The following is a 56,313-nucleotide window of genomic DNA, read 5'->3' as shown; positions in this document are numbered from 1 at the left end:
ACCACCCTGGCGGTGCCGATGCTGCGCTGGTCGATCTTCGATTTCGGTAAGACCCGTGCGCAAGTGGATCAGGCGCGCGCCGGCAACGCCGGTCGCGAGGCCGCCTACGAGGCGGCGGTACTGGGTGCCTTGCAGGATGCCAATGCAGCGCTGTCGCATTTCGGCTCGGCGCGCAAGCAGCTGGTGGTGGCGCGCCAGGCCGAAGCCTCGGCCACGCGCTCGGCCGGGCTGATGCAGCAACGCCGCGATGCCGGCGCCACCTCGTCGATCGACCTGCTGGATGTACAACGCCAGCAGCTCTCCGCGCAGGACGCCGCCGCACAGGCGCAGGTGCAGCTGCTGGTGAATTACGTGGCCTTGCAGAAGAGCCTGGGGCTGGGCTGGAGCGAGGCGCCGCAGGAACGGCGCTGAGGCGTTGGCGGCCGCTCGTTGAGCGGATAGGCAATGCGTTGCTTCGCGCCGCGACCGGCCGGGTAGCCTGCAGGCCAATCTGGCTTTTGTCATGATGGTGCGCAGACGCCGTGCATGGCGCCTGCGCCTGCCGCCATCGAGAGAATTCATGTCACTGCCCGAGGCCATGTCGCCAGCTTCCAGCCCTGCCGATGCCGGTTATCTGTCCATCGACGCGGTGCGCAAGGAGTTCGACGGCTTCGTTGCGGTGGACGATGTCAGCCTGCAGATCCGCAAGGGCGAAATCTTCGCGCTGTTGGGCGGGTCGGGCAGCGGCAAATCCACCTTGCTGCGCTGTCTGGCCGGTTTCGAGCGGCCTACCAAGGGGCGCATCACCCTGGATGGTCAGCCCATCGACGCGCTGCCGCCGTACGAGCGCCCGATCAACATGATGTTCCAGGCGTATGCGCTGTTTCCGCATATGAGCGTGGAACAGAACATCGGCTTCGGGCTGAAGCAGGAAGGGCTGTCGAAGGCGGCGGTCACCACCCGTGTCGGCGAAATGCTGGAGCTGGTGCAGCTGGGCGCGCTGGCCCGGCGCAAGCCGCATCAGTTGTCCGGGGGCCAGCAGCAACGGGTGGCGCTGGCGCGCTCGTTGGCCAAGCGGCCCAAGCTGCTGTTGCTGGATGAGCCGATGGGCGCGCTGGACAAGAAGCTGCGCTCGCAGATGCAGCTGGAACTGGTCAACATCATCGAGACCTCCGGCGTCACCTGCGTGATGGTCACCCACGATCAGGAAGAGGCGATGACCATGGCCACGCGCATCGCGCTGATGGACCAGGGCTGGATCCAGCAGGTCGGCACGCCGGACGAAATCTACGAACAACCGGCCAATCGCTTCGCCGCTGAATTCATCGGTTCGGTGAATCTGGTCGATGCGGTCATTGCCGAGGACCAGCCGGACTACGTCGCCTTGAAGACGCCTGCCTTTGACGCCCCGATCCGTATCGGCCATGGCATCACCGGCTTCGAAGGGCAGGCGGTGGCGTTTGCGCTGCGCCCGGAAAAGCTCGCCATCGGCAAGGACGAGCCGGCGCAGGCCTGCAACAAGGCGCAGGGTGTGATCGAGGACATCGCCTATTTCGGCAGCCATTCGGTGTATCACGTGCGCCTGCCCAGCGGGGTCAAGCTGATGGCCGACTTCGCCAATCGCCAGCGCTGGGCCAGCGAAGCGCTGACCTGGGGCGATGCCGTGTGGGTAGGCTGGGGCGAGGACGACGGCGTGGTGCTCACCGCATGACGCGCCTGTTCCGCCGCGGGGTGCCGGGTGCGCGCTGGGGCGTGATCGCCGCGCCGTATCTCTGGTTGCTGGTGTTCTTCGCGATCCCGTTCCTGATCGTGTTGAAGATCTCGTTTGCCGAGCGCGCCACCGCGATGCCGCCGTATACGCCGCTGTTCGCGTATGCGGCCGATGGCGCGGTGAGCGTCAAGCTGCAACTGGGCAATTATCTGGTGCTGTTGCGCGACAGCCAGTACGTGGCCGCGTACCTGAGTTCGATCAAGATCGCGGCGATTTCCACCGCACTGACGTTGTTGATCGGTTATCCGATGGCGTATGTGATCGCGCGCCTGCCGCTGGCCACGCGCAACGTGGCGATGATGCTGGTGGTGCTGCCGTCGTGGACCTCGTTCCTGATCCGTGTCTATGCCTGGATCGGCATCCTCGATGGCAATGGCCTGCTCAATCAGGCGTTGCTGGCGATCGGCGTGATCCGGCAGCCGCTGCAGTTGCTGTATACGCCGATCGCCGCCTATATCGGCATCGTCTATTGCTATCTGCCTTTCATGGTCTTGCCGCTGTACGCCAATCTGGTCAAGCACGACCAGCGCCTGCTGGAAGCGGCCTACGACCTGGGCGCGCGTCCGTGGCAGGCGTTTGTGCGCATCACCTTGCCGCTGTCGCGCAACGGCATCGTGGCCGGCTGCATGCTGGTGATGATTCCGGCGGTGGGCGAGTTCGTCATTCCTGAAATGCTCGGCGGCCCGAATACCTTGATGATCGGCCGCGTGTTGTGGGGCGAATTCTTCAATAATCGCGACTGGCCGGTGGCTGCAGCAGTGGCCACGGTCATGTTGCTGGTGTTGCTGGTGCCGATCGTGATCTTCCACCGTTACCAGCAGCGCGAGCTGGAAGGGCGGCTGACATGATGCGCGCCTCGCGCGGTGGGCGGGTACTGGGGGGGGGCATCCTCGCGCTGGGGTTCGGTTTTCTGTATCTGCCGATCCTGTTGCTGATGGTGTATTCGTTCAACGCCTCGCGCCTGGCTACGGTGTGGGGCGGCTTTTCCACTCGCTGGTATGGCCAATTGCTGCGCGACCGGCAACTGCTGGACGCGGCCTGGGTCAGCCTGGAGGTGGCGTTCTGGACCGCCTGCGCATCGACCGTGCTCGGCACCATGGCGGCCATGGCGATGGTGCGCATGCGCAGATTCCCAGGCAAGACCGTGTTCGGTGCCTTGATCACCGCGCCACTGGTGATGCCGGAAGTGATCATCGGGCTGTCGATCCTGTTGCTGCTGGTCTCGATGGGCGGGGTGCTCGGTATCGCGCCACGCGGCGCGGTGGCGATCTGGGTGGCGCATGTCACCTTCACCGTATCGTTCGTGACGGTGGTGATTTCTTCGCGCCTGCAGGAGCTGGACCGCTCGCTGGAAGAAGCCGCGATGGATCTGGGCGCGACGCCACTGAAGGTGTTCTTCCTGATCACCTTGCCGATCATCGCTCCGGCCCTGGCCTCCGGCTGGCTGCTGGCCTTTACGCTGTCGCTGGACGATGTGGTGATCGCCAGCTTCCTGGCCGGGCCCAGTTCCACCACGCTGCCGATCAAGGTGTTCTCGTCGGTGCGGCTGGGCATCAGCCCCAAGATCAACGCACTGGCCACGCTGATGGTGCTGGCAGTCTCGATTGCCGCGGTGGTCGGCTGGTGGCTGCTGGCGCGCAGCGAAAAACGCCGCCTGCGCGATCAGCAGCTGACACAGCAAGCGATTGCCTGAGCGTGCGTTGCGTTAATGCGGCGAATGCCCTCTGGCACCCGGCCGCCAGATGGGCGTAGACGCGCATGGCGCCGCTGCAGGTGCGCGTTGCACGATGGAGGTGCGGCAGTGCGTCGCGGTAGCGGAAAACACAGCGTTGCACGGATTCGAGCCGGCTGTGACGCGGCTACAACTTTCCGGCCACTAGCATGGCGGCCTTGCTACTGGAGAACGCCATGTCCTACGACACCGTCAATCCGGCCAACGGCCAGGTCGAGCACACCCAGCACACCCTGGACGCTGCCGGCATCGAAGCGCGCCTGGCCGCATCGGCCAAGGCATTTCCGGCCTGGGCCGCGTTGCCGCTGGCCGAGCGCGGCGCGTTGCTACGACGCGTCGGCGAAGAACTGACCAAGCGACGTGATGACCTGCAACGCATCATGACCGCCGAAATGGGCAAGCTGCGCCACGAGGCGTTGGCCGAAGTCGACAAGTGCGCGCAGGCCTGCGCGTATTACGCCGATCATGCGGCCGAGTACCTGGCGCCGCACGAGATTTCAACCGAGGCGCAGTCCAGCTATGTGCGCTATGAGCCGCTGGGCTGCGTGTTTGCGGTAATGCCCTGGAATTTTCCGTTGTGGCAGGCATTCCGGTTCCTGGCGCCCGGCCTGATGGCCGGCAACGTGTCGCTGCTCAAGCACGCCAGCAACGTGCCGCGCTGCGCAGACGCCATGAAGCAGGTGCTGGACGCGGCCGGTATTCCGCCAGGCGTGTTCGATGTATTGCACATCGACAACGACCAGGCCGCCGATGTCCTGCGCGACGATCGGATTGCTGCGGTGACCTTGACCGGCAGCGAACGCGCCGGGCGCTCGCTCGCTGCCAACGCTGGCGACCAGCTAAAGAAGTGCGTGATGGAACTGGGCGGCAGCGATGCCTTCATCGTGCTGGACGATGCGGACTTGGAGCACACGGTGGAATCGGCGGTGCAGTCGCGCTTCGACAACAGCGGGCAGACCTGCATCGCAGCCAAGCGCTTCATCGTGGTCGATGCCATCGCCGACCCGTTCATCGAGCGTTTCGTCGCCGCTGCGTCCAAGCGCGTGGTGGGCGACCCGCAGCAGGAAGGCACGACGCTCGCACCGATGGCACGCGCCGACCTGCGCGAGGAATTGCACAAGCAGGTGCAGGCCAGCGTGGAGAAGGGTGCCAAGGTATTGCTGGGCGGCGAGCCGGTATCGGGTTCGCATGCAGGCTACCCGGCCACGATCCTCGACCAGGTCGCCCCCGGCATGCCGGCGTACGCGGAGGAATTCTTCGGCCCGGTGGCCTCGATCATTCGAGTGGCCGACGAAGCAGACGCGGTGCGCGTGGCCAACGACACCACCTTCGGCCTGGGCGGCAGCGTTTGGACGGCGGACGCCAAGCGTGGCGAACGCGTCGCCCAGCAGCTGCACTGCGGCGCCGCCTTCGTCAACTCGGTGGTCAAGAGCGATGTGCGGCTCCCGTTCGGTGGCATCAAACGCTCAGGCTTCGGCCGCGAGCTGGCCGATCACGGCATCCACGAGTTCATGAACATCAAGACGATCTATATAGCTTGAGGGCCGGGATTGGGGATTCGGGATTCGCAAAAGCCAGGGCGTTTCCTTCTCCCGCCGGGAGAAGGTGCCCGAAGGGCGGATGAGGGGCACCAGCAGACATTGAACAGTCTGGGTGAAACGATCAACGCGACAGCGATCGAAACACAACCATCGCTCAAGCTGGATCAGCAAGCAGCAAACCCGCTCTAGCGAATCCCCAATCCCAACTCCCCAATCCCAAGCCGCTACGCGGCCCTCAAAGCCACCGCGCCCGCTTGAACAGGCGATACAGCACCAGGCAGGAGGCCACGATGCCGCCCACCAGCAGGGGGTAGGCGTAGGGCTCGTCGAGTTCGGGCATGTGGGTGAAGTTCATGCCGTACCAACTGGTGATCAGCGTGGGTGCGGCCAGCAGGGCGGCCCAGGCGCCCAGGCGCTTGACCGTCTCGCCCTGTGCCAGCGTCACCATCGACAGGTTGACGCTGAGTGCGGTCCCCAGCATTTCGCGCAGGGTGTCGATGGCGTCGTTGATGCGCACCGCATGATCGAGCACGTCGCGCAGGTAGATGCCCACGTCTGCGTGGATCAGCGAGCCGGGGTTGCGCTTGAGGTGCGAGAGCACGTCCTGCAACGGCGCCACCACCAGCCGCATCTTGTTGAGTTCGCGCTTGAGCTCATACAGGCGCACCACCGTCTCGCGCTTGTAGTCGTCGGCAAAGATGTCCTTTTCCAGGCGCTCCAGCGTGTCGCGGAACTCGTCCATGATCGGCAGGTAGTTATCGACCACGAAGTCCAGCACGCCATACAGGCAGAACGAGGCGCCCATGCGCAGCATGGCCGGCTCGCGCTCGACCCGATGCCGCACCGGCGTATACGACAGCGATGCGCCATGGCGCACCGTCAGTAGAAACCGTTTACCCAGGAATGCATGCGTTTCGCCATAACGGATGCGCTCGTTGACCAGCTGGGCGGTATTGACCACCACGAACAGCGAGTTGCCGTAACTCTCGGCCTTGGGGCGCTGGTGCGCCTTGAGCGCGTCTTCGATCGCCAGGTCATGCAGGCCGAACTCGTCCCGCAGCTTGTGCAGCACCGATTCCTGCGGTTCGTACAGGCCGACCCAGACGAAGCCATCCGGGCGCTCCAGCACGTCGCTGATCTGCTCCAGGCTGATGTCGTGCCGCTCACCGTCGCCGTCGTAGTACGCGCAGGTGATGACGCAGGACGGGTTGTCTGGATGGCGGCCGTGGTTGTTCATGGGCGCATCGTCAGGTCAGCGTCGAGAGAGCGACACGTCGCGCGGCTGCAGGGCGATCGCGAGCGCGGCGTGGATCGGCAACAGCAGCATCACCCACTGCAGGTTGTCCTGGGCCTGGAACGACAGCCAGTGGATCACCAATGCCAGCAGCGCGCCGGCTGCCACCAGCCAGGCCAGCACATTGAACCAACGGCCCGGCCGATGGCCCAGCTGCAGCCGGACGCCACCAAACCACAGCAGCAGACACAGTGGATTGACCAGCAAGAGATTGCGGTTGGCCCACGCGGATTGATGTGCGGTGAATCCCCACAGATACACCAGCAGGCCGCCACCGATGGCGCACAGCAGCCAGAACGGCAGCGCCAGCCCGGCCAGCAGACGTTGCCGGCGACGCAGCGCCAGCACGCCGGCGGCCATCAGTACGCCGGCCAGCAACCACGGCCACCAATGTCGCTGCTGTTCGGCAGGCTCGGGCGCGACACGATGCGGCAGCAGCACCTGGGTGGATTGCACCAACGGCCGGCCAGCGCTGTTGTGCACCTGGGTCAGGCTGTCGGCCAAGCGCATCGGCACGAACGCTTCTTCCCAGCGCGACAAGGGGCGATCGGCATAGGGCCCCAGCCCCAGGTCGAAGCCCAGCCACATCCACGGGGCGGGGGAGGCCAGGCGCACCGCTTCGCTGCGGTAGGTATTGCCGCGCGAGCGGCCGGCCAGTTGCGATTTCAGCGTGCCGCCCATGGCGCGATCGAGCGCATCGCGCACCATCGTGGCGCAGTTGGCTTCGAAATAATCGTAGTGATAGCGGGCGTTTTCCGGCCGGCTGCGGACAGCCAGGCCATCGGCAAGCGCGCGTGCCTGCTCGGCCGGCAGATCCAGCCACTGCACACTGACGCCACGGCCGACGTTGCGGTATTGCGACAGGTCTTCTTCCAGCGGCAGCGCCACCAGGTAATACATCATTTCGCCGCGTGCGAAACGCGGCACGAAGTCCGGCTCGCTCGGGTCGAAGAAGCCGAAGTTGTACGAGGTGGCCTGCTGGGTGAGTGGATCGACCACCACGATGGCGTCATGCCCGAAGCGTTCGAAGAACACTTCGCCGGGTTGCATGGTCACCACGCCGACGCGCGGCGGCGGTGCGGCAGCTTGGGCAATGGCCGGGGCAGCCTCGCCCAGCACAGCCTGTGCCAGTGCGAGCGGCGCTGCCAGCAACATCGTCAGCAGCAGCGCCCAGCAGGCGAGCCATCGCCGGGCGCCGCAGCGCTGCGGCGCCGTGCGGATGAACTGGTTCAAGCGTCGTCCTGCGGGTCGGGCGGCAGGATGGTGACGTGGAAGGCGTGCACACGGCGCGCGTCGGCCTTGGCCACGCGGAACGCAAACCGGCCCAGCGTCAGTTCCTCGCCGGTTTCCGGCAGGTGTCCGATCGCATCGGTGACCAGGCCGCCGACGGTGTCGTATTCGTCGTCGGAGAACTCGGCGCCGAAGCGCTCGTTGAAGTCCTCGATCGGCGTCAGCGCGTCGACTACGTAACGCCCATCGGCCTGGATGGCGATCAGCGAATTCTCTTCCTCGGCGTCGTCGTGCTCGTCGTCGATCTGGCCGACGATCTGCTCCAGCACGTCCTCGATGGTGACCAGGCCGGCGACGCCGCCGTACTCGTCCACCACGATCGCCATGTGGTTGCGCGACAGGCGGAATTCCTTGAGCAGGACGTTGAGCTTCTTGGACTCGGGGATCAGCACCGCCGGGCGCAGCAGCTCGCGCACGTTGCCGGGCCCGTTGTCGGCGACCACGCCGCGCAACAGGTCCTTGGCCAGCAGGATGCCGAGCACCTCGTCCTTGTTCTCGCCGTGCACCGGGAAGCGCGAATGGCCGGATTCGACCACCTGCTTCATCAGGTCGATGAAGCGCGCTTCCACCGGCAGGGAGACCATCTGCGAGCGCGAAATCATCACATCGCCCACGGTGAGCTCGGCGACGGAGATCGCGCCTTCCATCATGCGCAAGGTGTCTGCGGCGATGAGACCGTCCTGTTCGGCGGTCCGCAGCAATGCGACCAGTTCGTCGCGGGTATGGGGTTCGCCGGAGAAGGCCGCGCTCAGGCGTTCGAGCCAGCTGCGGCGTTTTTCGGGGGTTTCTGAGCTGTAGCTACTGTCGTCTTCGGACATCGTGACGGGGGACGGCACCCGGCGAACCAGGCATTAGGCCGCAGTCTAGCAGGAAGCCGCCAGGACGCTGTGGATCCGCTGCGGGTGCCGGCCTCAGGGCAGGTCAAGGCTATAGCCGCAGCCCACCACGGTCTTGCCCGGATGCGATTTGACGTTGGTCACGCTGAGCACCACCGATTCGATCATCGCCTCGCCGGTCTTGGGGTTGGTGGTGTCTTCGCTGACCAGCTCGTGGCCGTACATGACCTTGTCGGCGTTATCCACGCCCAGTTCCAGGTCCAATTGCTTGGCCAGCGGACGGGGATCGGGCAGGTCCAGGATCGCCATGATGCTGGCGCCGGAAAAGGCGATGTGGTTGGTGCTGTGGCCGAACACGCTGATGGGCGTGTTGAGGGTGTATTCGGTCATGAACAGGTTGGACTGGTCCAGCGGCGTCCAGCCCAGCGCCACCGCCTTCAGCGGGTCGGCCAGCACTGGTGCCAACGCGTTGAAGTCGCCGATACGCTGGCGGCATTCGATCAACGCTGGCAGGTCGGGGCGTACCGTCGCGCCCTGCGCCAGTACCGCTGCCGGACTCAGCAGCAGGCAGCTCATTGCGATCAGCGCGCGCATCAACGCTCTCCCGCATAAGGGTCTTCGATCCCCAGGTCGGCCAGGATCTCGCGTTCCAGTTGCTCCATCGCATCGGCCTCCTTGTCGTCTTCGTGGTCCCAGCCCAGTAGATGCAAGGTACCGTGCACGGTCAGGTGCGCGTAGTGCGCGGCCAGCGATTTGCCCTGTTCTGCGGCCTCGCGCGCCACCACCGGCGCGCAGATCACCAGGTCGCCCAGCAGCGGCATCTTGATGCCCTTGGGCAGACCCTCCGGCAGTTCGGCCGGGAAGCTCAGCACATTGGTGGCGTAATCCTTGCCGCGGTAGTGGTGGTTGAGCGAGCAGCCTTCTTTCTGGTCGACCACGCGCACCGCCAGATCGGCCTCGCGGATGCGTCCCTTCAGGGCGGCAGCCACCCACTTGCGAAAACTCACCGCCGACGGCAGGCCTGCGCGTGGCAACGCATAACTGACGGCGACGTCGAGGCGGACCGGACCTTTGGTCATGGCACATACTTCCTGGATTGAAGGGTCAGCGCGAGCAGGTCATCAGCACAAGCACCTCAGGACCACCGGCCACGCGATAGTGCCTATGGCCGAATGGGCCACGTGCGCAGCCACGATTGTAATCCTGCACCTTCAAGCTGGGAACGAACCCGGTCTGAGACTGCATCCAGACGGCGGCAACGCCTGTTTCAATCAACCAACCCACCAAGTGCTGACTGGACATGTGGGCATGTGCGATCGGCGAGCTGTCGCAGCCATGCGCATCCTTGGTGGTGCCGGGCAAATCGAGTAGCCAGCGAGCGCTGAGGCCTCGCTGCCAGGCGGAGAGTGCGGCGCGATCGGTTGGCATCGGCCCATTCGCCTGTGCGGCCAAGCGCTGCAACACTGCGGCGGGAAGGCTGATGCTGGCGTGTACGCCTGTCAGCGAAACGCATGGCAGTGTGACTCGCGTCGCTAGCTGTGTAAACCCACCACGTTGTTCAGTGGGATGTGGATCCGTGAGATGGGAGGTCGGTGTGCGAGGCTGGCATGGGGCCGATGCCAGTTGTAGTGATGGAGCCAGTGCCCCAGGTAAGCGGCACGTTGCTCGGAGCTGTCATAGCGGTGGGCGTAGGCCCACTCACGCAATGCCGTCTGGATGAAGCGTTCTGCCTTGCCATTGGTGCGTGGGGTATAGGGGCGGGTGCGGTAGTGCCTGAGGTTGAGGTGCCGGATGGTGCGGGCGAAGGCCTTGGAGCGATAGCAGGCGCCGTTGTCGGTCAACACACGCTGGAAGGTCACGCCCAGGCTGCGGTAATAGCGCACCGCGGCGATCAACGCCCGGCAGGCGCTGAGGCGACTTTCATCTGGGTGCAGGCTGCTGAACGCAACGCGGGAGTGATCGTCGATGGCGACATGGACGTACTCCCATCCGGCTCCTCGGCTGGCCTGGGTACGATCGCCGGTGACACGATGACCGGCTTGGCAGAAGCGCCCGAGCTTTTTGATATCCAGATGCAACATGCCGCCGGGCTGGGGATATTGGTAGCGCACGACCGGGGGCCTGGGTTCCAGTTCGGCCAGGCGATGCAGGCCGGCGCGGCGGACGATGCGCGCGATGGTGCTCCGGCCCACCTGCAGGTGAGCGGCAATTTGCCCGTAGGTGGAGCGTTGTTGGCGCTGCTGCAGGATCTGCTCGACCAGCTCCGGCCCGGTGGCATGCGGGCAATGCTGCGGGCGCGAAGAGCGGTCCTGCAGGCCGTCCTCTCCCGACAGGCGATAGCGCGCCAGCCACTTGTAGGCGGTCCGCACGCTCACGCCGCTGGCATGCGCGGCCTCTTCCACACGCAAGCCATGCTCCACGACGCGCTGAACGAGCAAGGCTCGACCTCGTGGTGTTAAACGGGCATGTTTATGCAGGTTCATCCGGGGGCTCCTGGGGGCTGGGTTGGTGTGGTAACCCCCATCTTCCAGATCGGCCCCGGATGAACAACCTACTGAGAGATCACAGCTAGCGCCACATCGCGATCAACTGCTGCTTCAGGCGACAGCGGCGCCGATCCAACGTCGAGCGATAGCGCCATACATCCGCTGGCCAACAGCAGGTTGGTAATCCATCGATTCACTCTGCGCTGTCTTTGGCAGCGTCTTCCCGCTGATCGCGCTTCTCATACGCGGTGACGATGCGTTGCACCAGCGGGTGGCGTACCACGTCGCGCGCTTCGAAGAAGGTGAAGCTGGCGCCTTCCACGTCACGCAGCACTTCGATCGCATCGCGCAGGCCGGACTTGACGTGCTTGGGCAGGTCGATCTGGGTCAGGTCGCCGGTCACCACCGCGGTGGAGCCGAAACCCAGGCGGGTCAGGAACATCTTCATCTGTTCGATGGTGGTGTTCTGCGCCTCGTCCAGGATCACGTAGGCGTCGTTGAGCGTGCGGCCGCGCATGTAGGCCAGCGGGGCGATCTCGATGACGTTCTTCTCCAGCAGCTTGACCACCTTTTCCACGCCCAGCATTTCGTACAGCGCGTCATAGAGCGGGCGCAGGTAGGGGTCCACCTTCTGGCTGAGGTCGCCGGGCAGGAAGCCGAGCTTCTCGCCGGCTTCCACGGCCGGGCGCACCAGGATCAGGCGCTGCACGCGCGATTCGTTCAGCGCTTCCACCGCACTGGCCACTGCCAGGAAGGTCTTGCCGGTGCCGGCCGGGCCGATGCCGAAGTTGATGTCGTGGGTGGCGATCGCATGCAGGTACTTGGCCTGGTTGGCGCCACGGCCGCGCACGGTGCCGCGCTTGACCTTGATCGCCACGTCCTGCGGCTGGTACGCGCGCTCGACCACGTGCTCGACATTGGCATCGTTCAGGCGCAGGTGGATGGCGTGGTTGTCGAAGATGATCGAGGCCGCTTCGTCGTACAGCGCGGTCAGCAGCTGCTGGGCGGCGGTGATCGCCGGCTCCGGGCCAGTGACGCGGAAGATGTTGCCGCGGTTGGCGATCTCCACGCCGAGCTTGAGTTCGATCTGGCGCAGGTGCGCGTCGAAGGGGCCGGCCAGGTTGGCCAGGCGCTCGGTGTCTTCGGGCTGCAGGGTGAAATCACGATAGGCAGGTGCGTTCATGGTCAGATCGGACAGCGCGTGCGGCGTCGGTAGGGCGGCAGATGAGGGTAGCGCGCAGGGTGTGATCCCACCAACACACCGGCGCCCTGGCTGCAGGGCGCCGTCCTGCCGTGCGGCCGGGTTTTCCACAATCGCTGTGGAGTCACGCCTCACTAACCTGTGGATAGAAGTTGCCAGCCCTACTGGCGTAAGGTTCGGCAAGGTGGTGGCGAAAAAATCGCCAGTGCGCAAAGGGTTGTCCACACCCGATGTGGATCGAATCCGGCAAAGCCTGTGGGTAAGTGCCGCTGCGCCTTCTGTCACAAGGCATGGCGGTTTGCTGGTGAAATCTTCACCAGTGCCCGGAATCGCTCCAAGCGCCTGTGCCGCTGTGATGGTTGTGCGAGGGGCCTGGGCATGCAGATGGCCGTACAACCGGGTGAGCTCACCGCCAGCTGGTCGATGCATCCGAATCGCGCGCAACGCGACACTCACCGTTGCAGTGACGCAAGCGCAGGCAACGGAGCGCCTTGCGCGCTCCGCACTGCACTCAGAATGGGTTCGGTATCAACGCAGGCCGGGACCCGCGTCAGCTGGCTGCATCCAGTGCAATCGATCGGCGCGGCCTGCAGCCGATGCCGCATCACGGCATCGACCACGCAGCGTCAGCACCGGCATCAGCCCGCGCTATCGTCCAACTGGATGCGTCCGCGCAGCGAATTGCTCATCGCCTCGGTAATCAGCACATCGACGAACTGGCCGATCAGCCGCGGATGGCCCGGGAAGTTCACCGGGCGCATGTTCTCGCTCTTGCCGGTCAACTCGTTCGGGTCGCGCCGCGACGGGCCTTCCACCAGCACGCGCTGCACGCTGCCGACCATGGATTGCGAAATGCCGGCCGCGTGCGCGCTGATCTGCGCCTGCAATCTTGCCAGGCGTGCCTGCTTGACCGCTTCGGGGGTGTCGTCGTGCAGATCCGAGGCCGGGGTGCCGGGACGGCGTGAATACACGAACGAAAAGCTCTGGTCGAAGCCGACGTCCTCGATCAGCTTCATGGTCTTTTCGAAGTCCGCCTCGGTCTCGCCGGGAAAGCCGACGATGAAGTCCGAGCTGATCGAGATATCCGGGCGCACCGCGCGCAGCTTGCGGATCTTGGATTTGAATTCCAGCGCGGTGTAGCCGCGCTTCATCGCCGACAGGATGCGGTCGCTGCCGGCCTGCACCGGCAGATGCAGGTAGTTGGCCAGCTGCGGCACGTCGCGATACGCATCCACCAGCGAGTCGGAAAACTCCAGCGGGTGCGAGGTGGTGAAACGGATGCGGCCGACGCCTTCGATCTGCGCAATGGTGCGAATCAGCAGCCCCAGATCGGCGTACTGCACCGCCTCGCCCGCATCGGCGCCATACGCGCCGCGATAGGCGTTGACGTTCTGGCCAAGCAGGTTGATCTCGCGCACGCCTTGCGCCGCGAGCTGCGCCACCTCCACCAGTACGTCCTCGAACGGGCGGCTGACTTCTTCGCCACGGGTGTAGGGCACCACGCAGAACGAGCAGTACTTGGAGCAGCCTTCCATGATCGACACGAACGCCGACGGGCCTTCGGCACGCGGCTCGGGCAGGCGGTCGAACTTCTCGATCTCCGGGAAGCTGATGTCCACCTGCGACTTGCCCGACTCGCGCCGGGCGCGGATCAGTTCCGGTAGCCGGTGCAGGGTCTGCGGCCCGAACACCAGGTCCACGTGGGGTGCGCGCTTGACGATCGCTTCGCCTTCCTGCGAGGCCACGCAGCCCCCCACGCCGATGATCACCGGCTTGCCGCCGGCTTTCAGCGCCTTCCAGCGCCCCAGCTGGCTGAACACCTTCTCCTGCGCCTTTTCGCGGATGGAACAGGTATTGACCAGCACCACGTCGGCGTCTTCGGGGGTGTCGGTCAGCTCCAGGCCCTCGGAGGCGGCGAGCACGTCGGCCATCTTGGCCGAGTCGTACTCGTTCATCTGGCAACCGTGGGTCTTGATGTACAGCTTGCCGCGCACCACGGCAGGCGCTGCCGGGCGGACGACCGGCAACGGCACGAGGGCGGGAGCGTCCACGGCGGTGGCCGTGGACAGGTCGGAAACGGATGTCCCGGGCATGGCGCTTATTCCAGGCGGGTGGTGAACGAAGCCGCGCAGTTTACCCGCTTGTGCCGGCAGCGTCCGCACCGGCGGGGTGGTCGACTGCCTCGGCACGCGCCACCGCCGGGCGCGCGGCCATCCGGGCGATGTAGGCGTGGGTCGGGCCCGGTGGATCGATCAGGCCGAATTCCACCATCCATGCCAGGGCGCCGCCCCAGAGCACGTCGGCCGCACTGCAGCGTGCACCCAGCAGGTAATCGCCCTTGGCCAGCTGCGCATCGACCACCGCCAGCACGGTGGCGGCGTCGGCGTAGGGCGAAAGCGAGCGCGGTGGCGCCTCGCGCTTGAGCGCAAGGTCGATGATCGCCGGCTCGAAGGCCGAACCGTAGAACGCCAGCCAGCGCAGGTAGGCGCCCCGGTCGGCGTCGCCCGGCGCCGGCGACAGGCCGGCTTCCGGATACAACTCGGCCAGGTACTGGTAGATGGCTCCCTGCTCGGTGACCACGCTGGTGCCATGGACAATGGTCGGGATCTTGCCCATCGGGTTGATCGCCAGGAATTCCGGCGTGCGCTGCTGCTCCTGTTCCAGGTCGATGCGCTGCAGGCTGTAACTGGCGCCCAGTTCTTCCAGCAGCACCAGCACGCCGCGCGAGCGTGAGCGGGAATTGTGGAACAGGGTGATGTGGCGGTCGTCTGACATTGCGATCTCCTTGGATTGCGGGTCGGGGTGGTCGATCAGCGCTGGCTGATATGACGATGCTACGGAATGCTTGCGGACAGTTTCTGTCCGCAATACCGTTTGTCCATGGCCTCGACCGCTGCCCGTCTGCTACGACTGCTGTCCCTGCTGCAAGGTGGGCGGCGCTGGCCGGGTGCTGCCCTGGCCAAGCGTCTAGAAGTGCACCCGCGCAGCCTGCGCCGCGACATCGATCGCCTGCGCGGGCTGGGCTACCCGGTGCATGCGGCGCCGGGTAGCGGGGGCAGATACCGGCTGGGGCAGGGCGCGGCCGCCTTGCCGCTGTTGTTCGAGGAAGACCAAGCGTTGACCGTGGCAATCGCCTTGCGCGCGGTCGCCCCGGCCATCCGAGGCATGGACGCGGCTGCCACCCGCGTGTTGGCCAAGCTCGATCCGCTGCTGCCGCGGCGCAGTGGCCAGCGTGCCAGTGCCGCGCACGCCGCCATGGCCAGCCTGCCGCTGGGCGAAGCCAACAGCCTGGTGGACGCGGCGGTGCTGGCGCAACTGGCCGGCGCATGCCGCGACCGCACCACGTTGCGGCTGCACTACCGGCGCCACTCCGGCGAGGCCATCATCCGCTGCGTGGAGCCGGCGCTGCTGGTCAACTACGGGCGGCGCTGGTACCTGCTGGGCTGGGACTGCGAACGCCAGGACTGGCGGACACTGCGCGCGGACCGCATCGATCAGGCATTGCCGACCGGTGCGCAGTTCGCCGCGCGCGCGCTGCCCGAGGAACCGCTCCAGCTGCTGCGCAAGGCCATCGGCGAGGCACCGTTTCCGTGCCGTGTACGGGTCCGCCTGCCCGGATCGCTGGCAACGCTGGCCGCGCAGATCCCGCCGTGGCTGGGTGCACTGGAAGCCGACGGGGCGGGGCATTGCTGGCTGGGGCTGGGCGCCCCGAGCATGCCGACGCTGGTGGCCAACCTGCTGGTGCTGGAGATTCCATTCGAGGCGATCGCACCGCCCGGGATGCGCATGCCGTTGCTCACTGCCCTGGACAGCTTGCGGGCGCGACTGGACCGGCCGTCGGCCTGAGTGGCGCGGCCTCTTGGCAAGCCCCGGGCAAGCTGGGACACTCCGCCGCATGAAGGGGATGTCAAGATTGCTGGGGCTGTTGCTTGTCACGTTGTCGGTTGCGCCGGCCAGCGCCGGCACGCTGTACAAGTGCGTCAGCGGCGACGGCATCACCAGCTATCTCAGCAAGCGCCAGAACGGCGCCACCTGCAGCGTCATCAGCAGCTACACGCCCGATCGGTCGGTCCGGCGAGCGCACGCCACGCCTGTGGGCCCGGCGCCGGCGCTGTCGCAGGCAGCGGCGCGTCCGGTCGCCAACATCGACAGTGGCGCGCCTGCCACCATCATCAGCCAGCCCCGACGCACGGCCGAGACCGCTGCGCCATCGGTGCAGCGCACGTTGCCGGCTGCCGAGAGCGCCAATTCCATCGCGCCTGCCGCTGCGCCGGTGGCGGTCAATCCGCGCCGGGTGGTCAGCGGGCAGGTCTACTCTTATATGAAGGACGGCGTGCGCCATTACACCAGCGCTCGCCCACGCCAGGTCGCCAGCATCGAGGGCCTGCGCACCATCCACTACAGCTTCATCGAGACCTGCTACGCCTGCGGTGCCAAGCCGGGGGTCAATTTCGGTGCGATCCGGCTCAACACGGCTGCCTACCAGCAGGAGATCGCTTCGGCGGCGCGCGAGTTCGGCGTGGAAGAAGCGATCGTGCGCGCCATCATTCATGCCGAGTCGGCCTATAACCCGCTGGCGCTCAGCCGCGCCGGCGCGCAGGGGCTGATGCAGTTGATGCCGGGAACCGCCCGGCGCTTCGGGGTCAGCGATGCCTATGATGCATCGCAAAATATTCGCGGCGGCGTGCAATATCTGTCGTGGTTGCTGAAGCGGTTCAATGGCGACCTGACCCTGGCCGCGGCCGGCTACAACGCCGGCGAAGGTGCGGTAGACCGGTACGGTGGTGTGCCGCCGTACAGCGAAACCCAGCGCTACGTGCAACGCGTCGGCCTGCTGGCAGGGCGCTATCGCGGACAGACCGCCACTGCCAACTGAGCATCCGACTGCGCGCCCATCGCGCGGTGCAGACAGGCGTGCCGTGATCGTTACCTGGGTGTTGCGATCGCGCACCGCGCGATCGCCGCTGCGGCACACGCAGGGACGATGCAACGCCGCGTCATGTCCGCTGTCGCAACGCGCCGGTGCCGCGCACTGCGTCACAGCCATGCAGGCACGTATCCTGCCGCGCATGCATAACGAACAGCGACCTTGCGCAGCGGCCATTGCATCGCATGGCTCCGACTGCGTACATTGCATTGTCTGTGCATTAAGCGTTCCGCTACACTGCGGTCGATTCATCGCGGCTGGACCCCCCGCCAGCCGTTGGCAGCCTCACGCTACCTAATCAAGATCGGAGAGCCGGATGGCCAACGATGGGGTTAACGCACCTGCCGATACCGGGCGTCGCCGGTTTTTGACCGCGACAACGGCCGTGGTCGGTGCGGTCGGAGCAGGATTTGTTGCAGTTCCGTTCGTGAAGTCGTGGAATCCCAGTGCACGGGCCAAACTGGCCGGCGCCCCGGTGACTGCCGACATCAGCGCCTTGCAGGAAGGACAACGCCTGGTTCTGGAATGGCGCGGTCAGCCCATCTGGATCGTCAAGCGCTCCAAGGCGATGCTCGATGCATTGCCCTCCCTGGACGATCGGCTCAAGGACCCCAAGTCCGAGAACAAGGATCAGCAGCCCGAGTATGTACTGAAGAACCCCGAGTACCGCTCGATCAAATCCGATATCTCGGTGCTGGTCGGGCTGTGCACGCATCTGGGCTGCTCGCCGGAAATGGTGGCCGAGATCCGGCCCGAGCCCTACGACCCGCAGTGGAAAGGCGGCTATTTCTGCCCCTGCCACAAGTCGCGCTTCGACATGTCCGGCCGCGTCTTCGATGGCGTGCCCGCCCCGATCAATCTGCTGGTGCCCCCACACCATTATGTCGACGACAACACCCTGGTGATCGGCGTCGATCCGGACGCTGCCGGCAAGTCGGCCAACAGCACGGGGGCTGCGTGATGAGCAATATCCTGGTCCGTTCCGCCAACGGTGTGTTCGAGTGGGTCAACGAACGCGCGCCCGGGCTGATGCCCATGTACCGCAAGCACATCAGCGAGTACTACGCGCCGAAGAACTTCAACCTCTGGTACTACTTCGGCTCGCTGGCCATCGTGGTGCTGGTCAACCAGATCGTCACCGGCATCTTCCTGACGATGCATTACAAGACCAGCGCCGCCGATGCATTCGCCTCGATCGAATACATCATGCGCGACGTGGAGTGGGGCTGGCTGATTCGCTACATGCACAGCACCGGCGCCTCGCTGTTCTTCATCGTGGTGTATCTGCACATGTTCCGTGGCCTGATGTACGGCAGCTACCAGAAGCCGCGCGAGCTGGTGTGGATCCTGGGCATGCTGATCTACCTGGTGCTGATGGCCGAAGCCTTCATGGGCTATGTGCTGCCCTGGGGACAGATGTCGTTCTGGGGCGCGAAGGTGATCATCTCGCTGTTCGGTGCCATTCCGGTGATCGGCAACGGGCTGACCGAATGGATCATGGGCGATTATTTGCCTGGCGATGCCACGCTCAACCGGTTCTTTGCGCTGCATGTGATCGCGCTGCCGCTGGTGCTGTTGCTGCTGATCGTGCTGCACATCGGCGCGCTGCACGAAGTGGGCTCCAACAATCCCGATGGCGTGGAGATCAAGAAGGGCCCCAAGGGCAATCGCTGGGATGCACACAAGCCGGCCGATGGCATTCCGTTCCATCCGTATTACACGGTCAAGGATCTGGTGGGCGTCGGCTTCCTGTTGCTGATCGCAGCCTTCATCATCTTCTTCGCGCCGGCCTTCGGTGGCCTGTTCCTGGAGCATGACAACTTCACCGAGGCCAACCGGTTGGTGACGCCTGAGCACATCAAGCCGGTGTGGTACTACACGCCGTACTACGCCATGTTGCGCGTGGTGCCCAACAAGCTCGGTGGTGTGCTGGTGATGTTCTCGGCGATCGCGATCCTGTTCCTGGTGCCGTGGTTGGATCGGGCCAAGGTGCGCTCGGTGCGCTATCGCGGCTGGATCTCGAAAGCGGCGTTGGGCGTGCTGGTGGTGTGCTTCGTGTGGCTGGGCGTGATCGGGTCCGGCCCCGGCACCGACGCGCACGAGACCTACGTCGGGCGGGTGTTGACCTTCCTGTACTTCGCCTTCTTCATCACCATGCCGGTGTGGACGCGGCTGGACAAGACCAAGCCGGTGCCGGAGCGGGTGACCACCCATGACTAATTCCAACGTGAGGTCACGGAAGTCGCGCGTGGCCGCATTGCTGTGTGGCCTGATCCTGGCCGCGGGAGCAATCGCGGCCGAAGGCGGAAAGGTGCAGCAGGCCGGCAACGATCTGGGCGACCGCGCATCGCTGCAACGCGGCGCGCAGTTGTTCATGAACTACTGCTCCGGCTGCCACTCGCTGAAATACCTGCGCTATGCGCGCATGGCCAGCGACCTGGGCTTGAGCGAAGCGGAGGTCATGACCAACCTCAACTTCACCGGCGCCAAGGTCGGCGAGCATATCGAAGGCACCATGCCGCACGATGCGGCGGCCAAGTGGTTCGGCAAGGCGCCGCCGGATCTGACCTTGATCGCCCGCGTGCGTGGCACCGACTGGGTCTATACCTACCTCAAGTCGTTCTACCTGGATCAGACCCGTCCGCTGGGCTGGAACAACCAGCTGTTCCCGAACGCGTCGATGCCCAACCCGCTGTGGGAGTTGCAAGGCCTGCAACAAGCGCAGTTCGGCCCGGCCGACAAGGCCACCGGCGACAAGCCGGTGGAAGCCCTGAAGCTTGGGCAGCCGGGGCGTCAGACGCCGGTGGAGTTCGACCAGACGGTGCGCGATATCGCCAACTTCCTCGAGTATGCCGGCGAACCGGCTGCGCTGAAGCGGCAAAGCCTGGGCGTGTGGGTGGTGCTGTTCCTGGCGTTGCTCACCTTCATTGCCTACCTGCTGAAGAAGGAATACTGGAAGGACGTGCACTGATCGGGACGCAGGGCCCGATCAATGCATGTAGCGCAGCAGACTTCACGCCCGACGCCGGATATGCCAGCCTCTCGTCCCTCGGGAGAGGGGTGTGCGAGGGTTGCCATCAGGCATGCGTGCAACCGGCCGATCGCTCTTGGTGCGAGAACACCGAGAGATGACATGTGCACCTTGCTGCGCGGATCCCGCCCGCATGCCATGCAGGCAGCCCGGGATGCGGAGATCGTCAGGCCAAGGCTGGCCTGCATCAGCATGGACGCAGCATCAACCGTCCGGCGGTAGCGGCGCGCCAGACCCTGAGAAACTGCGTATCCCTGCACTGACGTGGCGGTCGGCGCATGAGCCGGCCGTACGCCTGCAATGGCAATGCGGTCTTGCAGGCACGGATCACGTCCGAGACATCCAGGTCAACCGTTCGGCCACTGTCACTTTGGCTGCTGCTGCGCGATGGCCGGCGCCGGCAGCTGTCGACATCTCGATCGCGTGTCAAAGGATGCATCAGTGTGCGGAAACGGCGCACATCACCACGTGTCGCTGACAATCCCGCAACGGCATCCGCCGTCCGAGCATGAATAAGCCCTATCACTCTTGGCTTTTGCGTGACGTGATTGCACACTCGATAGACCGTGGTGACGGTCGGCGTTGGGCCGGCCGCGCCGATGCGGCCGGCGGATTCCGGTCGTCGGAGAGCCTTGAATGGCGACGAGTGTGCGTATGCGCAATACCTTGACCTTGTTTTCGTCCAACGATGACGTGTTGTGCCACCGGGTCCGTCTGGTGCTGGCGGCGAAAGGGGTGACCTACGACCTGGTGCCGGTCGACCCGCAGAATCCCCCCGAAGATCTGATCGATCTCAATCCCTATCACTCGGTGCCGACCCTGGTCGAGCGCGACCTGGTGCTGTACGCCGCATCGGTGGTCAGCGAATACCTGGACGAGCGCTACCCGCATCCGCCGTTGATGCCGGTCGACCCGCTGTCGCGTGCGCGCCTGCGTCTGGCGATGCTGCGCATCGAGCACGATTGGGTGCCGCAGGTGCAGGCGATCCAGCTCGGCAACAAGACCCAGGCCGAAGCCGGCCGCAAGCGTCTGAAGGAACTGCTCACCGCATCGGTGCCGCTGTTCAAGGCCAGCAAGTTCTTCCTCAACCCGGAAATGAGTCTGGCCGATTGCGCGATGGCGCCGATCATCTGGCGACTGGACGCATTGGAAATCGGCCTGCCCAAGGACGGCAAGGTGATCGAGGACTACGGCAACCGGATCTTCCGCAACCCTGGCTTCATTCGCAGCCTCACCGAGCAGGAAAAAAAGCTGCGCGACCTGCCGGGCTGATGCGACGGCTGTATGCCAACAGACCGTGTTGCGACTGCGTGGCCGCCGCTGCGGGCCGTGTCCGGGTAAAATGACGCCATGAGCGAAGATTTCCCCCGCATGACCAGCCATCGCCCGTACCTGCTGCGGGCCTTGGTCGAATGGATCAACGATAACGGCATGACGCCGCACGTCCTGGTGGACGCAGGGCTGCCTGGCGTGCAGGTGCCCGCCAGCGCCGTCAAGGACGGACGTGTTGTCTTGAATATCGCCGAGCGCGCCGTGGTCGGGCTGCAGGTCGTTAACGAAAGCGTCAGCTTCACTGCGCGCTTCGGCGGCGTAAGCCACCCGGTGATGGTGCCGATGGCCGCCGTGCTGGCGGTGTATGCGCGCGAGACCGGGCAGGGTATGGCGTTGCCGGACGACATCCCTGGTACCAGCAGCGAGCCGCCGGATCCCGGCACGCCGCCGCCAAGTGCGCCGGCCCCGGACGAGCCACCCAGTGGCGGCAAGCGTCCGCATCTGCGCGTGGTCAAGTAGGCCGGCCGACATGCGCGAGGGGAGCGTTCCAATACAAGTGGAGCGCACCCGTCATGTCGATTGCAGTGAGCCGGATGCGTCCGGCGCATACGACTACTACTACGAGTACGACCTCTATCGCTTCACCGACGGTGCGGCCTGCCTGATCGCACGCAGCTATACCGACACGCCCGATGAAGCGCACTTTCTCACTCTCGAAGTCGCCAGCAAACCGCGCCCGCTGAAAGCTGCCGATCTTGCGCGGCCGCTGTGCGTGTTTGCGCAACTGCATCTGCGCGGTGAAGGCAAGCGGGAACTACGCTGGCTGAGCGGCCGGCGCAATGGCTATGAGCCGGTGCCCGAGGATTTGACGGCAGGCAAGTGAACAAGCTGCACGTGCGTTGCCCATCAAGCGACGGATCTTCTCGCCGCGGCCATGAAGGACGAGCGCCGCCAGCGAACCCGGCACGTGCCGGAATGCTTGGTAGATCTGATCGCAGGTCTGACCAGTCGACGACATCGACGTGCGTTGCTGCAACGCTTTAGCAGCGTTCGAGGTGTGCAGTCGCATTCCAAGCGCTACAGCTTGCGGCGCCTCATTCCAGGCGCTCCTGCTCGGGGTGCAACGCCCGCACGCTGGCCACCTGCGGGCCGGTGAAGGCGATCAGTTGATCGCCGCGCAGCACCAGCTTGCCGCTGTGGCGATCCACGCCGTCGTAGGAATAGTCGAAGCGGAAGGTCCGCTCGAACCCCAGCCAGCCAGTGGGCATGCGGCAAAGTCGGATTCCGGTGGAGTGCACGCTTTGATCCAGCCACTGCACATCGGCGGCACGGCAGGCATTGCGGCCCAACACCTCGGCGCGTTCGGCAGCGGCACGCGAGCAGTTCCAGAACGCGACGATCGCCGCACCAACGATCATGAAGACGATGAGACTAGGCATGGCACCAATGTGCCATGGCCTTGCTTGCTCGACAATCGCAAGACCGTGGATCTGCGCTGATCGGCGCAGCGATGTCGGGGGGGCGGCGTTGAAGTCTCAGTCGCGTGACCGGCACCATTCTCGCCGTGGGGGAGGATGGCCGCGCCCTCATGACGCTGCCTTCTCGAGGTTGCCTGGGGAGCGAGGGAGGCAGAAGTGAGATCGGCAGCATACGCCCGTGAATCCGTTCACCACCATTGCAGATGCCGGCTTGCATCCGCGCCTCAGCGGCGCCACCTCACAGAGACATTTCCGCATTGAATTTACATTCTGCGTTGACCCCGTTCGGCCTGCCGCCCGGGCGGGTCATCTGCGACTGGTATCGCCCATGCATCCTGTTCTGCAGCAATTTCATCCTGTGGTCGCCGGCTGGTTCGCGCAGACCTTTGCTGCGCCCACGCCGGCGCAGAGTGCGGCGTGGCCGGCGATCCAGGCCGGGCGGCACACGCTGGTGGCCGCGCCCACCGGGTCGGGCAAGACCTTGACTGCGTTCTTCGCCGCCATCGATGGCCTGATCCGCGACGGCCTGGACAATGGTGGCGCGTTGCCGGACGAAACCCGTGTGGTCTACGTATCGCCGCTGAAGGCCTTGTCCAACGATATTCATCTCAATCTGGAGGCGCCGCTGCAGGGTATCCGCGCGGCGTTGGCTGCCAACGGGCTGCCGGATGTGGCGGTGCGTACGGCGGTGCGTACCGGCGATACGCCGCAGCGCGAGCGCGCGCAGGCGCGGCGGGTACCGCCGCATATCCTAGTGACCACACCGGAATCCCTGTACGTGCTGCTGGGGTCGGCGTCCGGGCGCGATGCGCTGCGGCATGTGCGTACCGTCATCGTCGACGAAATCCATGCAGTGGCCGCCGACAAGCGCGGCAGCCATCTGAGCCTGACGCTGGAGCGGCTGCAGCGCCTGGCCGAGCGGCCGATCGTGCGGGTGGGGCTGTCGGCCACGCAGAAGCCGATCGAGACGGTGGCGCAATTTCTCGTCGGTGTGGGTGAGGACGGTGCAGCGCCGCAGTGCGAGATCGTGGACATCGGCTACGCGCGCGCGCGCGACCTGGCACTGGCATTGCCGCCCACGCCGCTGAGCGTGGTGATGTCCAACGATCAATGGCTGCAGGTCTATGCCGAGGTGGCCACGCTGGCGCAGCAGCATCGCACCACGCTGGTGTTCGTCAATACGCGGCGCATGGCCGAACGCGCCGCGCGGCATCTGGGCGACCTGCTCGGCAAGCAACGGGTCGCAGCACACCATGGCAGCCTGTCGCGCGAGACGCGCCTGCTGGCCGAGCAGCGGCTCAAGGCCGGCGACCTCACCGTGCTGGTGGCCACCGCCTCGCTGGAACTGGGGCTGGATATCGGCGATGTCGATCTGGTGTGCCAGCTCGGTTCGCCGCGCTCGATCGCCACCTTCCTGCAACGTGCCGGACGCTCAGGACACAAGGTCGGCGGCACGCCCAAGGCGCGCCTGTTTGCGCAGACCCGCGACGAGCTGGTCGAATGCGCCGCGCTGCTGGACAGCGTGCGCCGAGGCGAGCTGGATACCCTGCGCATTCCGCTGGCGCCGCTGGACGTGCTGGCCCAGCAGATCGTGGCCGAAGCGGCCTGCGAGGACTGGGACGAAGATGCGTTGTTTGCGCTGGTACGCCGGGCGTGGCCGTTCGCGCAGCTGAGCCGCGCCAGCTTCGACGGCGTGGTGCGCATGCTGTGCGATGGCTTCAGTACCCGGCTTGGCCCGCGCGCAGGCTATCTGCATCGCGATGCGGTGCATCGCCGGCTGCATGCGCGGCGCGGTGCGCGCATGACCGCGCTCACCTCCGGCGGCACCATTCCGGAAACCGGCGACTACAGCGTGGTGCTGGAGCCGCAGGCCGACAAGATCGGGACGGTGAATGAAGATTTCGCAGTGGAGAGCCTCACCGGCGATGTGTTCCAGCTCGGCAATGCCAGTTACCGCATCCTGCGCGTGGAGGCCGGGCGCGTGCGCGTGGAAGACGCCAAGGGCGCGCCGCCGAACATTCCGTTCTGGCTGGGCGAGGCACCCGGTCGCAGCGACGAGCTGTCGGTGGCCTTGTCGCGTCTGCGTGGCGAGATCGCGGCGCGACTGGACACGATTCCGCATCCGGCCGCGCGCGCCTGGTTGTGCGACGAGCTGGGCATGGCGCCGGAAGCGGCGCAGCAGGTGGTGGACTATCTGGCGCAGGCCTGCACGGCGCTGGGTGCCATGCCGACCCGCCAGTGCCTGGTGATGGAGCGTTTCTTCGACGCCAGCGGCGGCACCCAGCTGGTGATCCACTCGCCCTATGGCAGCCGCATCAATCGTGCATGGGGCCTGGCGCTGCGCAAACGCTTCTGCCGCACCTTCAACTTCGAACTGCAGGCTGCCGCCACCGAAGACGCCATCGTGTTGTCGCTGTCCACCAGCCACAGTTTCGCGCTGGAGGAGGTTGGCCGTTACCTGCATTCGTCGTCTGCCGAGCATGTGCTGATCCAGGCATTGCTGGATGCGCCATTGTTCGGCGTGCGCTGGCGCTGGAATGCCACCAATGCGATGGCGCTGCCGCGTTTCACTGGCGGTAACAAGGTGGCGCCGCAGCTGCAACGCATGAAGTCCGAAGACCTGCTGGCCACGGTGTTCCCGGACCAGGTGGCGTGCGCGGAGAACCTGGTCGGCGAGCGCGAGGTGCCGGACCACCCGCTGGTGGCGCAGACACTGGAGGACTGCCTGCACCAGTCCATGGACAGCGAGGGCTGGCTGCAGGTGTTGCGTGGTCTGGAATCCGGTGCGATCACGCTGCTGGCACGCGACCTGGCGGCGCCATCGCCGCTGGCGGCGGAAGCCTTGAACGCACGCCCGTACGCATTTCTGGACGATGCGCCGTTGGAAGAGCGCCGCACCCAGGCCGTGCAGAGCCGCCGCTATACGCCGCAGAGCAGCGACGATCTGGGGCAGCTGGATCCGCAGGCGATCGCAGCGGTACGCGAAGAAGCCTGGCCGCAACCGCGCGATGCTGACGAAATGCACGAGGCGCTGGTGGGCCTGGGCGTGCTGCCGGTTGAGGAAGCCACCGACGCCTCGTGGCAGGCCTGGCTGGCGGCGCTGGTCGCCGATGGCCGCGCCAGTTGCCTGGCGATCGACGCTGCGCCTGCGCTGTGGGTGAGCGCCGAGCGCATCGCCTGGTTCATGCCGTTGTACCCGGACGCAGTGGCGCAACCGCCGTTGCAGGCGCCGCTCGACTGCCAGGTTGCCGACTGGCAGCGCGACTGGGCCGTGCGCGAACTGCTGCGCGGGCGCCTGTCGGCCGTCGGCCCGGCGCAGGTGCCGGCGCTGGCACGCGCGCTGCGCCTGCCCGAGACCGACGTTGCACTGGCGTTGGCGGCACTGCAGCGCGAAGGCTATGTCATGGCCGGGCGTTTCAGCGCGCAGGCAGCGGCGGAAGAGTGGTGCGAGCGGCACCTGCTGGCGCGCATCCATCGCTACACCCTGGGGCGGCTGCGGCGCGAGATCGAGCCGGTGTCGCAGCGCGACTACGCGCGTTTCCTGTTCGAATGGCAGCACTTGGACTGCACCGGCCGGGTTGCCGGCCCCGATGCGCTGGCCGGCGTGGTCGGGCAGCTGGAAGGCTTCGAAGCACCGGCGGTGCTCTGGGAAACCGAACTGCTGCCGGCACGCGTGCGCGACTACCAATCGGCGTGGCTGGATGAACTGTGCACCGCTGGACGCACCGTGTGGGCGCGGCTGCGCCCCGGTGGCGGCCGCAGCGGCGCCGCGTTGCGGTCAACCCCGATCGTACTGCTGCCGCGGCGGCAGGCGCAGCGCTGGAGCGGCCTGGCACGTGTTGCCGACGAAGAACCGCTGGGTTCGCGCGCACAGCGCGTGGCAGAGGTATTGCAGCAGCAGGGCGCGCTGTTCTTCGATGAGATTGCCGATACCGCGCGTCTGATGGGCACCGAGCTGGAAGACGCACTGAGCGAACTGGTCATGCGCGGCCGCGTGCACTGCGACAGCTACGCCGGGCTGCGGGCACTGCTGGTGCCTGCGTCCAAACGACCTTCGGCGTTGTCGCGCCACCGTCGCCGCGCCAGCGCGTTGGGCATTCGCGATGCCGGCCGCTGGGCACCGGTGCGTGCGTTGCCGGACCTGCCACTGGCGGAAGCAGGCGAACGCCACCAGGACATGCTGGAACACCTGGCCCGCACACTGCTGCGCCGCTATGGCGTGGTGTGCTGGCGGCTGCTGGAACGTGAAGCCGCATGGCTGCCGCCGTGGCGCGAGTTGTTGCGCATGTATCAACGCCTGGAAGCGCGCGGCGAGATCCGTGGTGGCCGTTTCATCTCCGGTCTGTCCGGCGAGCAGTTCGCGCTGCCGGAGGCGATTGCCGCCTTGCGCCGCGTGCGCGCACAGGCGCCGCAACACCAATGGATCTGCGTCAGCGCAAGCGACCCGGCCAATCTGCTCGGCAGTCTGCTGCCCGGCGAGCGGGTCGCGCGGGTGCCGGGCAATCGGGTGGCGTACCTGGACGGCATGCCGATGGCGGTGTGGGTGGCGGAGCGCTTCGAGCCGTTGCAGGAGCTCGACGCCGAGCAGGGCGCGCAGGCGCTGACGGCGCTGCAGCGCGGCCCCGGCGCTGCCGAACCGACGCCGCTGGCACAGTGGTTGGCTCAGCCGCCCGGTAGCGTGGCGCGCGCACCGGTCACGCGCGGCAGCGGCCGCGACAGATAGCCGCTGTCCAGCACCACCCAGCGCCACGGTGCCTGCACTGCCTTGCGGATGCCGATCCGGGGCGTTGCCAGCGGCGCAGCCGGTGGCGGCAGGCCGTCGTCTTCGATCCACAGCCGCGCTGCGGCATCGGTCAAGTCCAGTCCGTTATCGGCCGCGCTCACTCCAAACGCCTGCGCCAGCCGGCCGGGGCCGGTGGTCAGCACCTTGATGGGCACGCCGCCACGCGCCGCCTGCATGGTGTCCAGACCGTCCACGGGCTCCAGCGCGCGGATCAGTACCGCGTGCCCGGGCGCGCCGCCGCAGACGGCGTTGATCGCCCAATGCATGCCGTAGATGAAATACACATACAGGTGACCGGCGGCACCGAACATCACCTGGGTACGCGGCGTCATGCCCCGGAATGAATGCGCCGCCGGATCCTCGCTGCCGCAATACGCTTCCACTTCGGTGATGCGGCCCCGGCGTCCATCGGCGCTGACCAACACCTTGTTGAGCAGGCACGGGGCTACCTCGCGCGCATCGTGGTCGTAGAAATGGCGGGGCAGGGGCGTAATCGGCATGCCGCAAGCCTAGCGGTACGTTCGTGAGGTCCCTGCGGACTGGCTTGGACAGGTCATCGGCCAGGGGTAGGGGTTTTCCGAATCGAGATCTGCAGGAACGTCTGCCCTGTCACAAAAGCGCACATCCACTGGGATGAATAGCCGTTTAACGGCAGCGAACGTCTCAAGCGCGTTTTGCCATCGCCGATAGCTAACAACGATCGGTCAGACCAGCCGCATCGCCGCCATCGGCACGCCCAGCACCGTCGGTCGTCACTGCAACGCCTGTGGCCCACGCATCATTCTCACGAGAACTCCCCAATGTTAGGCAACTTCAAAATCGGAACCAGGCTGATCGTGGCGTTCCTGATCGTTTCGGCGATCGGCGCATGCATCGGGTGGGTGGGCTATTCCAACTCCGGCCGCATCAGCGACCTGTCGACCTCGCTGTACGAGCGCAAATTGCTGGGCTTGTCCAACGTCAAGGAAGCCAACATCAACCTGATCTACGCCGGCCGTGCGCGTGTCAATCTGTTGCTGGCCAGCAGCGCGGAAGAGCGCCAGTCGCATGTGCAGAACATCGACAAGTACACTGCCAAGGTGGTCGACCATATGGCGCGTGCGCGCGACAGCTTCCAGACCGAGGAAGGCAAGAACAAGCTGGCGCAGTTCGATCGCGCCTGGCAAACCTATCTGGACGAGCGCGGCCGCTTCATCGAAGCGGCCAACCGCGAAGCGCTGCGCGAGGCCAACCCCGAGCTCGCCGCGCTTTCGCGTGCGGTACGCGCCAGCTCGGACGAAGTGGATACCTTGATGACCGACCTGAGCGGCCTGCGCGAGCGCAGCGCGGCCTCTGCCAACGCCGAAACCGGCGCCATCCATGCGCGTAGCTCCAAGCTGTTGATCGCCATCATCTGCAGTGGCGTGCTGCTCGGCGCCATTCTGGGCGTGGTGATCAGCCGCAGCGTCACCGGCCCGATCCGGCGCGCCGTCTCGGTGGCCAACGGGCTGTCGGAAGGCGACCTGACCATGCAGATCGATGTGCACGGCCGCGACGAAACCGCGCAGCTGCTCGAAGCGATGCGCACCATGGTGCAGAAGTTGTCGCAGGTGGTGGGCGAGGTGAATACCAGCGCCGAGACCCTGGCCAGCGCTTCCGAAGAAGTCAGCGCCACCGCGCAGTCGCTGTCGCAGGCGGCCAGCGAACAGGCCGCCGGGGTCGAGGAAACCAGCGCCTCGCTGGAGCAGATGACCGCCTCGATCAGCCAGAACACCGAAAACGCACGCATCACCGACGGCATGGCCACCCAGGCCGCCAAGGAAACCATCGAAGGCGGCGAAGCGGTGGTAGCCACCACCCAGGCGATGAAGCAGATCGCGCAGAAGATCGGCATCATCGACGACATCGCGTATCAGACCAATCTGCTCGCGCTCAATGCTGCCATCGAAGCGGCGCGTGCCGGCGAACATGGCAAGGGCTTTGCGGTGGTTGCCGCCGAAGTACGCAAGCTGGCCGAACGCAGCCAGGTCGCGGCGCAGGAGATCGGCGAGGTGGCCAGCTCCAGCGTGGAACTGGCCGATCGCGCCGGGCGTCTGCTGGACACCATCGTGCCCAGCATCAAGCGCACCTCGGATCTGGTGCAGGAAATCTCTGCCGCGTCCGAAGAACAATCGTCCGGTGTCAGCCAGATCAATTCGGCGGTGGTGCAGTTGAGCCAGACCACCCAGCAGAACGCCAGTGCCTCCGAAGAACTGGCCGCCACTGCCGAGGAAATGAGCGCGCAGGCCGAGCAGCTGCAGCAGAGCATGGCGTTCTTCCGCCTGGGCGGGCAGGGGCCGGCGACCACGCCGCCCAAGCGTGGCAAGCAGGTCGTCGCACGCCCGGTGCGCGCCGCAGGTGCGCGCGGCTGGCGCAGCAGCGCGGCGCCGGCCTACGCGATGTCCGAAGGCCCGGACGAAGGCCAGTTCGCTCGCTTCTGAGAGATCGATCGATGACTGCACAGACTTCCGATGCAATGCCCGGCGACGCCGATGCGGCCGCCCAGCACCTGACCTTTCAGCTCGATGGCGAAACGTTTGCCACCAGCATTCTCGGCATTCGCGAAATCATCCAGTACCGCACCCCGACGCCGGTGCCATCGATGCCGGCCTGCGTGCGCGGAGTGATCAACCTGCGTGGGGCGGTGGTGCCGGTGGTGGACCTGCAGGCGCGGCTGGGACGCGCCGGCAGCGCCATCAACAAGCGTAGCTGCATCGTGATTCTGTCCACCGAGCAGGCCCAGGGCACCCAGGTGATCGGCGTGCTGGTGGACGCCGTCAACGCGGTGATCGAACTGGCCGACCAGGATATCGAAGCGGCGCCGGCGTTCGGAACGCATATCCGCCGCGATCTGCTGCGCGGCATGGGCAAGGTGGGCGAACGCTTCGTGGTGCTGCTGGACATGGAGCAGGTGCTGCAGGTGGAGGAGATCGCCGGTAGCGCAGCGGTGCTGGCTGCCTGAGCGTCGCTTGCCGGCGTCATACCACGTGCCCGGTGATGCTATCGGCTGGCGTGGCAGAAGGGCAGTAGCGACATCCGACGACCGCCTGGCAATGGTCTGCGGCTACTTCGGGATGTGGAGTGTCGTGGGCCACGTCGGCGTGTGGTGCCCACTCCAGACTCGTGTACGGCGGCTGTTCGGCGGACCACCGGCGCCATGCGAATCGGTCGGCAAGATCAGCGTGTTACAGCACTGAGCACCATCTCGATGGCCCTGTGCGCGATGAACAACGTCGCGAAGGGGCTGCGCCTGCATGGTCAGCGCAAGTTGGTGCGCTTGCGAAAGGCAACGCTGCGATCAATCGAGCCGGCCTCTCACGTAAGGCCGGTGACTCAACGCAACGGCAGATCACCACGACACGCCTGCACGTCGTGTTGCTCAGTCGTGCAGTTGCCATCCGGTGAAGCGCTGCACGCGGTTGCGCCCAGCCATGATCGCCAGCTGCAAGGCATGCCGTGCGCGTGCCAGTAGCGCGTTCGTCTCTAACGCATCGTCCGGGGTCGTTTCCACCAGCCCTGCGCTGATGGTCAACGCGCCGGTAGGCCACTGTGCCTGCTCGATGGCCTGTCGAATCCCGTCGATTGCGTCAAGCGCGCCAGTGGCCGGGGTCGCCGGCAGCGCCGCGCACAGCCGGTTGCCACGCAGGCGCGCGACGATGGTGTCCTGCGGCAGGCGGGATTCGATCACGCCAGCGGCCTGTATCAGGGTCGCCTCTGCAGCTGCGGTACCGGCGCGCAAACGCTGCCGTTTGAAGCCATCCAGGTCGATCAGCGCCACGCTCACTGCCTGACCCGACGTCGGTGCCATCGCCTGCAAGGCGCGCTCCAGCCCGGCGTGGTTCCACAGGCCGGTACTTGCATCGCGTAGCGCATCCAGTTCGACCAGCCTGGCCGCACGCCGCAATTGGATGGTGTCTACCACCTGGCGGGCCAGCGACCGCAATGCATCGCGCTCTGCGTCGGAAAGACGCCGCGGCGCGCGATCCAGCACGCACAAGGTGCCCAGCGCGATGCCGTCGGAGGTGAGCAGTGGCGCACCGGCATAGAAGCGGATCTGCGGCTCGCCGGTCGCCAAGGCATTGTCGACAAAGCGCGGGTCCAGATGGGTATCGGCGACCTCCATCAGCTGGTCCGGCTGCAGGATGGCGTGCGCGCAGAACGAGAGCGTGCGCGGCGTCTCGCTCGGCTGCATGCCGACGCGGGACTTGAACCATTGCCGCTGCGTATCCACAAGGGAGATCAGTGCCATCGGCGTGCGGCAGGTGGCTGCGGCAGTGGCGGTAAATGCGTCGTAGCGCGGCTCGGGCGGAGTATCCAGCAACTGGTACTCATGCAGTGCGTCCAGGCGCTCGTCTTCGTTGGCTGGCAGCCGCGCGCCCGGGTGGGCGGCGAAGTCGCCCGGCAGCACGCTGGCGTGGACCAGGTTCAGTGCAGGCGCGTCTGGAATCTGCATGCAGAACCTTCGAAGCAGTGCGCCGGCGGCGCCGTCAATAAGATGGATCCATCAACGCAACGCCGGAGCGCTCGTTCCGAACGAGGAAAGCTGCGCATCGGCCACCCCAGTGCCCAACGCCTGACCCGATCTTGCCACAGCGTTGGCGCTGCCGATGCGGTCGCGTCCGCAATCGGGCCAGAGAATTCGGCGGTTACTGGCCCTGACCGTGTTGCCCTTTGGGGCGACGGCTGTGCTCGTCGTGCACCTTCAGGTCGTCCTGGCCTGGGCGCTGTTTGGCGGTGTCGTCCTGCTTGCGCGATTCGCGGCTTTCGGCAACGCCGCTGGCATCGTCGGCGACGTCGTCGGGCTGGCGTGGATGTTTGCTCATGGCTGCGGTCCTGCGTGATGGTTGCAGCCACGGTAGCGCGCGCAGTGTGATCCCGGCGCCATGGCGTGGACGCGGCCGCGCGGTGACGGCCCTCGCGGTGAGGTTTGTCGGAGAGGCGCCCGGCCCACAGCAAAAAGCCCCGAACGCGGACGTCCGAGGCTTGTACTTGATGCGGTGGTGGAGCGGAAGGGGATCGAACCCTCGACCTTCGCGATGCGAACGCGACGCTCTCCCAGCTGAGCTACCGCCCCACGTGCTTGGATTCTAACCACATGCCGCGCCGTTCGCCAAGCGAAGGACCGCAGCCGACCGTGCCGGGGGGGGCACGGTGGTACAGGCATTACTCGCGAACCAGCGGGAACTTGAGGTCCGGATTCTTGGCCTTCCATTCCTTGTACGACACCGAACCTTCCCATGCGGCAAAGGCCTTGGGGGTGCGGCCGCGGCCGGACCAGGTTTCGCCGGTATGCGGCAATTCGTACTTGGGCTTGACTTCGCTGCGGCCGCTTTTGACCACTTCCTTGCGCGCAGCGGTGGTGCCCAGGTACGCGGCGATATCATTGCGCTGCTTGGTGTTGAAGTGACCGGCAAACTGTTCGAGCAGCGACACGATGGTGGCATGCGCCGAGGATGCCTCGCTGGCGCGCTCGGTTTTCTCCTGTTCTTCCAGCTTCTGCAGCTCGTCCAGCAGTTTGGCCTTGGCTTGCGCGATGGAGTCCAGTTTCGAAGAGGTATTGCTCACAGAGGTATGGCCTCGGAATAATAGAAGTGGAGACGCCGCCCTAGGGCGCGCGCCATTATGACATGCGGCCCGTGGAGCGGCCGCTGCCTGTAAAGGAGATGCACAACAGGACGGCCGCTCTTCAGGACGGCCGCTCTTCACAGGCCCTGCTCGGCCGCGTTCGCATTGTCGCTGTGTGCATGCCCAGCTTACACGCCCGTGCCCGCGAACCCGACCATGAATAGACGCAAGTGTGCGATGCATGTCGATCCACGCCACCGGCGCGCAGACCCGGATTGCGCTGCTGTCGGTGCGGCACCCGGAGGGCCGACATGGCTGGCAGGCAAACTGCGCACTCCGCAATGGCCATGGGCATAGGTAGGCGAGCGCCTCCTGCTGCGGACAGAATCGCGCCGCGCGTCATCGCTGCGCCTGGCATCGGCCGATGAGCCTGAGCGACTACCGCCGCAAGCGCCGCTTCGACAAGACCCGCGAGCCGGAGCCGGGCAAGGCCCCGCCGGCCGGCCGGCGCGCGATCTTCGTGGTGCAGCTGCACCATGCCAGCCGCCGGCGCTACGACTTTCGCCTGCAGGTCGGTGATGCGCTGAAGAGCTGGGCGGTGCCCAAGGGGCCGAGTTACGACCGCAAGGTGAAGCGCATCGCAGTGGAGGTGGAGGATCACCCGGTGGACTACGCCGGTTTCGAGGGCGAGATTCCCAAGGGCGAATACGGTGGCGGCCATGTGGCGCGTTTCGACCACGGGGTCTGGGCCACCGATGGCGATGTCGAGGCGCAGCTGACCAAGGGGCATCTACGCTTCGAGCTGTTCGGCAGCAAGCTCAAGGGAGGTTGGCATCTGGTGCGCTTCGGCAAGCCGGCACGCCAGCCGCAGTGGCTGCTGTTCAAGGAAGACGATGCCTATGCCGGCACCCTGGAGGCCGAGGATCTGCTCGCCGATGTGGCCGCGGCACCGGCCGCGGATGTGCGACGCGCCGGTGCCGGCAAGGCACAGGGTAAGGCGCTGGCCAGGCGCCGTTGCGCGCGCGCAAGCACTTGTTGCAGCCGCCGCTGGCTGAGGCATCGACAACGCACCTGGCCTAGAGCTCGCATGTGGAAGGCGATGGGCAGCAGGCGTTTCGCGTGGCTGGCGAGCAGCACTTCGAAGGCATCGTGTCCAAACGTGCGGACCGGCCATATCACCCCGCTCGCAGCGACGATTGACGCAAGACCAAGCAGTTGGCAAGCCAGGAATAGGCGGTGGTGGGCTATACCACGCCCAACGGCAGCCGTCGCAGGTTCGGGTCGCTGCTGCTGGCCACGCCCGCATCGCTGCAGGCTTCTGTTTGCATGTCCGGCTTGGAGCGGCCAACAGAACATGGCGAGCCGCTGTCTGGTGGGCGTGGACGGCGTACTTGAAAGAACGGTCCATGCCACACCGAGCAGCGGCCGCGCCCGCCTGGTGGCTGCGCGGTCGTTTTGTCAGCCGCTCTTATTTGCCGCGCCGTCGTGCAGCAATGGCAGCAACTGCGCTTCCAGCAGCGCGCGACGCCACTGCCCCAGCGCGGCCGGCCAGCCGTGCTGCTCGATCAAACTTTCCAGATGCCGGCGTGAGGCCAGCAGGCCGTCCGGCAGGCCGAGTTCGCGGCTGCGTTGCGCCACCGCTTCCTGCAGCCGCTTGAGCACCGCCTTGTTGCCATCGGTGGGTGACTGCGCCAGCGGCGCGTGGTCTTCGTCGGGCAGCGGCGTGTTGAGCGCATCCCATATCGCATTGGCCAGCTTGCGCGGCGCCTTGGGAAATTTGTCGAACTGCTGCAGCAGCGCGTCCAGGTCGGCCGGCGGAAAGCGTGCCAGCTGACTGGCCAGCTCGTTGTCCAGGATCCAGCTACGCGGGCGGTCGCTCTGGCGTGCCTGCAGATCGCGCCAGCGCAGCAAGCGCAGCAGCCGGCGTTGCGCGGCCGGCTCCAGGAACTGTGCGGTGCGCAGGCTCACATGCGGCCAGCGCTCGCCGTCATCGTGCTCGACGGTGGCGAGCAGGCGCTCGGCATCTTCGTCCAGCCAGCCCAGGCGGTTCTGTTCGGTAAGACGGCGAGTGAGCGCGTCGTGGATCGCAAACAGGTAACGCACATCGTCGGCGGCGTACTCCAGTTGCGCTGGCGACAGCGGACGCCGCATCCAGTCCGAGCGCGTCTCGCCCTTGGTCAACAGCGTGCCGGTGATTTCCTGCACCAGCTTCTGGTAGCCCACGCCACCGCCCACACCGGCCAGCGCCGCGGCGATCTGGGTATCGAACAGCGGGCGCGGCAACACGCCGCAGCCGCACTTGAAGGTGACCAGGTCTTCGCTGGCGCTGTGCATCACCTTGACGATGTCGGTGGCGGTCAACCACTCGCTGAGCGCTTCGTTCATGCCCGGGATCAGCGGATCGATCAGCAGGATCTCCTCGCCGATGGCCATTTGCACCAGCGCCAGTTGCGGCCAGTAGGTGCGTTCGCGAATGAATTCGGTATCCAGGCCGATGCGCGAAGGGCGCGATGCCTGCAGGCGGTCGCTCAGCTCGGAGGGGTGGGTGATCCAATGGGGCACGTGATTTCCGTCGACAGCAAGGGTTTGCGCAGAACGCGCAGAATAGCCTAACGTCGCGATCGCCTGTCGTGCGGCAGAGCACTGGTAAGGAGCAGGTGGTGGGCAAGTGTGGCAAGCGGATCGCAGCGTGGGCATTGGTCGCGCTCAGCATGTGCGGCTGTTCGCGTGCTCCCGCACCGGCACCTGCACCCGCCGCTGCGCGCGCGCAGGCGGCGAGCGCGCAGCCCGCGACGCCAAATGTGTCGATCGGCGGCGAAGCATCGGCCGAGACCGTCGCGCAGTGGCAGCCGCCGGCGGTGGACCTGGGTGAGGAACCGCTGCCGCAGGCACGCAAGCGCGCCGAGCAGGCGCTGCAGGACGACCGCCTGTATCGCGACGCAGACGATGCGATTCCCTTGTATCTGGCGATCGAACAACGCGCCGGCGGCAAGGATGCGGCCAGCCGGCGTGGTCTGGAACGGGCACGCGCACGGTTGATCGAGCGCGGCCACGCGTTGATCGCACAGAGCGATCGCCAGCAGGATGCGCTGGACCAGGCGCGTGAACTGGCCAGCGTCGGCATGGCGCTGGCGCCGCAGGATCCGAAGGTGCGCGCCCTGCAGCGCGAGGTGGAAACCGCCCAGCGCGTGCTCGCCTTCAATCGCGCCGGCGAGGACGACCTGCGCGCGGGTCGGTTGGGCGAAGACGGCAATGGCGCGCTGGCGAACTTCCGCGATGCCGCGCAGCTGGACCCGGACAATCCGCGCACCCGCCAGGGGCTGGCGGCGGTGGAGAGCGGACTGCTGGAGCGCGCCGAGCGCGCGGGCGAGGCCAGCGACTTCATCGGCGCCCGCTACTGGCTGCAGATGGCCGCGCAGGTACGCGAGCGTGCGCCCACCATCGCCGATGCGCGCGCACGGATCGAACGCCTGCGCCGTGCGCAGATCGCCGCCCTGCACGATGCCGGGCTGCACGACCTGACCTCTCCGCGCGGGCTCAAGGCCGCCGGCGAGACCCTGGCCGAGGTGCTGCGCATCGCCGACCCGGGCGATCCGATGGCCGGAGACCTGCGCCGCCGCCTGGAACTGGCGACCCACTACGGCAGCTTCCGCCCCGGGCAGGTGTTCACCGACGGGCTCAAGCTCGGCGGGCGTGGCCCACAGATGATCGTGGTGCCGCATGGCGCCTTCCAGATGGGCGCGGGCGATGCCGAACCAGGCGCGTCCGACAATGAGCGGCCGGCGCATTACGTGCGCTTCGCACGCGGTTTTGCGCTGTCGATCACCGAGGTGACGGTGGCCGAGTTCCGCCAGTTCGTCGAAGCCACCGGCGCGCGCCCGCGCGCCACCCGGCGCGGGCATTCGGTGGTCTACGACGAGCGCAGCGGCAACTTCATCCGCCGCAGCGGCGTGGACTGGCAGTCCGACTACAACGGCGCGCAGGCCGCGCCCAACAGCCCGGTGATGCATGTCAGCATCCGCGACGCCGAAGCGTATGCGGCCTGGCTGTCGGAACAGACCGGCCGCCATTACCACGTGCCCAGCGAAGCCGAATTCGAGTACGCGGTGCGGGCCGGCACCACCGGGCGGTATCCCTGGGGCAATGCCGGCTCGCCGCCGCGCGATGCCGGCAACTTCACCGGTGGCAACGATGTCTCGCGCAGCGGCCGGCACTGGAACAATGGTTTCGTCGGGTATGGCGACGGCTTCTGGGGGCCGGCGCCGGTAGGCAGCTTCCGCGCCAACGCCTGGGGGCTGCACGACATGGGCGGCAACCTGAGCGAATGGGTGGCCGACTGCTGGCACGCCAGCTATCGCCGCGCACCGGGCGATGGCGCGGCCTGGTTCAACCCGGGTTGCCGGCAGCGCATGATCCGCGGTGGCAGCTGGGCCAATTCGCCGCAGCAGACGCGTGCGGCCTGGCGGCAGTCGCAGGACTCGGACACCACCAGCGCACGCATCGGCTTCCGGGTGGCGCGCGGGATCTAGCTGCAGCGCTGCTGCAAGCCGTCTTCAGGATGCCGCGTGACCGGCGGATGAGCCGGGGAGAACCAGCCAGCTTCCACCGCAGTGTTCCGCCCTGCCATCGAACTGCTGGCGCTTGTTGACCCGTGCCGCTGATACGAACAGACGCAGGCGGCAGCAGCGCATCTGGCTGGATACTGGGGCGGGTGCGACGCGGCTGGGCGTGTGGATGCACCATCGCTTGCGACATCTGCAATTGCAATGCTGCGCGCCCGCCGCAAGCCGACGTTTGACGATTGCCCGGTGCCGCGGCGATGCGATCTTCAGGGCAGGCAAACGGCGCGCTGGCGCAGCGATCCACCCGCGGCATGGCCCGCCTCTTGCCATCGGTGCCGCGCCGGCTCGCTTAACCGCAGTGAACACACTGTGGAGACCCCTGGAACCGGCCCGCGCCAGCGTGGTCGAATCGCCAGCGCTTCTGACGGACTGCCGCGATGGGCATGGGAATCACACTGTTTCGTTGGGTCATGGCGATCCTGCTGATCGGCGGCAGCGGCTACGCCGTGGCGCGGCACCTGTCGGACGGCGATACCGCCGGCCATTATCGTTCGGTGGAGGTCATCCGCCCCGAGGGCACGCCCAAGGCGATGGTGATAGTGCTGCCCAACAGCGGCCACCCGGAGCAAACGCAACACCTGGCCGACATGCTCAGCAATGACGGCGCGTTGGTCGCGGTGGTCGATACCGCCAGCTATCGCGAGCGCGTGCGCTCGCATCACGCCGCCTGCAGCTCGCTGGCCGACGACGCCGAGCGGCTGGGCAAGAAACTGCTGCGCGCCGAGCATGTGGATGCTTTTCTGCCGCCGGTGCTGGTGGGGCAGGGCGATGGTGCGGTGCTGGCGCGGCAGGCGCTGGCCTCGGCGGCGCCCGATGTGCTCGGCGGCGCGGTGGTGGCCGATGCCGGCAGTACCGACGCGGGGCTGGCATGCTCGCGCAACGTGCCCGATGCCAATCAGGGATTCCTGGACGACCTGGTCGACGGCGCCAGCCCGATGCAGATCGCCGCTGCCACGCGCGGCCATTTCCAGGCCGCGCAGGCACACGGCCTGGGCGATCTGCCGCTGGTCGAACTGCATGCGCCGGGTAGCGACCGCCTGGTGGTGATGCTGTCCGGCGATGGCGGCTGGCGCGAACTGGACAAGGGCATTGCCGCGCAGTTGCAGCAGCAGGGCGTTTCGGTGGTCGGCTGGAACAGCCTGCGCTATTTCTGGGCCAGCCGCACGCCACAGCAGATCGGCGCGGATCTGGACCGGGTCATCGCCGCCTACCGGCAGCGCTGGCATATCCAGCATGTGGCGCTGGTCGGCTATTCGTTCGGGGCCGATGTGCTGCCGTTCGCCTACCCGGATCTGTCGCCACTGCAACGTGCCTCGGTGCAATTCGTCAGCCTGCTCGGTCTTGGCCACCAGGCCGATTTCAAGGTGCGCGTCGGTGGCTGGCTGGGCTGGCACAACGATGCCGAGCGCGATGTGGAGCCCGCACTGCAGGCATTCGACCTGCAGCGTGTGCAATGCATCTACGGCACCGAAGAAAAGGACACCTTGTGCCCCGAACTGCGCGCACGCGGCGTGGAGGTGGTTTCGCGGCCGGGTGGTCATCACTTCGATCACGACCCGGTGGGACTGACCCACCTGCTGATGCAGGGCTGGCAGCATGCCGCGCAGCTGCCAGTGCGGGGCTGACGACGGTTCGCTACGTTCTGTCAGCCGCTCAGTCGTCGCCGGGCTCCACGCGCACATCGATGCTGCCGTCGGCCAGCTGTGCACGCAGGCGCTCGCCCGGGGCTACCTCGGCAGCGCTGCGGATCACCTGTCCGTCTGCCGGGCGCGTCACGATGGCATAGCCGCGTGCGACGGTGGCCAGCGGGCTTACCGCTTCCAGCGAGCGCACCACGCTGCGCAACCTTAAGCGATCGTGCTGCAGACGCCGTTGCATGGCGGCCTGCGGATGCAGGGCGCGCAGACGTTGCTGAAGGCTGGCCAGATTGCGCTGCGGCGTGTGCGCCTGCAACCGCGTCTGCGCACGCTGCAGGCGGGCCTGCAGGCGTTCCAGCAACTGGGTCATGCGCCCGTGCAGGCGGCGTGCGGCGTCCTCCTGGCGGCGTTGCAGCAGGTGCAGGCGCGCCTGCGGGCTATGCGCACGCAACCGCAAGGCCAGCCGGTCGGCCCGCTGCATCGCGTTGCCCAGGGCATGCTGCTGCAGCTGGGCCAGGCGCGCGCGCGCGCGCCGGACCCGCGCCACCAGCTCGCGCTGATCGGGCACCAGCAGTTCGGCCGCCACCGAGGGCGTGGGCGCACGCACGTCGGCGACGAAATCGCTCAGGCTGAAGTCGGTCTCATGCCCGACCGCCGACACTACCGGCGTCTGCGCCGCGGCGATCGCGCGCGCCAACGCTTCGTCGTTGAAGGCCCACAGGTCTTCCAGCGAGCCGCCGCCGCGGGTGATCAGGATGACGTCGTAGCGCGCTGAGGCATCGGCGCGCTGAAGCAGCGCAGTGATCTGCGCCGCGGCGCTCTCGCCCTGTACCAGCGACGGCAACAGGTCCACTTCCAGCAACGGGAAACGCCGTGCCAGCACGCTGAGCACGTCGCGCACTGCCGCACCGCTGGGCGAAGTGATCACTGCCAGCCGGCGCACGTGCGCGGGCAGGGCTCGCTTGCGCTCGGCATCGAACAGGCCTTCGGCAGCCAGCCGCGCACGCAGCGCGTCGAAGGCGCGGCGCAGCGCGCCTTCGCCGGCTTCTTCCATGTGGTCGAGCACCAGCTGGTAGTCGCCGCGCGCTTCGTACAGAGTCAAACGGCCGCGTGCGAGCACGCGCAGGCCTTCTCTTGGCTGGAATTTCAACCAGGTGCTCTTGGGTTTGAACATCGCGCAGCGGATCTGCGCGCGCGCATCCTTGAGCGTGAAGTACAGATGCCCCGACGACGGACGGGTGACGCTGCTCAGTTCGGCTTCCACCCAGACCAGCGGGAAGCTGCCTTCGAGCAGGTCGCGTGCCAGCGTATTGAGCTGGCTGGGAGTGAGGATCTGTTGGGTGCGTTCAGCCATCGCCGCATTATCCCGCAGCGGCGCAGATCCTGGGTGATCGGCTGAGGTGACGCCACGACGCCCCGGCTGCAGCGATGGCCTGATGCGCGCGACGACGTGGCCGCAACCAGCGGTGGAGTGCAGTGCGGTCAACCGGATGCAGGCCGCTCACAGGCCATGTTGCGCCAGCGCCCAGCCCACGTGTTCGCGCACCAGTCCGGATTCATCGTGCCGGCGTGCCTCCAGCGACGCCAGAACCTCCGGCGTGCCCGGTGCATTGCCCAGGCCCACCGCGATGTTGCGCAGCCAGCGCTCGTGTCCACTGCGGCGGAGCGGGCTGCCTTCGGTGCGCTGCAGGAACTCGGCCTGGTTCCAGGCGAACAGCTGTGGCAACGTGGCCACATCCAGGTCGTTGCGGGCGCGGAAGTCGGCTTCGTCGGTGCGCTTGGCGAACTTGTTCCAGGGGCAGATCAGCTGGCAATCGTCGCAACCAAAGATGCGGTTGCCGATCGGCTTGCGCATGTCTTCGGGAATGGCGCCATCGTGTTCGATGGTGAGGTAGGCGATGCAGCGGCGTGCATCCAGGCGATAGGGGGCGATGATGGCCTGGGTGGGGCAGATGTCGATGCAACGCGTGCAGGTGCCGCAATGCGCGGTGGCGGGCGTATCGATCGGCAGCGGCAGGTCCAGGTAGATCTCGCCCAGGAAAAACCACGAGCCGCCGTTGCGATCGATCAGGCAGGTGTGTTTGCCGATCCAGCCCAGCCCGGCGTTGCGCGCCAGCGCGCGCTCCAGTACCGGCGCGGAATCCACGAATACGCGGTAACCGAAGCTGCCGATCTCGCCCTGGATGCGCTCGGCCAGCGTCTGCAGCCGGTTGCGCATCAGCTTGTGGTAGTCGCGTCCCAGGGCGTAGCGCGCCACGTAGGCACGGGTGCCGTCGTGCAAGGTGTTCCAGGCTTCGGTGTCGTCCTTGCGGCCATAATCCATGCCCACCGACAGCACCCGCAAGGTGCCTGGCACCAGCTCCTGCGGGCGCGAGCGCTTGTCGCCGTGCTGGGCCATCCAGTGCATGGTGCCGTACAGGCCTTCTGCCAGCCAGCTGCGCAGATGCGCTTCGTCTTCGCCCAGTTCGATACCGGTGATGCCGCAGCGTTGAAAGCCCGCTTCGCGCGCAAGCACGCGGATGCGCGCGGCAGCATCGGCGGGGTCGGGGCGGGCGAGGACGGCGGACATGGCGACAAGTATAGAATTCCCGGCATGTACGCACCGCCTGCTCTTTACGATACCGCTGCCGCGCGCACGCTCGATGCGCGGGCCACCACGCTGCTCGGTGGCGATGGCTACACGCTGATGCAACGCGCCGGCCAGGCCGCCTGGCAGTGGCTGCTGGAACGCTGGCCGCAGGCGCGCCGCATCGTGGTGGTATGCGGCACCGGCAACAACGGTGGCGATGGCTATGTGCTGGCGCGGCTGGCGCAGCGGGCCGGACGCCAGGTGCGGGTGGTGCATCTACCCGGACACGGGCCTGGCTCGGTCCTGGCACAGCGCGCCTGTACCGACTATCTGGCGGTGGGCGGCGCCATCGAACTGTTTCCGTATCCACTGGCGCAGGCCGATGTGATCGTCGATGCGCTGTTCGGGATCGGCCTGAACCGCGCGCCGGATGCGCCGACCGCCGCGCTGATCGAGGCCATCAATGCGGCCGGTCGACCGGTCCTGGCGCTGGATGTGCCCAGCGGCATCGATGCCGATCACGGCGTGGCCTTCGGAACCGCCGTGCGTGCGGAGGCCACCCTGCAATTCATCGTGCCGCACGTCGGCCTGCATACCGGCGATGCGCTGGAGTATTCCGGCGAGCGCGGCATCGCAGCGCTGGACGTGCCGCCCTCCGCATTCGACGGGCTGGCGCCTGCCGCGCACGGCTGGGAGAGCGATGCACTGGCTGCGCAGTTGCGCCCACGGCGGCGCAATACCCACAAGGGCGAGTCCGGGCGTGTGCTGTGCATTGGCGGCAATCTCGGCAGCGGCGGCGCCATCCTGCTGACCGCCGAGGCGGCGCTGCGCAGCGGTGCCGGATTGGGGCAGGTGGCCACGCGCGCCGAGCATGTCGCGCCGCTGCTGGCGCGCTGCCCCGAGGCGATGGCACGCGCGGTGCAGGCCGGCGACGAAATCGCCGCCCTCGCCGAGGCCGCCGATGTGATCGCGCTGGGGCCCGGGCTGGGCCAGGACGCCTGGGCGCAGGCGTTGTGGCAGGCCGCGCTGGCGACCGACACAGCGCTGGTCATCGATGCCGATGCGCTGAACCTGCTGGCCGGCAATCCGCTGCCTGCGCGTGGCCCGCGCGTGCTCACCCCGCATCCTGGCGAGGCCGGACGCCTGCTCGGGGTGTCGACCGCAGACATCCAGCACGACCGCCTGGCGGCCTCCGCCGCGCTGGCGCAGCGCTACGACGCGGTGGTGGTGCTCAAAGGCGCCGGCAGCGTGGTCGCCGCGCCGCACGCAGTGCCGCGCATCATCGACGCCGGCAACCCCGGCATGGCGGTCGGCGGCATGGGCGATCTGCTGACCGGTGTGATCGCCGCCCTGCTGGGGCAGGGGTGGTCGCCGCTCGATGCGGCCAGCCTGGGCGCCTTGCTGCATGGCTGCGCCGGCGATGCGGCCGCCTGCGAGGGCGAGCGCGGGCTGCTGCCGACCGACCTGCTGCCGCCGCTGCGCCGCCTTGCCAACTCCGGAACCCGTCCATGACCCAGCTCGACGCCCATCTGATCGATGCCGACGCCACCGAAACCCTGGGCCGTGCACTGGCGGCGGTGCGGCCCGCCACTGCGGTGGTACAGCTGCAGGGCGATCTGGGCGCCGGCAAATCCACCCTGGCGCGCGCCCTGCTGCGCGCACTCGGCGTCACCGGCCCGATCCGCAGCCCCACCTACACGCTGATCGAGCGCTATCGGCTGGCGACCGGCGACGAAGCCTGGCATCTGGATCTGTACCGCATCGGCAACGCGGGCGAACTGGATTTCCTCGGCCTGGACGAGGGCAGTGCCAGCCTGTGGTTGATCGAATGGCCCGAGCGCGGTGCAGGCGCGCTGCCACCGGTGGATCTGGATGTGGAACTGGCGGTAGACGGCGACGGCCGCCGTGTGCACCTGCTCGGTCGCAGCACAACCGGGCGCGACTGGCTGCGGGCGTTGGTCGATCAGGTCGAGTTGCAGCCCCTTTTTGCCGGCGAACAGGAAGAATGAACGCCAGGTTACGGATTATTAAGGGAAATCACCTTGCAATTCACAGGCGTGGATGATTGAATCCAGCGCCATGACACCGGGGATCCGCCAAGTTTGTCTTTCCGTCCTGACCGCCAGCCTCAGCCTGGCGGTTTTTGCTGCCTGGGCCGGCGAAATCAAGGGCGTTGGCGTGACCACCGGCGCCACCGGCACGCGGGCCGAGATCCAGCTCGCCGGTAGCGGTGGCTTCAAGACCTTGTCGCTGGTCAACCCGAACCGCCTGGTGGTGGACTTCCCGGATTCGGCGGCAGCGCGTGGTCTCACACTACCGGCCGCCACTGGCCTGGTGACGTCGGTGCGCACGGGTCAGCCGGTGCCGGGCACGTTCCGCGTGGTGTTCGAACTTGCGAGCCCGGTCACCGCGTTGAAGCCGCAGATGCAGACCCTGGGCAGCGCTTCGACGCTGGTGATCGAGTGGCCGGGCGATCCGACTCCGGCAGCCGCAACTGCGGTTGCTGCGACCGGCACTGCGAGCGCGCCGCCGCCACGCCCGCTCAACGCACAGGCCGAAGCCGCGCGCGCCACCGCGGCACTGGCGGCGTCGGCGCAACGCGCGCTCTCCGCGCCGCCGCCAGCGCCCACACCTGTTCCACCGCCTGCTGCTACTCGGGTTGCTGTTGCCGTTCCTGCATCGGCCATGCCGACCGTCACTCCGGCTGCGGTGCCCACCACGGTTGCTACCGGTGTGCCGACGCCGCGTCCAGGCACTGCTGCTGCGGTGGCATCTGCCGCCGGCCCTGCGCGTGGCACAGGCACCGGCGGTCAGACGGGCGGCGCGACTGCCGCCGCCATTCTCAATGGCGCAAGCGCACCGACGGGAGCTGCGGCCGCGGGCGTGTCCACGCCGGGCGCAGCCGTTGCCAGTGCGGATGACGATGCGCCCCCGCGTCCGGTCCTGCCCAGCGAAGCGTCGCGGGTCAAGATGGCGCCTGGCATGCGGCCGTTGATCGTCGCCATCGATCCCGGTCACGGCGGCCAGGATCCGGGCGCAATGGGCCCCACCGGCAAGCGCGAAAAGGACGTCACCCTGGCCGTGGGCCGTGAGCTGGCGCGCCAGATCAACGCCACGCCCGGCATGAAGGCCTATCTGACGCGCGATACCGACGTGTTCATTCCGTTGCCGATGCGCGCGCAAAAGGCGCGCGCCGCCAAGGCCGACATCTTTATCTCGATCCATGCCGACGCTGCGGAAAACCGCAGCGCCACCGGCTCGTCCGTATATGTGCTTTCGACCAAGGGCGCCTCTTCGCAACGCGCGCGCTGGCTGGCCGACAAGGAAAATGCCGCCGATCTGGTCGGCGGCGTGCGCCTGCAGCAGACCGAAAGCACCCTGGCCAACGTGTTGCTGGATCTTGCGCAAAGCGGCCACATGAAGGCTTCCGAAGACGCGGCCAGCCATGTGCTGGGTGGCCTCAAGCGCATCGGCAATAACCACAAGCCGCAACTGGAGCGCGCCAACTTCGCGGTGCTGCGCACCTCGGACATGCCGGCCATGCTGGTGGAAACGGCCTTCATTTCCAATCCGGACGAAGAGCGTCGCCTGATCGACCCGGCCTACCAGCGCAAGATCGCCGCAGCAGTGCTGGACGGCATCGATACCTTCTTCACCCGCCAGCCGCCACCGGGCACCTTGTTTGCAGCACGCGCGCAGGCCGAGGCCGAGGCCGCCGTGGGCACCGTGGCCGGCGGCAGCCGCTGACACGCTCGGCTATCATTCGGCACTGATTCCCGAGATGTCGGCGCCTGTGCGCCGCCGGGTTGCCGTGCCGAGGTCTGTCTTGTCCGTGTCACCCCCGATGTCCTGCATGCCGCGCGTCCTGCGCCGGAGTGCGCGCTGATGGCGATCCGTCAGCTGCCCGAGATCCTGATCAACCAGATCGCTGCCGGCGAGGTCGTCGAGCGGCCTGCCTCGGTGGTCAAGGAACTGGTCGAGAACGCGCTCGATGCCGGCGCCAGCCGCGTGGACATCGATCTGGAAGAGGGCGGCGTACGGCTGATCCGCATCCGCGACAATGGCGGCGGCATCACCGCGGACGAGCTGCCGCTGGCGGTGTCGCGGCATGCCACCAGCAAGATCGCCTCGCTGGATGATCTGGAAACCGTCGCCACGCTGGGATTCCGCGGCGAAGCGCTGCCGTCGATCGCCTCGGTCAGCCGTTTCACCCTGATCTCGCGCCGTCACGATGCCGACCATGGCTCGGTGCTGCAGATCGAAGGCGGGCGCCTGGGCGAGGTGACACCGCATGCGCACGCGCCCGGCACCACGGTGGAAGTACGCGAGCTGTTCTTCAACGTGCCGGCGCGACGCAAGTTCCTGCGCGCCGAACGCACCGAGCTCGGGCACATCGAAGAATGGCTGCGCTCGTTGGCGCTGGCGCGGCCGGACGTGGAATTGCGCATCTCGCACAACGGCAAGCCTTCGCGCCGGTACAAACCGGGCGATCTGTATTCGGATGCGCGCCTGGGCGAAACGCTGGGCGAGGATTTCGCGCGCCAGGCCTTGCGGGTGGATCACAGCGGCGCCGGCCTGCGCCTGCACGGCTGGGTGGCGCAGCCGCATTACTCGCGTGCCAGCACCGACCAGCAGTATCTCTACGTCAACGGCCGCTCGGTGCGCGACCGTAGCGTGGCGCATGCGGTCAAGATGGCCTATGGCGATGTGCTGTTCCATGGGCGCCAGCCGGCCTACGTCTTGTTCCTGGAACTGGATCCGGCGCGGGTGGACGTCAATGTGCATCCGGCCAAGCACGAGGTGCGCTTCCGCGAGGCGCGGCTGATCCACGATTTCGTCTATCGCACCCTGCAGGACGCGCTGGCACAGACCCGCGCCGGTGCCATGCCCGGCAGCATCGGCAGCGATGCCGCGGGTGACACCCTGGCTGCGCCGGGTGCGCCTGGTAACTTCGGTGGTGGTGGTGCCAGTTATGGGCCTGCTGCGGGGAGTGGCGGTGGCTCGACAGGCTATGCCAGCTGGCGCCCGTCGCAGACGCCGCTCGGCCTGCGCGTGGACGAGGCTCGCGCGGCCTACAGCGCGCTGTACGCACCGCCCGACAGCGCCGCACAGGCGTCGAGCGTCGTGCCGGTGGTCTCCGGCACCGGTCTGCCGCCCACCGCTGCAGACAGTGGTGTGCCGCCGCTCGGCTATGCCGTGGCGCAGCTGCACGGCATCTATATCCTGGCCGAGAACGCCGAAGGCCTGATCGTGGTGGACATGCACGCCGCGCACGAACGCATCGGCTACGAACGCCTGAAGAACGCCCACGACAGTATCGGCCTGCATGCGCAGCCGCTGCTGGTGCCGATGACGCTGGCCGTGGGCGAGCGCGAATCCGATACCGCCGAGCGCGAAGCCGACACCCTGGCCAGCCTGGGCTTCGACATCACCCGTGCCGGCCCGCAATCGTTGCACGTGCGCAGCATTCCCGCGCTGCTGGCCAATGCCGAGCCGGAGGCCTTGCTGCGCGACGTGCTGGGCGATCTGCGCGAGCATGGCCAGAGCCGCCGCATCGCCAGTGCCCGCGACGAGCTGCTGTCGACCATGGCCTGCCACGGCGCGGTGCGTGCGAACCGCCGCCTCACCGTGCCGGAAATGAATGCCTTGCTGCGCGACATGGAAGCCACCGAGCGCTCGGGCCAATGCAACCATGGCCGTCCCACCTGGGCTCGGTTTACGCTGGGCGAAATCGATCGTTGGTTTCTCAGGGGGCGGTAATGGCAGTGCACAGGGGGAGACGCTGGTGGATGGTCATGCTGGTGGTGGCAACGCTGGCCGGTTGCGGCCGCGATGCGCCGCCGGCGGCTGCGCCGGTGGTGCTGGACAAGGCCTTTCTGGCCGACACCGCAGCCTGGCGCGAAAGCCGCCTGGAAGAGTTGCGTGCACCCGATGGCTGGACCAGCCTGGTCGGCCTGCACTGGCTGACGCTGAAGGCGCATTACATCGGCCGCAGTGCCGACAGCGGCATCAGGCTCGCGGTCGGGCCGCCGAAGATGGGCATGGTGTCGACCGAGGGCTCGACGGTGTGGTTCGTGCCCGAGCGCGGCGCCGCGCTCACCGTCGATGGCAAGCCGCTGACCGGCAGGATCCGCTTCCAGTCCGATCGCGATTTGCAGCCCACCCTGATCCGGTTCGACGACGGCAAGGGCGTGCTCAGCCTGATCCATCGCGGCGACCGTTACGCGCTGCGGGTCAAGCATGCCGATGCGCCATCGCGCACCGCATTCACCGGATTGGATCATTGGCCGGTGGATCCGTCCTGGCGCATTACCGCGCGTTACGTGCCCAACGATGTCGGCAAGACCCTGCCGATCGTGGACATCGTCGGCATCACCAGCGCGCAGGCCAATGCCGGCGCGATCGAGTTCGAACGCGATGGCAAGACCTATCGCCTGGAAACGATCGGCGAACCTGGCCGCCCGGGCTTGGTGGTGTTCGCCGATCGCACCAGCGGGCACGGCAGCTATCCGGCCGGGCGCTTCCTGGACCTGGAGGTGCCCGACGTCTCCGGGCACGTGGTGGTGGATTTCAATCGCGCCTACAACCCGCCATGCGCGTTCACGCCATTTGCCACCTGCCCATTGCCGCCCCCGGAAAACCGCATCGACCTGGCGGTCGCGGCGGGCGAGAAGACCTACAAGGTGCCGCACTGACGTGGCGAAGGGGGCGCGGTGACAGGAGTTTCGATGACCATGCGTGGACGTGCGCGGTTCGCTGGCTGGTGGGGCGGGGCACTGTTGGTGCTGGCGCTATGGAGCGGGGCGGTTGCCTCGAGCTGGGCGCGCGGTACTGCCGATGCGCCTGCCGGCCCGCCGGTACCATTGCTGTGGAAGGTCGACGGCAAGGGCGGCACGCTCTACTTGCTGGGCTCGTTCCATGTGCTCAAGCCCAGCGACTACCCGCTGTCGCCGGACGTGATGCAGGCATTCGCCAAGGCCGACCGCCTGTTGTTCGAGCTGCCGCCGGCCGATGCGCAATCGCCGGAGCTGGCCGCGCGCATGCTGCAGGTGGCACGGCGCACCGACGGGCGCACCCTGCAGGACGCGCTGGATGCCAGGACCTGGCAGGCACTCAGTGCCTATGCGCGCAAGCACGGCATGTCGCTCGAGGCGCTGCAGTCGCTCAAGCCGTGGTTCGTGGCGCTGTCGATCAGCCTGGCCGAGATGGCGCTCCAGGGCATGGACCCGAACGCGGGCCTGGACCATTACCTGATGCAGCAGGCGCAGTCCCGCGGCAGGCCGGCCGACGGGCTGGAACGCGCCGAGGAACAGCTCACCCTGCTCGACGGCATGACCCCCACCGAGCAGCACCAGTTGCTCGAAGAAGCGCTGGACGAAGCCGATACCACCGACCAGCTGCGCCAGCTGCATGCAGCCTGGCGCAACGGCGACGTGCAGACGCTGACCACGCAGATGGGCGAGGACATGCGCAGACAGTATCCGGCGCTGTATCAGGACATCAACGTCGAGCGCAACGCGCGTTGGGTACCGCGATTGGAAACGCAATTGGGCAAGGGCAGCGGAACCACGCTGGTGGTGGTCGGTGCCTTGCACCTGCTGGGCAACGATGGCGTGGTGGAGCGCTTGCGCGGCCGCGGCTACCACGTGGAGCGGATCTGCTCGGTCTGCGCTGCGCAGGCCGGCCGCTGACGGTTTGCGCGTAGAGCCGTTCGGCCCCACGCGCGACGATCGATCACCCGCGGTTGCGGGCCTTGCCGGCGGTGCCGGAGTGGTTGCCCGATGCGCCATGCGTGCCGGTGCCCATCGGACCGCTGCCCATGCTGCCGGCGCCGGGCGGAGTCGGCGGCGTGCCGGGGCCGCCCGGACGGCCGAAACCGGCGCCGAAGTTGCGCTGGAATTCCTGCCACAGCTCCAGGTTGCGCTCGGTCAGCTGGTTCATCATCGCCCACGGAGTCTGCCCGAGCAGGTTGCCCATCTGTTGGCGGAACTGCTGTTGCTGGTCCAGGAACACCTGCATGCTGCGCTCCAGGTAATTGCCCATAAAGCCCTGCAGCGAATCCCCGTAGAAGCGGATGATCTGGCTGAGCAGCTGGGTGGACAGCATCGGTTCGCCGTCCTGTTCCTGGTCGGCGATGATCTGCAACAGGACCGCGCGGCTCAAATCTTCGCCACTCTTGGCGTCGCGGACTTCGAACTCTTCGCCATCGATGATCAGCTGGCGTACGTCTTCGATCGTGATGTAACTGGAAATCTCGGTGTCGTAGAGACGGCGATTGGGATACTTCTTGATGATGCGAAGTCCGGCCATGGAACGTTCACTCGCACTGATAGTGCGCGCAGGATGGCGCAGCGCAGCAGCGGTTGCAACAGCCAAACCGCCTTATTTGCTTAAACGGACACATTGAAAATGTTGCGCAGCATGGTTTTCGGGGCAAATCCATGCTGCACCGCAAAGTTGCAGCAAGGGTCACCAGCCCATGTGGTGGCCGCCGTTGATGTCCATGTTGGCGCCGGTGATCCAGGCGGCCTCTTCCGCCACCAGGAACGCCACCGCGTAGGCGATCTCTTCCGGGCGGCCCAGGCGGCCGGTGGGGATGTCGGCCACGATCTTGGCGCGCACTTCCTCCGGCACCGCCATGACCATGTCGGTGGCCACGTAACCGGGCGAGACCGTGTTGACGGTGACGCCGAAGGCGGCGTTCTCGCGCGCCAGCGAAATGGTGAAGCCGTGCATGCCGGCCTTGGCCGCGGCGTAATTGGCCTGGCCGTACTGGCCCTTGAGCCCGTTGATGGAGCTGATCTGGATCACCCGGCCCCAACCGCGCTTGCGCATGCCCTCGATCACCGGGCGGGTGACGTTGAACACCGAGTTGAGGTTGGTGTTGATGACGTCGTGCCACTGTTCGGCGGTCATGCGGTGGAAGGTGGTGTCGCGGGTGATGCCGGCGTTGTTGACCAAGACCTCGATCGGCCCCAGCGCCGCTTCGACATCTTCCACCAAGGCGCGCGCATGTTCGGACGAGGCCACATCGCCACGGAACAAGGCCACCTCGTAGCCCTGCGCCTGCATGCGTTGTTGCCAGTCGCGGGCCTTTTCCTCGTTGCGAAAATTGCTGGCGACCCGATGGCCCTGGTCGGCCAGGCGCTTGCAGATGGCGGTACCGATACCGCCGGTGCCGCCGGTGACCAATGCGACGCGAGATGTCATGACGACTCCAATGAGCAGGTAAGACTGGAGGCGATCAGGGCCGTGGCGCAGGCGCCGCGCCCGGATGCCGGTGCTGGGGCGCAATTCTAGTCACGCAGCGGGGGCGATGCGCGCATGGCCAGGCCGGGCGTGGGCGTTGCCCGCAGCAACTCCGGCGAAAAATGCTGCACGGCATGCTGCAGCAGCGTGTCCACGCCGCCGTGGCGCGGCAGTGCAGCAGGCGGCTGGCCCAGTGCCTGCCAGGCGGCGCGTAGCGCCGGCAGCGGGTCGGCATCGTCCAACGCCGGGGCGGCATGCGACTTGGACAGCTTGCGGCCCTCGGCGTCCAGGATCAGCGGCAGGTGCAGGTAGCGCGGCTGCGGCAGGCCCAGTGCGCGCTGCAGCACCAGCTGGCGCGGGGTGGAATCGAGCAGGTCGGCGCCGCGCACCACGTCGGTGATGGCCTGCGCCGCATCGTCCACGACCACGGCAAGCTGGTAGGCCCAGTAGGCGTCCGCACGACGCAGCACCACATCGCCCACGTCCGCATGGACGTCCTGCACCACGTGACCCTGCAACGCATCGTCGAAGCCGACCGGCGGCTGCGGCGGCACCCGCAGGCGTACCGCGCGGCGTGCGCCCAGGGGCGCGACACAGGCATGGTGGATACCGCCCATGTCCGCCAGATCGGCACGGCTGCAGCTGCATTCGAACGCCAGCCCGGCCTCCATCAGGGTGGTGAGTGCGGTGGTGTAATGCACGTCGCGATCGGATTGCCGGATCACCGGCAGGTCCGACACCAGGCCAAAGGCAGCCAGGGTGCGCAGTTGGCGCTCGGACGCACCGGCTTCGGCGCGTGGTGGATCGATGTCTTCGATGCGCACGCACCACTGCCCGTCGGCATGGCGGGCGAGCAGCCAGCTGCCGAAGGCGGCCAGCAGCGAGCCGAAGTGCAGCGGTCCGGTCGGGGAGGGCGCGAAGCGGCCGCGGTAGGAAGGTGAGGGCATGGACGGCTGAATCGTCGGTCAGGTATGCGCTTGATTTCAAGCGGTGATGTCCGCAGATCCCCAGCAGTTCATCCCCTTCGAGCGGAGCCCGCGCGTCATGTTCAACCGCATTTTCCTGTTCCTTGCGACCAATCTGGCGGTGTTGCTGCTCGCCAGCGTCGTCATGTCGGTGTTGGGCGTCAATTCCGCACAGATGGGCGGCCTGCTGGTGATGGGCGCCATCTTCGGCTTCGGCGGTTCCTTCATCTCGCTGCTGCTGTCCAAGTTCATGGCCAAGCGCAGCACCGGCGCCCAGGTGATCACCGCGCCGCGCACGCCGACCGAGCGCTGGCTGGTCGAGACGGTCCAGCGCCAGGCCCAGGCTGCCGGCATCGGCATGCCGGAAGTGGCGATCTACGACGCACCGGACATCAATGCCTTTGCCACCGGGGCCAATCGCAACAACGCGCTGGTCGCCGTTTCGACCGGCCTGCTGCAGAACATGAGCCAGGACGAGGCCGAGGCCGTGCTCGGCCACGAGATCGCCCACGTGGCCAATGGCGACATGGTGACCATGGCCCTGCTGCAGGGTGTGCTGAACACCTTCGTGATCGTGCTGGCGCGCGTGGTTGGCGGTGTTATCGACAGCACCTTGTCGGGCAACCGTGAGGGTGGCCGTGGTTTCGCTTACTACATCATCGTGTTCGCGCTGGAGATGGTGCTGGGGATGTTCGCTACCATGATCGCGATGTGGTTCTCGCGTGGTCGCGAGTTCCGCGCCGATGCCGGTGGCGCACAGCTGGCCGGCCGCGGCAAGATGATCTCCGCCCTGGAACGCCTGTCGCTCAATCACGGGCAGAGCAGCTTGCCCTCGCAGGTGCAGGCCTTCGGTATCTCCGGCGCGGTCGGCGATGGGTTGCGTCGTCTGTTCCTGAGCCACCCGCCGTTGAGCGAGCGTATTGCCGCGCTGCGTGCGGCCAATGGCACGGCACTATAAATGGCTCCGAGATCGCGGCGGCTCCGCGTGATGCGGGAGCCGCCTCCCCAGTCGGTACCGATCATCGGTGCAAGGGCCACTTGAGCGCGCCACCCACACTCAACGCTACAGTCGCCCGCTGCATCGTCCAGTCGCAAGCCCATCGACAGCGTATCGGCTTCAAGGACACAAAAAAACCCGCGCCTTGCGGGTTTTTTGTTTTCCTGCGTTACCGGCTTTCGGTTGCCTCAGCCGAACTCGTAGTTCATCAGCGGCCCGGTGGGCGCAACGAAATCGCCTTGCACATAGTCCACGCCTGCACTGAAGAAACTACTCATCGACTGCGCATCGGCAACAAATTCGGCCACGGTCAAGATGCCGGCCGGCTGCGCGCGCGAGGTGATTTCGCGAATCTTCTCCTGGCTTTCGCGGGCCGAGGCGACGTCGCCGGTGATGCCGCGGTCCAGCTTGAGGAAGGCCGGCTGGAAGTGTGCGAGCAGCTGGAACGAGTCCAGCCCCGAGCCGAATTGTTCCAGCCCGACCTTGCAGCCCATCGCCGATACCGCCGCCAGAAACTGCTGCGCATTGCGCAGATGCGTGAACACCTTCGATTCCGGGGTCTGCAGCCATAGCCGTTCGCCCGGTACGCCGTAGACCGCCAACTGCTCGCGGATGGTGTCGATCATCTGCGGGTCGGAGAACGAGTTGGGCCCGATACGGACCAGCAGGTGCGTCTTGTGCCCCGCACGCTGCCGCTCGCCGAGCTGGCGGATCGCGCGCGCCACCACCCAGCGGTCGATCTCGGTGATCAGATCGTGTTCTTCGGCAATCGCCATGAAGGCGTTCGGCGACATCATCTCGCCGTTGCGCTCCAGCCGCAGGAAGGCCTGGTACAGCTCCAGCGGTTCGCCCTGCAGGTTGAGCACCGGCTGGTAGTGCAGCAGGAAGCCGTCGCCCACCAGCGCTTCGCGCAGGTGTTCGACCCAGCGCGCGATGCGTTCTTCCTCGGCCCGGTCCGAGGCTGCCGGGTCGTAGATGCTGACCGCATTGCCGCCCAGCTCGGCGGTGGTGCGCACCGCCTCGGTGCCGCGATTGAGCACCTGGCCGATGCTGGCGATCTTTTCGCCGATCTGCACCCCGCCGATGCTCACGGTCACCGTGGCCGAGCGCGCGCCGACACTGAAGACATGTTGCGCAAACGCATCGCGCACGGCTTCGGCCGTGGCATGGGTACGCGCGTAGTTGCCGTCCATCAGCAGCGCGAAACTGTGCTCGCCGAAGCGCGCGGCCACCACGCTCTCATCCACCACGCCGGCCACATGTGCGGCCATCGCGGCGATCAGGGCATCGGCCGAATCCAGTCCAATCTCGGGGAGGATGCGCGTGTAGTGGTCGGGCTCGATCAGCAGGAAGCCGGACTGGCCCTCGCTGCGGCCGGCCTGTGCCACCGCCTGTTCCAGCGCCACCATGAAGGTGGGGCGGTTGAGCAGGCCGGTGACCTGGTCGCGCTGGCGCAGGTCTTCGACCTCGCGTGCCAGTTCCGGGTCGAATTCCTCGCGGCGGCGGAACACCACCTGGATGCAGGGCTCGCCTTCGTAGGTGGCGGTGGCAAATTCCATCGTTGCCGGGAAGGTGTCGCCTTCCAGCCGGCGTGCGTCGACCTTGTACTGCGCCGGCGGCGGCTCGCCCTTGGCCATCGCCTTCAGCAGCTGCTTGAAATCGTCGACGTATTGCGCGGCGATCATGTCCAGCAGCGAGACGCCCTCGACATCGTCGAACGACTCGAAGCCGAACATTTCCAGATACGCCTCATTGGCGCGGATATGCATGCCTTCGTGCACGTAGGCGATGGGGTCGCGCGAGGAAGCGATCAACGCATCGCAGCGGCGCTCGGTCTCGCGCATCTGCGCTTCGATGCGGCGCAGGCCACGGCGTGCCTGCAGGTCGGCCCACTCCGAGCGCACCAGCGCCAGCAGATGCTCGGGACGATGACGCAAGGCGATGGCACGCACGCCATGGGAAGCTGCCTCGACAATGGCGCTCTCTTCGATCCGCTCGGCCAGCAGGATGACCGGAATGTCCTTGCCGCTGCCTGCAATCTGCGCCTGCAGGGCGCTCATCGGCACCTGCTGGGCCTGACCCTGGATGGCCAGATCGATCTGACCCGAGAGCATGCCGGCCAGCTCCTCCTGGTTCTGCGGCCGCGATGGACGCACCGCAATGCCGCCGTTGCGCAGCGCGGTGACGATGGTCTCGGCACTCTCCACGCTGTCGTCGACGATCATCAGGCGGAGGGTGAGATCTTTGCCTTTTTGCATGCGCGGCTCCCTAGAGACGGGCTTTAATACACGAAGGGGTTTGACACGTCCATGTGTGTGGATCATGCCGCATCCAGTGTGAGACGTGGCGCAAGGATTAGGCCGCCGGTGACCACGCCAAGCAGGGTGATCGGCCTTCGATGCGTGGACGATTGCCGTGTCTGTCGTCGTCCCAGGCGCGCCGATGTCGTACTCGGTCGCCGATGCCGCTGCGCTTTTCTAGCCGTGCGCTTATGCCACGCTTCCGGCGGCATGCCCGGATGCCCACGCCCACTGAAAGTTGTACCCGCCCAGCCAGCCGGTAACATCCAGCACCTCGCCGACGAAGTACAGGCCGGCGGTCAGCCGCGACTCCATGGTGGCACTGGAGACCTGGTGGGTATCGACGCCGCCCAGGGTGACTTCCGCGGTGCGGTAGCCCTCGGTTCCGCTGGCGATCAGTGGAAACGCACCGAGCAGATCGGCCGCGCTCTGCACCTGCGGCGGGTCCAGCTGCCGCACCGGCTGGTCCGGCAGCCAGACCTCGCACAGCCGCTGCGCGAAGCGCCGCGGCAGCACATCGCCCAGCACGTTGCGCAGTTCGGTGGCGCCACGCTGCTGCTTCTGCTCGCGCAGCCAGGCTGCCGCATCGTGGCCGGGCAGCAGGTCCAGGCGCAGGTCCTCGCCCGGTTGCCAATAGGAAGAGATCTGCAGGATCGCCGGCCCGCTGACGCCGCGATGGGTCAGCAGCATGAAATTGCGGAAACTGACGCCGTTGCAGTGCGCTTCCACCGGCAAGGCCAGCCCGGACAGGTCCTGCAGGCGCTCCTGGT

48 protein-coding genes, 1 tRNA gene and 1 pseudogene (2 of these 50 running past the window's edge) are annotated in these 56,313 nt (G+C 66.8%); 26 read left to right on the top strand and 24 right to left on the bottom strand.

What is annotated here, in order from left to right; genetic code table 11:
- The 5 genes from XCSCFBP4642_RS0113115 to XCSCFBP4642_RS0113095 form a co-directional block, all read left to right on the top strand.
- A protein-coding gene (locus XCSCFBP4642_RS0113115; protein ID WP_029220191.1) for an efflux transporter outer membrane subunit crosses the window boundary here: on the top strand, nt 1-411 show its final stretch. 1,080 nt of this gene lie to the left of the window's left edge; the window shows 411 of its 1,491 coding nt (coding positions 1,081-1,491); its start codon lies beyond the left edge, outside the window; it ends in the stop codon at nt 409-411.
- Between the two features lie 148 nt (nt 412-559).
- On the top strand, nt 560-1,690 hold the full coding sequence (locus XCSCFBP4642_RS0113110; RefSeq protein ID WP_029220190.1) for an ABC transporter ATP-binding protein: 1,131 nt from the start codon (nt 560-562) through the stop codon (nt 1,688-1,690).
- Nucleotides 1,687-2,598, top strand: a complete 912-nt coding sequence (locus tag XCSCFBP4642_RS0113105) for an ABC transporter permease subunit (RefSeq protein WP_029220189.1) — start codon at nt 1,687-1,689, stop codon at nt 2,596-2,598. Before XCSCFBP4642_RS0113110 ends, XCSCFBP4642_RS0113105 begins: the two co-directional genes overlap by 4 nt.
- A complete protein-coding gene (locus tag XCSCFBP4642_RS0113100; protein WP_029220188.1) occupies nt 2,595-3,443 on the top strand; it encodes an ABC transporter permease subunit in 849 nt (282 codons plus the stop codon). The genes XCSCFBP4642_RS0113105 and XCSCFBP4642_RS0113100 overlap by 4 nt, the downstream gene beginning before the upstream one ends.
- 215 nt (nt 3,444-3,658) lie before the next feature.
- A complete protein-coding gene (locus XCSCFBP4642_RS0113095) occupies nt 3,659-5,023 on the top strand; it encodes an NAD-dependent succinate-semialdehyde dehydrogenase (protein WP_033899217.1) in 1,365 nt (454 codons plus the stop codon).
- Between the two features lie 235 nt (nt 5,024-5,258).
- Here the strand turns inward: XCSCFBP4642_RS0113095 and XCSCFBP4642_RS0113090 are convergent, their stop codons facing one another.
- From XCSCFBP4642_RS0113090 to XCSCFBP4642_RS0113045, 10 genes are all read right to left on the bottom strand, one after another.
- Nucleotides 5,259-6,260, bottom strand: coding sequence for a magnesium and cobalt transport protein CorA (locus tag XCSCFBP4642_RS0113090; RefSeq protein ID WP_029220186.1), 1,002 nt, complete (start codon nt 6,258-6,260; stop codon nt 5,259-5,261).
- Between the two features lie 15 nt (nt 6,261-6,275).
- A complete protein-coding gene (locus XCSCFBP4642_RS0113085; RefSeq protein WP_029220185.1) occupies nt 6,276-7,550 on the bottom strand; it encodes a lipoprotein N-acyltransferase Lnb domain-containing protein in 1,275 nt (424 codons plus the stop codon).
- The gene (locus tag XCSCFBP4642_RS0113080; protein ID WP_029220184.1) at nt 7,547-8,425 is read right to left on the bottom strand and encodes a CorC family transporter; all 879 of its coding nucleotides are present in this window, start codon (nt 8,423-8,425) and stop codon (nt 7,547-7,549) included. Before XCSCFBP4642_RS0113080 ends, XCSCFBP4642_RS0113085 begins: the two co-directional genes overlap by 4 nt.
- Nucleotides 8,426-8,518: 93 nt before the next feature.
- A complete protein-coding gene (locus XCSCFBP4642_RS0113075) occupies nt 8,519-9,037 on the bottom strand; it encodes a hypothetical protein (protein ID WP_029220183.1) in 519 nt (172 codons plus the stop codon).
- Complete coding sequence (gene ybeY / locus XCSCFBP4642_RS0113070) at nt 9,037-9,522, bottom strand: rRNA maturation RNase YbeY (protein WP_029220182.1); 486 nt, start codon at nt 9,520-9,522, stop codon at nt 9,037-9,039. Before ybeY ends, XCSCFBP4642_RS0113075 begins: the two co-directional genes overlap by 1 nt.
- A gap of 25 nt (nt 9,523-9,547) precedes the next feature.
- Nucleotides 9,548-9,871, bottom strand: coding sequence for a hypothetical protein (locus XCSCFBP4642_RS0113065; protein ID WP_152527266.1), 324 nt, complete (start codon nt 9,869-9,871; stop codon nt 9,548-9,550).
- A 104-nt stretch (nt 9,872-9,975) separates the two neighbouring features.
- Complete coding sequence (locus tag XCSCFBP4642_RS0113060; RefSeq protein ID WP_029220180.1) at nt 9,976-10,926, bottom strand: IS481 family transposase; 951 nt, start codon at nt 10,924-10,926, stop codon at nt 9,976-9,978.
- 196 nt (nt 10,927-11,122) lie between these two features.
- Nucleotides 11,123-12,112 (bottom strand): PhoH family protein, encoded by a 990-nt coding sequence (locus tag XCSCFBP4642_RS0113055; RefSeq protein WP_029220179.1) that lies wholly within the window; start codon nt 12,110-12,112, stop codon nt 11,123-11,125.
- A 656-nt stretch (nt 12,113-12,768) separates the two neighbouring features.
- A complete protein-coding gene (gene miaB / locus XCSCFBP4642_RS0113050) occupies nt 12,769-14,223 on the bottom strand; it encodes a tRNA (N6-isopentenyl adenosine(37)-C2)-methylthiotransferase MiaB (protein WP_029220178.1) in 1,455 nt (484 codons plus the stop codon).
- 40 nt (nt 14,224-14,263) lie between these two features.
- On the bottom strand, nt 14,264-14,905 hold the full coding sequence (locus XCSCFBP4642_RS0113045) for a glutathione S-transferase family protein (protein ID WP_033898342.1): 642 nt from the start codon (nt 14,903-14,905) through the stop codon (nt 14,264-14,266).
- Nucleotides 14,906-15,010: 105 nt separating this feature from the next.
- On the opposite strand from XCSCFBP4642_RS0113045, the gene XCSCFBP4642_RS24780 reads away from it, so the two are divergent.
- From XCSCFBP4642_RS24780 to XCSCFBP4642_RS0113005, 8 genes are all read left to right on the top strand, one after another.
- The gene (locus XCSCFBP4642_RS24780; protein WP_033898340.1) at nt 15,011-15,976 is read left to right on the top strand and encodes a helix-turn-helix transcriptional regulator; all 966 of its coding nucleotides are present in this window, start codon (nt 15,011-15,013) and stop codon (nt 15,974-15,976) included.
- Nucleotides 15,977-16,025: 49 nt separating this feature from the next.
- Entirely contained in the window at nt 16,026-17,006 is a 981-nt protein-coding gene (locus tag XCSCFBP4642_RS0113035; RefSeq protein ID WP_029220176.1) for a lytic transglycosylase domain-containing protein, read from the top strand.
- A gap of 367 nt (nt 17,007-17,373) precedes the next feature.
- Nucleotides 17,374-18,018, top strand: a complete 645-nt coding sequence (gene petA / locus XCSCFBP4642_RS0113030) for a ubiquinol-cytochrome c reductase iron-sulfur subunit (RefSeq protein WP_029220175.1) — start codon at nt 17,374-17,376, stop codon at nt 18,016-18,018.
- Complete coding sequence (locus XCSCFBP4642_RS0113025) at nt 18,018-19,277, top strand: cytochrome b (protein ID WP_029220174.1); 1,260 nt, start codon at nt 18,018-18,020, stop codon at nt 19,275-19,277. The genes petA and XCSCFBP4642_RS0113025 overlap by 1 nt, the downstream gene beginning before the upstream one ends.
- Nucleotides 19,270-20,028, top strand: a complete 759-nt coding sequence (locus tag XCSCFBP4642_RS0113020) for a cytochrome c1 (protein WP_029220173.1) — start codon at nt 19,270-19,272, stop codon at nt 20,026-20,028. The genes XCSCFBP4642_RS0113025 and XCSCFBP4642_RS0113020 overlap by 8 nt, the downstream gene beginning before the upstream one ends.
- 696 nt (nt 20,029-20,724) lie before the next feature.
- Entirely contained in the window at nt 20,725-21,360 is a 636-nt protein-coding gene (locus tag XCSCFBP4642_RS0113015; protein ID WP_029220172.1) for a glutathione S-transferase N-terminal domain-containing protein, read from the top strand.
- 78 nt (nt 21,361-21,438) lie between these two features.
- Nucleotides 21,439-21,879 carry a ClpXP protease specificity-enhancing factor gene (locus XCSCFBP4642_RS0113010; protein WP_029220171.1) on the top strand — a complete coding sequence of 147 codons (441 nt, stop codon included), beginning with the start codon at nt 21,439-21,441 and terminating at the stop codon, nt 21,877-21,879.
- Nucleotides 21,880-21,910: 31 nt separating this feature from the next.
- Entirely contained in the window at nt 21,911-22,243 is a 333-nt protein-coding gene (locus tag XCSCFBP4642_RS0113005) for a hypothetical protein (RefSeq protein WP_029220170.1), read from the top strand.
- Nucleotides 22,244-22,454: 211 nt separating this feature from the next.
- Here the strand turns inward: XCSCFBP4642_RS0113005 and XCSCFBP4642_RS0113000 are convergent, their stop codons facing one another.
- Nucleotides 22,455-22,799 (bottom strand): DUF3301 domain-containing protein, encoded by a 345-nt coding sequence (locus tag XCSCFBP4642_RS0113000; RefSeq protein WP_029220169.1) that lies wholly within the window; start codon nt 22,797-22,799, stop codon nt 22,455-22,457.
- 367 nt (nt 22,800-23,166) lie between these two features.
- Between XCSCFBP4642_RS0113000 and XCSCFBP4642_RS0112995 the strand changes: the two genes are divergently transcribed.
- Complete coding sequence (locus XCSCFBP4642_RS0112995; RefSeq protein ID WP_029220168.1) at nt 23,167-27,561, top strand: DEAD/DEAH box helicase; 4,395 nt, start codon at nt 23,167-23,169, stop codon at nt 27,559-27,561.
- Here XCSCFBP4642_RS0112995 and XCSCFBP4642_RS0112990 read toward each other — a convergent pair.
- A complete protein-coding gene (locus XCSCFBP4642_RS0112990; protein WP_033898338.1) occupies nt 27,501-28,121 on the bottom strand; it encodes a DNA-3-methyladenine glycosylase in 621 nt (206 codons plus the stop codon). The genes XCSCFBP4642_RS0112995 and XCSCFBP4642_RS0112990 overlap by 61 nt on opposite strands.
- 300 nt (nt 28,122-28,421) lie before the next feature.
- Between XCSCFBP4642_RS0112990 and XCSCFBP4642_RS0112985 the strand changes: the two genes are divergently transcribed.
- Nucleotides 28,422-30,080 carry a methyl-accepting chemotaxis protein gene (locus XCSCFBP4642_RS0112985; protein ID WP_029220166.1) on the top strand — a complete coding sequence of 553 codons (1,659 nt, stop codon included), beginning with the start codon at nt 28,422-28,424 and terminating at the stop codon, nt 30,078-30,080.
- Between the two features lie 11 nt (nt 30,081-30,091).
- Entirely contained in the window at nt 30,092-30,601 is a 510-nt protein-coding gene (locus XCSCFBP4642_RS0112980; RefSeq protein ID WP_029220165.1) for a chemotaxis protein CheW, read from the top strand.
- 417 nt (nt 30,602-31,018) lie between these two features.
- On the opposite strand, the gene XCSCFBP4642_RS0112975 is transcribed toward XCSCFBP4642_RS0112980, so the two are convergent.
- The 4 genes from XCSCFBP4642_RS0112975 to XCSCFBP4642_RS0112960 form a co-directional block, all read right to left on the bottom strand.
- Nucleotides 31,019-32,092: a GGDEF domain-containing protein gene (locus XCSCFBP4642_RS0112975; protein WP_029220164.1), complete on the bottom strand. Its 1,074-nt coding sequence runs from the start codon at nt 32,090-32,092 to the stop codon at nt 31,019-31,021.
- A 193-nt stretch (nt 32,093-32,285) separates the two neighbouring features.
- Nucleotides 32,286-32,462 carry a hypothetical protein gene (locus XCSCFBP4642_RS29440; protein WP_167331388.1) on the bottom strand — a complete coding sequence of 59 codons (177 nt, stop codon included), beginning with the start codon at nt 32,460-32,462 and terminating at the stop codon, nt 32,286-32,288.
- 175 nt (nt 32,463-32,637) lie between these two features.
- Nucleotides 32,638-32,713, bottom strand: a tRNA-Ala gene (locus tag XCSCFBP4642_RS0112965).
- Between the two features lie 89 nt (nt 32,714-32,802).
- Nucleotides 32,803-33,204 carry an H-NS histone family protein gene (locus XCSCFBP4642_RS0112960; RefSeq protein WP_003485983.1) on the bottom strand — a complete coding sequence of 134 codons (402 nt, stop codon included), beginning with the start codon at nt 33,202-33,204 and terminating at the stop codon, nt 32,803-32,805.
- A 424-nt stretch (nt 33,205-33,628) separates the two neighbouring features.
- Here XCSCFBP4642_RS0112960 and XCSCFBP4642_RS27095 point away from each other — a divergent pair.
- Nucleotides 33,629-34,506: pseudogene (locus tag XCSCFBP4642_RS27095) on the top strand (DNA polymerase ligase N-terminal domain-containing protein); the annotation flags it as partial.
- Nucleotides 34,507-34,662: 156 nt separating this feature from the next.
- Here XCSCFBP4642_RS27095 and rnd read toward each other — a convergent pair.
- The gene (gene rnd, locus XCSCFBP4642_RS0112935) at nt 34,663-35,766 is read right to left on the bottom strand and encodes a ribonuclease D (protein ID WP_029220161.1); all 1,104 of its coding nucleotides are present in this window, start codon (nt 35,764-35,766) and stop codon (nt 34,663-34,665) included.
- A gap of 149 nt (nt 35,767-35,915) precedes the next feature.
- Between rnd and XCSCFBP4642_RS0112930 the strand changes: the two genes are divergently transcribed.
- Entirely contained in the window at nt 35,916-37,733 is a 1,818-nt protein-coding gene (locus XCSCFBP4642_RS0112930; protein WP_228325633.1) for a formylglycine-generating enzyme family protein, read from the top strand.
- Between the two features lie 470 nt (nt 37,734-38,203).
- Nucleotides 38,204-39,451, top strand: a complete 1,248-nt coding sequence (locus XCSCFBP4642_RS0112925; protein WP_029220159.1) for an AcvB/VirJ family lysyl-phosphatidylglycerol hydrolase — start codon at nt 38,204-38,206, stop codon at nt 39,449-39,451.
- Between the two features lie 28 nt (nt 39,452-39,479).
- Here the strand turns inward: XCSCFBP4642_RS0112925 and xseA are convergent, their stop codons facing one another.
- Together xseA and queG are read right to left on the bottom strand one after the other, a co-directional pair.
- Entirely contained in the window at nt 39,480-40,817 is a 1,338-nt protein-coding gene (gene xseA / locus XCSCFBP4642_RS0112920; RefSeq protein WP_029220158.1) for an exodeoxyribonuclease VII large subunit, read from the bottom strand.
- 147 nt (nt 40,818-40,964) lie between these two features.
- Nucleotides 40,965-42,032 carry a tRNA epoxyqueuosine(34) reductase QueG gene (queG, locus tag XCSCFBP4642_RS0112915; RefSeq protein WP_029220157.1) on the bottom strand — a complete coding sequence of 356 codons (1,068 nt, stop codon included), beginning with the start codon at nt 42,030-42,032 and terminating at the stop codon, nt 40,965-40,967.
- Nucleotides 42,033-42,056: 24 nt separating this feature from the next.
- Here queG and XCSCFBP4642_RS0112910 point away from each other — a divergent pair, with 24 nt between their 5' ends.
- The 6 genes from XCSCFBP4642_RS0112910 (at nt 42,057) to XCSCFBP4642_RS0112885 (ending at nt 49,723) form a co-directional block, all read left to right on the top strand.
- Nucleotides 42,057-43,544 carry a bifunctional ADP-dependent NAD(P)H-hydrate dehydratase/NAD(P)H-hydrate epimerase gene (locus XCSCFBP4642_RS0112910; RefSeq protein WP_029220156.1) on the top strand — a complete coding sequence of 496 codons (1,488 nt, stop codon included), beginning with the start codon at nt 42,057-42,059 and terminating at the stop codon, nt 43,542-43,544.
- On the top strand, nt 43,541-44,041 hold the full coding sequence (tsaE, locus tag XCSCFBP4642_RS0112905; RefSeq protein ID WP_029220155.1) for a tRNA (adenosine(37)-N6)-threonylcarbamoyltransferase complex ATPase subunit type 1 TsaE: 501 nt from the start codon (nt 43,541-43,543) through the stop codon (nt 44,039-44,041). Before XCSCFBP4642_RS0112910 ends, tsaE begins: the two co-directional genes overlap by 4 nt.
- A gap of 70 nt (nt 44,042-44,111) precedes the next feature.
- Complete coding sequence (locus XCSCFBP4642_RS0112900; RefSeq protein WP_029220154.1) at nt 44,112-45,779, top strand: N-acetylmuramoyl-L-alanine amidase; 1,668 nt, start codon at nt 44,112-44,114, stop codon at nt 45,777-45,779.
- A gap of 138 nt (nt 45,780-45,917) precedes the next feature.
- Entirely contained in the window at nt 45,918-47,792 is a 1,875-nt protein-coding gene (gene mutL / locus XCSCFBP4642_RS0112895) for a DNA mismatch repair endonuclease MutL (RefSeq protein ID WP_029220153.1), read from the top strand.
- Nucleotides 47,792-48,727 (top strand): DUF1684 domain-containing protein, encoded by a 936-nt coding sequence (locus XCSCFBP4642_RS0112890; RefSeq protein WP_029220152.1) that lies wholly within the window; start codon nt 47,792-47,794, stop codon nt 48,725-48,727. The genes mutL and XCSCFBP4642_RS0112890 overlap by 1 nt, the downstream gene beginning before the upstream one ends.
- Before the next feature lie 33 nt (nt 48,728-48,760).
- Complete coding sequence (locus tag XCSCFBP4642_RS0112885; protein ID WP_029220151.1) at nt 48,761-49,723, top strand: TraB/GumN family protein; 963 nt, start codon at nt 48,761-48,763, stop codon at nt 49,721-49,723.
- 43 nt (nt 49,724-49,766) lie between these two features.
- Here the strand turns inward: XCSCFBP4642_RS0112885 and phaR are convergent, their stop codons facing one another.
- The 3 genes from phaR to gluQRS form a co-directional block, all read right to left on the bottom strand.
- On the bottom strand, nt 49,767-50,342 hold the full coding sequence (gene phaR / locus XCSCFBP4642_RS0112880; RefSeq protein ID WP_029220150.1) for a polyhydroxyalkanoate synthesis repressor PhaR: 576 nt from the start codon (nt 50,340-50,342) through the stop codon (nt 49,767-49,769).
- A 159-nt stretch (nt 50,343-50,501) separates the two neighbouring features.
- A complete protein-coding gene (gene phbB / locus XCSCFBP4642_RS0112875) occupies nt 50,502-51,242 on the bottom strand; it encodes a beta-ketoacyl-ACP reductase (RefSeq protein ID WP_029220149.1) in 741 nt (246 codons plus the stop codon).
- An 86-nt stretch (nt 51,243-51,328) separates the two neighbouring features.
- Nucleotides 51,329-52,228, bottom strand: a complete 900-nt coding sequence (gene gluQRS, locus XCSCFBP4642_RS0112870; protein WP_029220148.1) for a tRNA glutamyl-Q(34) synthetase GluQRS — start codon at nt 52,226-52,228, stop codon at nt 51,329-51,331.
- 97 nt (nt 52,229-52,325) lie between these two features.
- Between gluQRS and htpX the strand changes: the two genes are divergently transcribed.
- Nucleotides 52,326-53,204 carry a protease HtpX gene (htpX, locus tag XCSCFBP4642_RS0112865; protein ID WP_029220147.1) on the top strand — a complete coding sequence of 293 codons (879 nt, stop codon included), beginning with the start codon at nt 52,326-52,328 and terminating at the stop codon, nt 53,202-53,204.
- A 227-nt stretch (nt 53,205-53,431) separates the two neighbouring features.
- Here htpX and XCSCFBP4642_RS0112860 read toward each other — a convergent pair whose 3' ends face one another.
- Both XCSCFBP4642_RS0112860 and XCSCFBP4642_RS0112855 read right to left on the bottom strand, forming a co-directional pair.
- Entirely contained in the window at nt 53,432-55,501 is a 2,070-nt protein-coding gene (locus XCSCFBP4642_RS0112860; RefSeq protein ID WP_029220146.1) for an EAL domain-containing response regulator, read from the bottom strand.
- Nucleotides 55,502-55,732: 231 nt separating this feature from the next.
- Nucleotides 55,733-56,313, bottom strand: the 3' portion of a protein-coding gene (locus tag XCSCFBP4642_RS0112855) for a BaiN/RdsA family NAD(P)/FAD-dependent oxidoreductase (RefSeq protein ID WP_029220145.1). Its footprint extends 601 nt past the window's final position; only the last 581 of its 1,182 coding nucleotides appear in the window; its start codon lies off the right edge, out of view; its stop codon occupies nt 55,733-55,735.

The sequence above is a fragment of the Xanthomonas cassavae CFBP 4642 genome, from assembly GCF_000454545.1.
Lineage (GTDB): Bacteria > Pseudomonadota > Gammaproteobacteria > Xanthomonadales > Xanthomonadaceae > Xanthomonas > Xanthomonas cassavae.
This window is presented reverse-complemented; position numbering and strand designations above follow the sequence as displayed.

Coding starts and splice junctions, on each gene's coding strand:
- XCSCFBP4642_RS0113110 (WP_029220190.1), top strand. CDS start 560: ATGTCACTGCCCGAGGCCATGTCGCCAGCTTCCAGCCCTGCCGATGCC.
- XCSCFBP4642_RS0113105 (WP_029220189.1), top strand. CDS start 1,687: ATGACGCGCCTGTTCCGCCGCGGGGTGCCGGGTGCGCGCTGGGGCGTG.
- XCSCFBP4642_RS0113100 (WP_029220188.1), top strand. CDS start 2,595: ATGATGCGCGCCTCGCGCGGTGGGCGGGTACTGGGGGGGGGCATCCTC.
- XCSCFBP4642_RS0113095 (WP_033899217.1), top strand. CDS start 3,659: ATGTCCTACGACACCGTCAATCCGGCCAACGGCCAGGTCGAGCACACC.
- XCSCFBP4642_RS0113090 (WP_029220186.1), bottom strand. CDS start 6,260: ATGAACAACCACGGCCGCCATCCAGACAACCCGTCCTGCGTCATCACC.
- XCSCFBP4642_RS0113080 (WP_029220184.1), bottom strand. CDS start 8,425: ATGTCCGAAGACGACAGTAGCTACAGCTCAGAAACCCCCGAAAAACGC.
- XCSCFBP4642_RS0113075 (WP_029220183.1), bottom strand. CDS start 9,037: ATGCGCGCGCTGATCGCAATGAGCTGCCTGCTGCTGAGTCCGGCAGCG.
- ybeY (WP_029220182.1), bottom strand. CDS start 9,522: ATGACCAAAGGTCCGGTCCGCCTCGACGTCGCCGTCAGTTATGCGTTG.
- XCSCFBP4642_RS0113065 (WP_152527266.1), bottom strand. CDS start 9,871: ATGCCAACCGATCGCGCCGCACTCTCCGCCTGGCAGCGAGGCCTCAGC.
- XCSCFBP4642_RS0113060 (WP_029220180.1), bottom strand. CDS start 10,926: ATGAACCTGCATAAACATGCCCGTTTAACACCACGAGGTCGAGCCTTG.
- XCSCFBP4642_RS0113055 (WP_029220179.1), bottom strand. CDS start 12,112: ATGAACGCACCTGCCTATCGTGATTTCACCCTGCAGCCCGAAGACACC.
- miaB (WP_029220178.1), bottom strand. CDS start 14,223: ATGCCCGGGACATCCGTTTCCGACCTGTCCACGGCCACCGCCGTGGAC.
- XCSCFBP4642_RS0113045 (WP_033898342.1), bottom strand. CDS start 14,905: ATGTCAGACGACCGCCACATCACCCTGTTCCACAATTCCCGCTCACGC.
- XCSCFBP4642_RS24780 (WP_033898340.1), top strand. CDS start 15,011: ATGGCCTCGACCGCTGCCCGTCTGCTACGACTGCTGTCCCTGCTGCAA.
- XCSCFBP4642_RS0113035 (WP_029220176.1), top strand. CDS start 16,026: ATGAAGGGGATGTCAAGATTGCTGGGGCTGTTGCTTGTCACGTTGTCG.
- petA (WP_029220175.1), top strand. CDS start 17,374: ATGGCCAACGATGGGGTTAACGCACCTGCCGATACCGGGCGTCGCCGG.
- XCSCFBP4642_RS0113025 (WP_029220174.1), top strand. CDS start 18,018: ATGAGCAATATCCTGGTCCGTTCCGCCAACGGTGTGTTCGAGTGGGTC.
- XCSCFBP4642_RS0113020 (WP_029220173.1), top strand. CDS start 19,270: ATGACTAATTCCAACGTGAGGTCACGGAAGTCGCGCGTGGCCGCATTG.
- XCSCFBP4642_RS0113015 (WP_029220172.1), top strand. CDS start 20,725: ATGGCGACGAGTGTGCGTATGCGCAATACCTTGACCTTGTTTTCGTCC.
- XCSCFBP4642_RS0113010 (WP_029220171.1), top strand. CDS start 21,439: ATGAGCGAAGATTTCCCCCGCATGACCAGCCATCGCCCGTACCTGCTG.
- XCSCFBP4642_RS0113000 (WP_029220169.1), bottom strand. CDS start 22,799: ATGCCTAGTCTCATCGTCTTCATGATCGTTGGTGCGGCGATCGTCGCG.
- XCSCFBP4642_RS0112995 (WP_029220168.1), top strand. CDS start 23,167: ATGCATCCTGTTCTGCAGCAATTTCATCCTGTGGTCGCCGGCTGGTTC.
- XCSCFBP4642_RS0112990 (WP_033898338.1), bottom strand. CDS start 28,121: ATGCCGATTACGCCCCTGCCCCGCCATTTCTACGACCACGATGCGCGC.
- XCSCFBP4642_RS0112985 (WP_029220166.1), top strand. CDS start 28,422: ATGTTAGGCAACTTCAAAATCGGAACCAGGCTGATCGTGGCGTTCCTG.
- XCSCFBP4642_RS0112980 (WP_029220165.1), top strand. CDS start 30,092: ATGACTGCACAGACTTCCGATGCAATGCCCGGCGACGCCGATGCGGCC.
- XCSCFBP4642_RS0112975 (WP_029220164.1), bottom strand. CDS start 32,092: ATGCAGATTCCAGACGCGCCTGCACTGAACCTGGTCCACGCCAGCGTG.
- XCSCFBP4642_RS29440 (WP_167331388.1), bottom strand. CDS start 32,462: ATGAGCAAACATCCACGCCAGCCCGACGACGTCGCCGACGATGCCAGC.
- XCSCFBP4642_RS0112930 (WP_228325633.1), top strand. CDS start 35,916: ATGTGCGGCTGTTCGCGTGCTCCCGCACCGGCACCTGCACCCGCCGCT.
- XCSCFBP4642_RS0112925 (WP_029220159.1), top strand. CDS start 38,204: ATGGGCATGGGAATCACACTGTTTCGTTGGGTCATGGCGATCCTGCTG.
- xseA (WP_029220158.1), bottom strand. CDS start 40,817: ATGGCTGAACGCACCCAACAGATCCTCACTCCCAGCCAGCTCAATACG.
- queG (WP_029220157.1), bottom strand. CDS start 42,032: ATGTCCGCCGTCCTCGCCCGCCCCGACCCCGCCGATGCTGCCGCGCGC.
- XCSCFBP4642_RS0112910 (WP_029220156.1), top strand. CDS start 42,057: ATGTACGCACCGCCTGCTCTTTACGATACCGCTGCCGCGCGCACGCTC.
- tsaE (WP_029220155.1), top strand. CDS start 43,541: ATGACCCAGCTCGACGCCCATCTGATCGATGCCGACGCCACCGAAACC.
- XCSCFBP4642_RS0112900 (WP_029220154.1), top strand. CDS start 44,112: ATGACACCGGGGATCCGCCAAGTTTGTCTTTCCGTCCTGACCGCCAGC.
- mutL (WP_029220153.1), top strand. CDS start 45,918: ATGGCGATCCGTCAGCTGCCCGAGATCCTGATCAACCAGATCGCTGCC.
- XCSCFBP4642_RS0112890 (WP_029220152.1), top strand. CDS start 47,792: ATGGCAGTGCACAGGGGGAGACGCTGGTGGATGGTCATGCTGGTGGTG.
- XCSCFBP4642_RS0112885 (WP_029220151.1), top strand. CDS start 48,761: ATGACCATGCGTGGACGTGCGCGGTTCGCTGGCTGGTGGGGCGGGGCA.
- phaR (WP_029220150.1), bottom strand. CDS start 50,342: ATGGCCGGACTTCGCATCATCAAGAAGTATCCCAATCGCCGTCTCTAC.
- phbB (WP_029220149.1), bottom strand. CDS start 51,242: ATGACATCTCGCGTCGCATTGGTCACCGGCGGCACCGGCGGTATCGGT.
- gluQRS (WP_029220148.1), bottom strand. CDS start 52,228: ATGCCCTCACCTTCCTACCGCGGCCGCTTCGCGCCCTCCCCGACCGGA.
- htpX (WP_029220147.1), top strand. CDS start 52,326: ATGTTCAACCGCATTTTCCTGTTCCTTGCGACCAATCTGGCGGTGTTG.
- XCSCFBP4642_RS0112860 (WP_029220146.1), bottom strand. CDS start 55,501: ATGCAAAAAGGCAAAGATCTCACCCTCCGCCTGATGATCGTCGACGAC.